Consider the following 56,221-nt stretch of genomic DNA (forward strand, 5'->3'; position numbering starts at 1 on the left):
AAGGTTGAATTGCTCGAAACAATAGCAACTGCTGGCTGGGGGCACTTGGCCTTAACCTCAGCTAACTCCGGTGCATCTAAAAAGGCGGGATCTTTAACTAGCCAGAAGTCGATCTCCTTCTCCTGTTCCTGATAGTGGCGGGTGCGCTCTCTCAGAACTTCTTCGAAGGGCTCTTGCTCTAACAAAAACTTTTGGCTGGCAACCGCGTAGTAATAAGTCTGCATAAAATCCTCTCTCAACTCTCAACCACTAAAGGCTTTTTTAAAGGTTCAACCAGGGTCTACAGCTCGCCCCTAATCGCCTGCTTCATTTCCCGGACAGCCCGCTCTAGACCTACTAGCGCCGCCCGACTGATAATCGTATGGCCAATGTTTAGTTCTTCCATGCCCTCGATGCAGGCGACTGGATAGGTATTCCAGTAGGTCAGGCCGTGGCCCGCATTGACCCGCAGCCCTTGCGCTCGGGCCTGCTCACAGCCCTGCCGCAGGATGCTCAGTTCGTGAGCCTGTTCGGCTTCACTGTGGGCCTCGGCATAGCGCCCGGTGTGCAGCTCAATAAATTTGGCCGTGGTTTGGACAGCGGCCTTGATCTGCTCGGCCTCGGCATCGATGAACAGGCTGACGGGGATTCCTGCTGACTGCAGGGCGGTGACAACCTGGGTCATGCGATCGCACTGCCCCACCACGTTAAGACCGCCTTCGGTGGTTACTTCTTCGCGCCGCTCGGGCACCAGCGTGACATAGTTGGGCTGGATGTCGAGTGCGATCGCAACCATTTCATCGGTAGCTGCCATCTCCAGATTGAGGTGAGTTCGCACGGTCTGCCGCAGCAGCTGCACGTCTCGATCCTGAATATGGCGACGGTCTTCCCGTAGGTGCACGGTAATGCCGTCTGCTCCAGCCAGTTCAGCCAGTACTGCTGCCGCCACCGGATCAGGCTCAACCGTGCGGCGGGCCTGACGTAGCGTAGCAATGTGGTCAATATTGACACCCAAAGTCGGCATCTTTAGCGCTTAGCCCTTCAAATCTGCCGTCTACGATTGTATCTCAAGCCTGCGGCAGTTCTGGGCAGCGGCAACGGTTAGAAATCAACCCGACTGCCCACAGGCGGCTGAGTCGGCGGCAGGGAGCTAGGGGGTAAGAGATCGTCCTCATCGGTTGCTCTCGACTCACTGTGGGGCATTGCTGCCACCGGCATGTAAGCTCCGTTAATCACGGCTCCCAGTAACCGCAGATCTTCAGTGTCTAGCAACTGCTCTAGGGCCGCTTCTAGCACCGCCTTTTCAGTCAGGCCGGGGCGGGTGACCAACACCAGCCCATCGGTCAACCCCTCCAGCAAAATCGCGTCATTACTCCGTACCAGCGGCGGCGCATCGATAATCACCATGTCAAATCGACCCCGCGCATCCTCCAAAAACCGCTTCATCTCACTCGACTCCAGAATGGCCACCGCGTTTTGCTGAGGGCCTGGACTGGGAGCTATGTACAGATTTTCCACCCGAGGCACCATTTGAATCGGGTCGCCCACCTTACCCCCGTAGTAGCGCAGGGGTTCGGCCTGGGCCTGGGCTGATAGGTTCACGCCCAACCGCCGGGCCTGGGAGGGCAGCCGTAGATCCCCCTCTATTACCAGCGTCCGGCGTCCAGCGTGGGCAGAAGCAATGGCCAGGTTAAAGGCCGTTGTGGTCTTGCCCTCCTGATCGCGGGTGCTAGTCACCAGAATCATTCTGGGCACCGTGCCATCCGCCGTTTGACTGCCCATCAGCCGCAGGTTGCTCCGCAGCCGCTCATAGGCATCGCCGTAGGGAGAATCAGGCTGCAGCAGCAGCGGCAGAATGCGCGGAGAGCGGGTCCGCATCGCCGGAATTAGGCCCAGCAGCGGTACCTCCTGATCTCGCAGCAGCGCCTGCAGGTCGTCGTAGGTTCGCAGGGTGCCGTCTAGCATGTCTAGCAAGAAGACGACGCCCCCTGCGGCCACCAGGCCCAACAGCCCGCCCGCCAGCCAAATCATCAGCGGATTCTGGGGGTCCTCAGCCAGAACTGAGGTGGTCGGCGCAATAGCCACTCGCAGGCTGCTGACCGTCTCTGCTTCCGCCGCCTGAGCATCAATGCGCTTGGCCTGGATCTGGTCATAGAGCGCCCGCTGCAGAGCCACCTGCTGGGCCAGCCGGTCTCGCTCTAGCTGTTTGTTGGGCAGGCCGGCGTACTGCTGCCGCATCTGCACCTCTGAAGAGGCCAGCACCTCGGTTTGCTGAATTAGAGCATCGCGCTGGGTTTGGAAGTTGACCAGCTGATTGGCCAGAGCCGCACGAGCTGGGTCGAGGGCACTGTTCTGACGCACCTGGTCGCTGCTGGGCAGCGGATTGAGGCCGTTGCCGCCGATGACTTCTTGGGCTCGCTGCTGCAGCAGCTGATTGTAAGCCTGTAGGTTATTGCGCAAGTCCTGCAGCGTGGGGTGGGCCGGTCGCAGCTGGGGAGAGAGCAGTTCAATCTGAGTCTCGGTCTCTAAAATTTGGGCTCGCAGCTGGGCGATGATGGGGTCGGCGCTGAGCGCTGAGGAGGTAAACGCCTGTTCTGGCGTCAGGCCAAGCTGAGCCTGCAGACTTTGCATTTGGGCTTCGATACCGGCCAGCGTAATCTGGTTTTGGCGACGCTGCTGTTCGCTGCCAGAGATGGCTCCCAACAGGCTGCCGTCGAGGGCGGCCTGAATTGCTGGGCCTTCAAGGCGGTCGTACTGTTCTAGGGCTTGTTCCGCTGTCCGCAGATCTTGCTCGATCTCAGGCAACCGCCCATCGAGAGCTTCTAGAATGGCCTGCAGGCGGGAGCGGTTGGTAACTCGGCTGAGCTCGACCATGCCATCAAAGAGCAGACTGAGAGTAGCTTGGGCTTCTTCATCGTTAGGCCAGGTAAAGGCTACAGCAACCTGCTGAATCTGTTCCTGGTCGCGCTCTTGCCCCTCCAGCCGCACCTGCGTATTGCTGCGTATTGCTGAGGGCCGAATGTTAATCCCTTGTCGCTCCAACTCTTGAGACACCTGCTGCAGCAAAACATCCGACAGCAGGGCTTCTTCAGAAATGATGCCTTGACCCCGCGCCTGCACCTCAGTTCCCGTCGTCGAAAACGCCACCAGCGGGAAATTTTGCACCAGTACCCCCTCGGTTCGATACTGAACCGGCGGCGGTGGCTGCAGGGCGATAATGCCAGATACGCCAACAACGCCAAGGAAGCTGGCCAGGGCAGGCCACTTGTAGCGGTTGAGGGCAAGCAGGTAGCGTTTGAGAAAGGGAGATGCCATAACCTCACGGCCTCGGGTGACTAAATTATCAGGAAGGGGTAATCAGCCAGGGACAATGCCCCCGTTCAGGTTGGCAGCGGCTGCTAGGGGCCAAACAGGTTGCGGGACGAGTCTGTAATTTGATCAAAAAACAGCAAAAAGCCCAGGACATCTCGGAAGGGCTGGGTAAAGGTGCCGAGGGTATAGGTAATGCGGGCTAGCAGGTTGCGGTCCACCACGATCACGTCGTTGTCCTGAAGCGCGATGTTTTGAGCCTGGTCGCCGTTGACGGCTGCAAGTGCATCCACCAAAATAGTATCCGCTGAGCCCTTTTCGGGATTAAACCGCAGCACCGCTATGCGGTTGTAGGCGGCCAGGTCAGGGTTCACGCCAGCCTGGGCTAGGGCATCGAGAAAGCGGCTGCCGTTGCGCACCACCACGTTGTTAAATCGGGCCTCAATGCCGCGCCCCCCGCCCGCATAGTTCAAGACCCGAATCGTGATTTCGGGCCTAGCCAGTGTAGAAGTTGCCACCAGGTTGCGATCGTACTCGTCTAGTCGGTTGGGATCTAGCCGAGGAATGATCAGCACATCGCCATTTTGCAGTCGAACATTAGGCAGCGCCTCGCCCGCCTTGAGCGGCGTAAAGAGGTCAATGGTGCGCTCCAGCAGCTGACCGTCGGCCAGGTACCGCTGCACTCGAATCTCGCGCAGATCGGCATTCACTGTCGAGCCGCCTGCCGTCAGCAGGGCAGCAGCCACCTGAGGAGCCGCCAGAGGGTAAAAGCCGGGCCGGGTCACTTCACCTAAAACGGTCACCTCGACCGGACGCTGGGTCGTCAGTGTGACACTAACCTGGGGATTGACCACGTACTGATCATAGGCCGTGAAAATCGTCTGACGGGCCTCTTCCAGAGTCAGATCGGCCAGGTTGATGGCTCCGGCCAGCGGGACGATGACGTTGCCCTGAATGTCTAGAGTGGCCTGAAAGCTGAGGTCAGGGAACCGCTGTACGGTAATGAAGATGCCGTCTCCTGGCCCTAGGCGGTAGTCATCGAAGACCCGCGGCTGAGGCTGACCAGGCTGACCCAAAATGCGGTTGAGCCAGTCGGGCGGCAGCGGAGGCCGAGTATCTGGGGTGGGGCTGCCAGGAGCAGGCAGTTCAATCTGTCCGGGAGCAGTGGGCTCTAGAGGCTCGGTTAGTGGCGACGAGGGCGGGGAGCTTTCGACCGGAGGCAACGTCACGGGTGGCGGGGTGGTTTGGCCCAAGGCGGCTCCCTGCTCTAGCAACGCCAGCCCACAGACCAGCAGCAGCAGGGGAGCCTGCCGCCAGCGCATCTGGGCCAGCAGCGGCCAACGCCAGGATAGAAATCGAGCCGGGGGTGTGAATAGGTTTGAGGTCATCGCGTACAGCCGTAACTACCCAGGCTAAAGAATAATGATCGCATCTGACGCGCTGCCAAAGGCCATTCTAGCGAAGTTCAAAGCATCCCCAGCACTCTGAAAAATGTCCTTTAGGGAGCAGCCGCCAGAGGCCCCTGCAGCAGCACCGTCTGAATTTGCTGACCAACCGCCTGGGCAAAAGGTTCATAGGGCCCAATGTCACCCAAGGGATCAATCGGCACCAGCAGACTAACGGCCACCCAAGGCATGCGGCTACCGCTGCGCCACTGCGCCCCCTGGTCAGCCCAGAACCAGCTGTTGGGCGAAAAGTTCCCGCCTGTGGGCCAGGCATACCACTGCAGCACGGCAAAGGTCTGTTGCTGGTTCCAGCCGCGCGAAAAGCGAGCCTTGACAGAGACTGGCTGACCCTCGGGAGAATCCACAGTAAAACGAACAGTGCGGCGAGAATCGTTGGTCCACTCCTGCGCCCCAGCCAGATCGACCCACTCTAGAGCAGGCTGATTGCTGTGATCGGGCTGAGTGCGCAGCAGCACAGCAATCTGCTGCGCCGCAGGAGCCTGAGCCGGAGTTGACTGAGCAGTGTACTCACTTAGCAGCCAGTCATGCCGATTGATAGGCACTGCATGATGCCCTTTAGCCGTCCATCCGGGCAGATTCAGGCCCTCCTGCCGCAGCTCTCGCAGCGCCTGAATCTGCGCCACCTGAGGTGACTGCAGCCAAGCCCCTTGGCCGCTGAGCAGGTTGGGGAGGGTGAGGGTTGCGATCGCAGCTAGGCTTACGACTAGCAGGATTTTAAGCCAGTGGTGGAGGGTTTTGTCTGGGAGGGGCATGGGAGAGGGGGATGCGGGGACGGGGAGACGGGATGGAAAAGGAAGATGGGGAAGGTAGGAAGGGTGGGGGAGATAGAGCAATTTAAGAATGCAGAGAACTCGAAGCTAGATATTTCTGCGTCTCCCCGTCCCTGCGCCTCTTCCTGCTACCTTCTCCCCTAAAAATTCGAAGGCGGAGGAGCCTCAAGCTCCAAACTAGAGGGAACGTATTGCTGAATCAGATTAACTAGACCTACCAAAGAGAGCAGCATCAGAGCAGAGTAGAGGTCGCCGCCCCAGCTTTCATGGAGCCAGTCGAAGGCAGCGGTGTTGCTGGTGCCGTGGAAGTAGCTGAGGAGAGTATTTCGCAGGATGTTGCCGACGATGCTGATAGTAATGGTGCCTACTAAAAAAAGGCTGCTCCTGAGGCGGGAGGTCCAGAGGCCGGTCCAGTGAAGCAGCATCAGGGCGACATAGAGGCTGGTGAAGAGCATTTTTAGACCGGCGCAGTGGGGAGCGACTTCGACGGTCTGGCCGTTGACAAATAGATAGATACTCTGGACGGTCACATCTACTCCGACCTGTACCAGCAAAAACCCGGCGACGGAGGCGATGAAGTGCTGGAGCGGCAGCACGTAGGGCTCGATCAGGTAGGGCAACTGGGTGGGAGTGGCTAGGGCAATCAGGGCTAGGGGAAATGCCTGGAGCTGAAACCCGGCGGTGCCTTTAAGGCAGAGGCATAGGCCTGCTAGCAGCAAAGGGAAGGAGAGATTTGCCCAGTCGGACAGGCCGCTAGTGTAGAAGACGGCTGCGATCGCAACCAAACCCAAGCCCAAGGGATGCCAACGCTCAGGCAGTTCGGCCCAGGTTTGGCGTTGACCCCAGGCCAGATACAGCGCAAAGGGAATGCCGATCAGGCCGTGGCTGAAATACTCGTGCTGGATGCTAATGGACTTGTTGAGCCAGCCGTCTACCCAGTGCCACAGCAGGGGGCCATAGAGCAAGAGCAGCAGGGCTGCGATCGCGCTCTCTAGGGGCGCTTGTTTTAAAGTTCTTAGGAAACCCGATGAGATAGCCATAGCAGATGTATTAGACCGCCTTGGGGGACAGAGAGGCTTGCATAACCTGGTCGCGGAGGACGCTGACGACCCGATCTATCTGAGCTAGAGTCAGGCCGGGGTACATGGGCAGAGACAAAATTTCTTGGCTGAGCGCCTCTGCCTGGGAAAAGTCGCCCGGCCCATAGCCCAAATTCTCAAACGCGGGCTGCAGATGGCAGGGCACCGGATAGTGAATGCCGGTTTGAATGCCTGCCGCCTCGACCGCCATCTGCAGAGTAGTGCGATCAATCGGGCAGTTTGGCATCACGCGAATTACATATAGGTGGTAAACATGGCCCGCTCCACTGTCATTGCAAAGCGGCAAAATGCCGTACTCAGCTAGTGGTTTTAGGGAGTTGTCGTAGTGCTGAGCCAGGTGGTTGCGAGCCTGATTCCACCCACCTAGGTGGGGCAGTTTCAGGTGCAGCACTGCTGCCTGAAGCGTATCGAGGCGGCTATTGGTACCGGTTGGATCGGTGTGGTAGTACTTGCGGGTGGCTCCATAGTTTCGCAGAGACTTAACCGTTTGGGCCACACTGGCCCGTTGCGTTACCAGCATACCGCCATCACCCAAAGCCCCTAAATTTTTGCTGGGGTAAAAGCTAAAGGCAGCAGCCTGGCCCACCGACCCAGCCCAGTAGCCCTCTCGCTGGGCCAAATGTGCCTGAGCCGCATCTTCAAAGATCAGCAGATCGTGACGTTGAGCCAAAGACAGCAGCCCCCTGGGCGATACCATCTGACCATAGAGGTGCACCGGCAAAATGGCGCGAGTACGAGGCGTAATGGCCGACTCAGCCGCCGTCAGATCAATTAGGGCTGTGTCGCCATGACAGTCCACCAGCACTGGAGTAGCGCCCGCCCGCAAAATGCCAATCAGCGTAGCGACAAACGTATTGGCCGGCAGTAAAACCTCATCTCCTGGGCCAATGCCACAGGCCGTCAGGCCAAGTGCGATCGCATCCGTGCCGCAGCCCACTCCCACCGCCTGCTCTACCTCACAGGCCGCTGCAAACGCCGCCTCGAACGCCGCCACAGCTTCTCCCAAAATGAAATCGCCCCGCTGCAAAACTGCCTCTACAGCTTGGGCAATGTCAGCTTTGAGCGGCTCATGCTGCCACGAGAGATCAACGAACGGAACTTTTTCTAGAAACGGACTCGTCATTGCACTTCCAGAGAAACAATTGAGCGAACCAAACTAGCCTCAGGCCCATACCGGCCATTCATCCGCGTAACGTTGCCCTGCCGTTCTAGACAGAAACTGCCCTTCATTGAACACGGAAACTCATGAAATCTCTGTAAAACTTGGATGAGGGATTTCAGTCATACCCAGTCCACTTTAGGATCCGGAGCTTTTCTTGAGGCAAAACTCCACTGATAGATCCAGTGCTGGACTTGGACAAGGAACATTCTCACAAACCCAGCTACAGAATGCCCCCCAAACCCTTTTCCCTTATCAAGCAGTCCTGTTCACCCCCTGTAAAGATCTAAACCTATGGACTTCCAGACGGCCCGCCAGTTCCTGTTTCACCAGACTATCCAGCCTCAGGAAGGCCAAGAAGAAAGCTTCTACAGCCGCTTACGCCAGGGGCAGCCCCCCATCCCCGGCCAAGTCACCTCGCTACTGCTAGCGCTCAAAGTCGTCTACGAAGGTCTGCAAAACGTACCCGCCCTAGACAAAGACCTGGTGCAAGCCCTCTTCATCCTCTCCTACGAAAGCCGCCAGCTCTTTGAAGCAGGGCAAAAGGCAGGCGTGATCTGGCCACCCCTGCTAGACGATGACCTGAAGCGTATTGCAGCGGCAGCTAGGTCAATTATTAAGGGAAGTTGGGGGTAGATGGGTGGGAGGGTGAATGAGTAGGAGGGTGGATGAGTGGGAGGGTGGATGGGAGAGATACACAGTTTGAGCAAGGCATAGGGCTAAGAGCCGGATCGCTTCCGAAATATTCCCGGCTCACAAAACAACAGAAAACCTCTGCTCCCTCTCCACACTCCCTACTCATCCACCCATCTACCCCCTGAGCTGGTTCGGTAAACCATACCTGCTCAGGAGTTGCGATCGCATTTTTCTCCCGGCTAAATTAGCACTCAGGAGGCAAGAGTGCTAGCTCGGCTGGTAAGGCTTCACGACACAAGAGGTCTTTATCGGCGCTCCTAGCCCGAGTTGGGCGGCACCTGCAGTTGCAGGAGGCTGGCTCAATCGAGGTAACTTTTTCAGTCACTCAGCGAATTTGCATTGGGAGGATAGTTATGGCAGCTGTCACCTTGAGTGTGTCAACTGTAAAACCTTTGAGCGATCGCATTCTGGTCAAAGTCAGCGAAGCCGAAGAAAAAACCGCTGGCGGCATTTTGCTGCCCGACACGGCTAAAGAAAAACCCCAGGTGGGTGAAGTCGTGCAGGTCGGCCCCGGCAAGCGCAGCGACGACGGCTCCTATCAGACCATGGAAGTCAAAGTCGGCGACAAAGTGCTCTACTCCAAGTACGCTGGCACCGACATCAAGCTCGGCACCGAAGACTACGTTCTGCTGCGCGAGCAGGATATTTTGGCAGCGTTGGGATAGAGGGGTTGAGGGTATAGGGTGCAAGGTTTAAGGCACAGAGCAAAAGCCTCGTCCACTTCCCTTAAACCCTAAACCCCATACCCTACCCCCCTACACCCCACACCCCTTTCCCCTAAATCTCTATTTGCTACTTTCCTCGCATTTCAGTTAGGAGACCTATTCATCATGGCTAAAACGATTACCTACAACGAAGATGCTCGCCGCTCGCTGGAGCGGGGTTTTGACAAGCTGGCCGAAGCGGTTGCAGTCACCCTCGGACCCAAGGGTCGCAATGTGGTGCTAGAGAAGAAATTTGGTGCGCCTCAGATCATTAACGACGGTGTCACCATCGCCAAGGAAATCGAGCTGGAAGACCATATTGAAAACACTGCCGTTTCTCTGCTGCGTCAGGCCGCGGCAAAAACTAACGATGCTGCTGGTGATGGCACCACCACCGCAACTGTGCTGGCCCACGCCATTGTGAAGGAAGGTCTGCGGAACGTGGCTGCGGGTGCCAACGCGATCACCCTCAAGCGCGGCATCGACAAGGCTACTGCATTCCTAGTAGACAAAATTGCTGAGCAGGCCCGTCCGGTGGGCGACTCCAAGTCCATCGCTCAGGTTGGCTCCATCTCTGCCGGTAATGACGACGAAGTGGGCCGCATGATCGCTGAAGCGATGGACAAAGTCGGTCGCGAAGGCGTCATCTCCCTGGAAGAAGGCAAGTCCATGACCACCGAGCTGGAGGTCACCGAGGGGATGCGCTTTGACAAGGGCTACCTGTCTCCCTACTTTGTTACCGACACCGAGCGCATGGAAGCGGTGCTGGATGAACCCTACATCCTGATTACCGACAAAAAGATCACCCTGGTGCAGGATCTGGTGCCTGTGTTGGAGCAGGCCGCTCGGGCAGGCAAGCCTCTGATGATCATTGCCGAAGACATCGAGAAAGAAGCCTTGGCAACCCTGGTGGTGAACCGGATGCGTGGCGTGCTCAACGTGGCTGCGGTCAAGGCTCCTGGTTTTGGTGATCGCCGTAAGGCCATGCTAGAAGACATCGCGGTGCTGACCGGCGGCCAAGTGATCAGTGAAGACACTGGCCTCAAGCTAGAAAACGCCAAGCTGGAAATGTTGGGGCAGGCCCGCCGTCTCACCATCACCAAAGACACCACGACCATCGTGGCTGAGGGCAACGAAGCCCAAGTAAAGGCCCGCTGCGAGCAAATCCGTCGCCAGATCGACGAAACCGACTCCAGCTACGACAAAGAGAAACTGCAGGAGCGGTTGGCTAAGCTCTCTGGCGGTGTCGCTGTGGTCAAAGTTGGGGCTGCTACCGAAACCGAGATGAAAGACCGCAAGCTGCGCCTAGAAGATGCCATCAACGCTACCAAGGCAGCGGTTGAAGAAGGCATTGTCCCCGGTGGCGGCACCACCCTGGCCCACCTGGCTCCCCAGCTAGACGAGTGGTCTGCGGCTAACCTCAGTGGCGAAGAGCTAATTGGTGCTCAGATTGTCACCCGCGCTCTGGTTGCCCCTCTCAGCCGCATTGCTGAAAACGCAGGCTTTAACGGCGCTGTGATCACCGAGCAGGTCAAAGCCAAGGACTTCAATGTGGGCTACGACGCCGCTAACAACGAGTTCGTAGACATGTTTGAAGCGGGTATTGTGGACCCCGCCAAAGTGACCCGGTCTGCCCTGCAAAACGCGGCTTCGATTGCCTCTATGGTGCTGACCACCGAGTGCATCGTGGTCGATAAGCCTGAGCCGAAGCAGCCTGCGGCCGGTGCCGGCGCTGGCATGGGCGGCGACTTCGACTACTAAGGGAGACCAGAAACCGGGATTCTTGAAGAATCCCGGTTTCTAGAACGGTTGCTAAGCGACGCGACGAAGCGGTTGTCCCCAAGACAGCCGCTTTTTGTGGGCAAGTGATGTTTGAGGGGGTGCGATCGCACTACACTAAACCCAACGACTCCCTCAGGAGCCGTCCAAAGATGTGCGTTTGCGGCAATCGTCATGGCTAAATCTGCAAAGTCTGAAAACGTCCCCAAAGCGATGCAGGAAAAGTTTGACCGCATCACCGCGATTACCGATGAATTTGCCCAGCAACACCTTAATGACGAATACGCAGTGCTCATTCGTCAGGCAACCGCTGCCCTGTGTCGCAAACGACCTTCTCCCCTAGCCAGCGGTAAAGAAAAGACCTGGGCCTGTGGCATTACCCACGCGATCGGCATGGTCAATTTTCTGTACGACCCCGCTCAAACCCCTCATATCAAGGCAAAGGATCTATGCGAATGGTTTGGTGTGGGCGTGAGTACGGGGCAAAGCAAGTCTAAACAGGTGCGCGACAGCCTAGACATGCACAAACTGCATCCAGACTGGTGTGTGTCCAGCCTTGTCGAGCAAAATCCCCTAGCCTGGATAATTTCTGTCGATGAAATGGCCGTAGACGCCAGAACGGCTCCCCGTGAGGTGCAAGTGGCCCTAGCAGCAGCAGGGCTGATTCCCTACGTTCCGGGTGAAGCGGCAGACTCTGAGGCCTCTGAGGCAGAAGCCTCTGCACCCCCTACAGAGACCACTTCCCGCTCTGCCGACACGCTATATGTCTTGCAGGTCAACTTGATCGACGGCCCCATGACAGACGATTTTATCGACGACAATCCCCAGGTATCTCGCACGATTGAAATCAGGGGCGGCCAAACTCTAAAAGACTTGCATCACGCTATCTTCAAGGCATTTGACCGCGAAGAAGAGCACATGTATGAGTTTCAGGTCGGCGGACAGTTTGCCAACGATCCCGATGCTCGACGGTATGGGTTAAAACAGGCATTTTCGAATGCGCTGTCGGGCGACACGCCTGATGGCGAGGTGAGCAAGACCTCAATCAACGATCTGAGGCTGGCAGTGGATGAGATGTTTGCCTACTGGTTTGACTTTGGCGATGAGTGGTGGCATGCGATCGCAGTCATAGAGATCAAGGATAAGGCAGGCAAGGGCAAGTACCCCAGAATGACCGATCGCATCGGCGCTAGCCCACCTCAGTATGCAGATTTTGAGTAGGGGCAGAGAGCAGCAGGTGGCTAGCGAGAAGGTGCTAAGGTTGGTACAAATGTCGTGGTGCTGAGGTGAGCCACATGATCCAACCTCAAACTCAGCCAGTAACCTTTGATGAGTTCATTGACTGGTATCCCGAAGGTGCGGAATACCGCTACGAGCTGCACGACGGGGCTATCGTTGAAGTGCCTAAACCCACCGGAAAGCATTCAGAAATTGCAGGGTTTATTGCCGCAGAGCTGAACTTTGAGATTCGACGGTCACAGCTACCTTACTTCGTTCCCAAAGAGTGCGTACTGAAGCAGGCCGATGGCTTGTCAGGCTATGAGCCTGACGTGATTGTTCTAGATCGGCAGGCTATTGCGGAGGAGCCGAGATGGGCTAAGGAATCAATCATTACGCAGGGAAAGTCTGTGCGCTTGGTGGTTGAGGTGGTCAGTACCAACTGGCGCGACGACTACGGGCGCAAGGTCACCGACTACGAAGCAATGGGCATTGCTGAATACTGGATTGTTGACTATCTGGCGCTGGGCGCAGTTCGCTACATTGGTAGCCCGAAGGAGCCGACTTTCAGCATTTATCGGCTGGTGGACGGGGAGTATCAGGTGAACCAGCTTAGAGGAGAGGGAACTATCACCTCACGTACCTTTCTAGAGCTTGCCCTAACTGCCGCCCAGGTCTTTGCGGCCTAAGGCTTACAAGTGAAGTACTAGCAGAGCAAACTAGAAACCGGGTTTCTCCGCTCATGGTAAAGGATTCAACGGAGCAAAGAGAAACCCGGTTTCTGAGGCTCGTAGGTAAAGAATCCAACGTAGCAAGCTAGAAACCGGGTTTCTGAGACTCGGGCTGAAGCAAACTAGAAACCGGGTTTCTCAACTCGCATGAAGTACAGCAGAGCAGACTAGAAACCCGGTTTCTGGGGCTAAACAAAGTAGGACTTTGCTAGATCTCAGCCACAGCCCGCTCGATCAATCGACGGGCCAGCGTCTGCACTCCCGTATGCTCGTAGTACTTAACAGACATATCGAGAAACGCGCCCAGGTAGTCGAGCTTGCCCTGTGAACCTTCGACAAAGCCGCTTACGTTGTCTAGCAGCTTGCTCTGAGTGATGCCCTTGCTAGAGACCAGCTTGTCCATCCAGCCCTGAGTAGACTCAAAGCTCTCGGTGATAAAGGCCAGCTTGCCCTTGGCATCTTTGCCCGGAATTTCCTTCTCAACGCCTTTGAAGGTGCGGTTGCTCTCTAGCTCCGACGGCCCCATGCCCTTGATCATCCTCAGCGCCTTACTGGAAAAATCCGCGCCTAGGGGAATGATGCCGTCAAATGAGACTAGCGCCGTCATCCGCACCAGCGATTCGCCGCTGTAGTCGCCCAGCGCCCGCAGAAAGTCGCCCAGGCTGTCGCCAGGAATGCCGTTGATCTGGCAGAACGCCACCACTTCGGTTACCAGCTTGACACTGAGGTCGATGGTCTGGGCCTTTTCAGGCTTGGGCGTGACGTTTTTCAGGAAGCCCAGAAAGGTATCTTGGCCGATACGGTTGGCCAGAGCAGCGGTGCCCAGCAGCCCTGAGGCAGAATCTACCGACTCGTATAGCCAGAGCGCCCGCTGGTAGCCCTGAGACTTGTCGTTAAATAGTGCGATCGCACGCTCAGCAATCGCCTTCACCATCGCCGGGTCGGTTTCGCCGGTCACCTTCTCAATGGTGTGGTCAAAGCCCACCAGATTGTCCCACTGCCCTGGCAGAAAGGTATCTAGAGACTTCAGGGCCATGACGGTAATGCCGCCCTTAGGCAGCTTGTCTACCCGCTCGTAAATCTTTGTGCTCACGGTAAATCTCCTTAATTTGCCATCTCCTGACAGCCTTGGCGGCCTGTCGTTTGCTTAAATTTCGGCTCCTGAGGAGCGTTAAGGTGTATTTGGGGCAGAGGCTCAAGATGCGGGCTGAGGCACGAGAACTGGAGCCATCTTGGGAGTCTTAGAGGGCGTATTGGAGGGAAGCAGTCCCTTTGCTGACGGCTTCTGGAGCATGGGTACACTTGCGCCCTGCAGCTGAGCAATGCCAACCAGGTCAAACTTTTGCAGCCACTCCACCCGGTCTTCCTGGGTAAAGCTGGGAGCACGAGAGAGCACCTTGACCTGATAGCGGTCGTTAATCAAAAGGCCGGTAGCCATCGTTCCTTGGTTCACCAGCGGGTATCCGTTAATTGCCTCGGTAGCATTGGCATACTTAGCGGCTGCTTCCGGCAGGCTAATCGTGTCGTTGATCGACAGCATGGCAACTGTCTGCCCACCCTGGTTTAGCTTGTACTCAGCAAATCCTTTCTTTTCCTGGGCCGGAACCACCTCATACTCCCCCTGAGAGTCGGGGAAAAACTGATTGAACGTGCTGCCTTGCTCAGCCCCTTTTTCAACGGCAGCAGGCGCGTTGCGGCCGGTCGTTTCTGTCTGCACCTGATCGTACTTGTTGGGGGCTGCCGTACAGGCAGAGACTAGCAGCACCAGCCCTAGCAAGATGGGGGCCAGTTTTTTCAGCCAGCGATCGAACGCCATCGGGTTCCTCCTAAATTAAGCAGACAAACTAAACAAACGAACTAGTCAGTCATAGCGCATTAAATCACTACCAGGTTAAGCCAAGAAGATAAGGGAGCAGTAAGGGCGGGAATGAAGGCAAGAAAATTCGCAAGATGCTGAAGTTTGCCCCAGGAAGCGGCCTCCTCTGGAACGCAGGGTTTGGCTGCATCGCTTGCCCAGTTAGCGCCAAGCAAAAGGCTTAAATTATGGCGTCGGTATTTATCCATGCCCAGCAAAGGGGCTAGGATGTAAAGTGCAAATTCTTGGGGCGTCACGGTCCGGGGTGGGTATGGGATCTGCTAGATCAGCACAGGGGTATTCCTCGCAGGGAAGGAGCGTCACTGTGCATCGGAGACGAGACCGTTGCCGGAGTGGGTGGCGGTTGGGGATCATTGCAGGGCTGGTTCCCCTTGTGTGGGTAGGGCAACAGCAGATCAGAGCTTTCTTTCAAGAACCCCAGGCCATTTTGGTGCTGGGAGGATCAACCGACCGGGAGCAGTATGCTGCCACTATGGCTCAGCAGCACCCTGACTTGCCCGTTTGGGTTTCCTCCGGCAGCAACCCAGAATATGCTGAGTGGGTGTTTCAGGAGGCCCAGATCGACCCCGACCGGGTAACGCTAGACTATCGGGCTGTCGATACGGTCACCAACTTCACGACTGTCGTCGATGATCTGAAAGAAGAGGGCGTTAGCTGCGTTTATCTGGTCACGTCCGACTATCACATGCGGCGGGCCAGCATCATTGGCCAGATTGTGCTGGGCAGCCGGGGAATTAGCTTTAGACCTCTCTCTGTGCCCTCCAGCGATGCTGAGTCGGAAGATCTGCTGCGCAGTATGCGGGATGGGGCCAGAGCTGTCCTGTGGGTGATAACTGGGCACACCGGATCCTCTCTAGCGGAGTCGTTGGGAAAATCTTGAAGTCTCGGCAGTTTTAAATAGACGGGTTACAATTGAGGCGCTTTTGTAAGTAGAGCTCGGCCAGAGCTTATTTTAAGACGTGCGTTGAGGTCACACCATGCCTGCAACTGCGGAGTCTCCCTACACCCAAGAACAAATTAAAGTTTGGCTTCGGGGCCTGCTCACCATTGCCTGGGCCGATGGTCACTTTGATGAAGATGAAAAAGGTTTAATTACCTCCATCACTCAGAAGGAATTGGCACCGAGTCTAAATTTTGACCACTTTAAGCCGGTGTCTGCTGAGGAGTTAAAGGCAGTCATGGGGTGCGATCGCACCATGTCTGAAAATTTCCTGCGGATGGCAGTCATGGTTGCTTTAGCGGATGGGGTCTATTCCACCGAAGAAGATGTCAAGCTTCAGAGCTTCTGCATCGCTTTAGAGCTAGAGCAAACTGTTCTCGACTCACTGCGCCTCACCCTTTACAACCTCCAGGAGCCCCCGGCTACTAGCGGCCCTGCTAGCCCCCTACATCCGCCCCAGGCCGACGGCAAGCTCGACCCGCTCAAACCTGCCCGCGTATGGCTCGACCAGCTAGAAGTCCACGACCCCCGCTTGGCCCGCTTTGTCTGCAAGCTGATTCCGCCTCAGTGCCCGTTTGAGCGAGATGTCGTGATGTTTGGCCACAAGCTGATTCACATTCCGCCCATGTGCAAACTCAACCCGCTGTACGACCAGCTGGTGGGGTTGCGCTTTCGGGCGCTGTCATACTTAGCCGACGATTGCGGCGAGGATGTGACGCCGTACATCTAGTGAGATAAATCTGGTGAATTGAGAAGAGTTGGCACGGGTCTATCAGCAGAGGTTGCTTATACAGACCACGGGCTAGCTGTAAAGTGCCCAGCCTCTGCAGCTTCAACAGGTTCACACACGCTGCAATATTTCTCAGAGATTGTGTGGAGTTTGCTATAGACAGTGATTCTGGTTGCTGGCTTAAAAATTCTAAAAGTAAGTTGAATATGAGCGGCTTTAATTCTCTTTAGAAACCCTCCAGCAATTCGTCTCATATGTTAGAAACCTTGCGTTCCTTTTTTGGACTGTTTTGGATTCGGTTCTCCTGGAAGATGTACGGCTGGCTGACGAGTCCTTACAAGGTAACCCTGGGGCTGCTCATTCTGATGGGATTCTTGCTGTTATTTAGCTCTGCCCGGCTAAGGCGGCAGATCATAAAAGCAGCCGTAGTTGTGCTGGCCGCCTACTGGTTTCTTATCTCGCCTGTGTTTTCAAGCCTGGCAGTTCAGGTCCTGGTTAACTTCGTACCTCAAGATACGGGGCAGCCGGCAGACGCAGTCGTGGTGCTGGCCCGCAAAAAAGAGATTGAGGGCGAGCGCTACAATAGCGCCATCTCCCTGTTAGAGAGTGGTCGAGTCCCCCAAATCCTGACCCTCGGCCGAAGCCAGAGCGTTCGCACTTTTCAGCTACTGCAGCAGCGAAATCTGCCAGCAGAGGGTAAGCTTTCTGGCGTTGCCTGCGCCTGGACGACGAAACAAGAGGCGCAATCAGTCGCTTCTATCCTTGGGCCTCAAGGCATCAAAAACATTATTCTGATTACGGACTCGCCTCACATGCTGCGCTCCTGGCTGACCTTTAAGAGCGTTGGCTTTGCGGTGACACCTTACATCGAGCCTCTGCCCGCAACCGTCAGATCTAGCGATCGCACTTTCCTTGCCATGCGCGAGTATCTAGGGCTCCTGAGCTACGCAGTATTGGGGCGGTTCAAGCCTTCAACCACACCTCTCCCACAGTTGGCTCAGGAAGCTGCTGAAGAGTTTCCGCCTGAGCGCTGTGCCATTACCCTAGAGGCCATTCGCGATCTGGTTTCCCAGCGCTCATAGCGGTTCTCTGCAAAACCAGCAAGTCTCTACAGCAGGCGCAGCTACCAAAAGTCAGTGATCCGGTAGCCAGCCTCTGCCAGCATCTCTCGCAGCAGCGGCAGACTGAGACCAATGACGTTGGTATGGCAGCCCTCTAGCTTTTCGATAAATAGGCCGCCCTTGCCGTCGATGGCAAAGGCCCCAGCACACTGCAGCGGCTCGCCCGAGTCAACATAGGCTTCGATAGTGGGGGTATCGATAGGGGCGAAGTAAACGCGGGTAACGGCACAGCGCACTAAGGGCAACCCTTCAGGGGGAATCAGAGCATGGCCGGTGTAGAGGTCGCCCACCTGTCCACGCATTTGATGCCAACGTGCGATCGCATCTTCCCTATCCCTAGGCTTGCCAAAAATCTGCCCATCAAATGCCAGCACCGAGTCGCACCCCAGCACCAGCCCGTTCGGAAACTGTTTCACCACAGTCTCGGCCTTACAGCGAGCCAGTTCCTGCACATAGGCAGGCGGGTCCGTCAGCGGCACCTGAGATTCATCAAACTCACTGGGACAGACAAAAGGATGCAGCCCAGCAGACACAAGCAACAGCCGCCGCGCCTTAGAGGCTGAAGCCAGGATGAACTGGGGCATATCAGGCTTCACTGAAGCTCCCCCTTCAAGCCACTTTAAAGGAAGCTACCGACTGCTTCATCAGATCCTTGACCCGCTCCCAGCGGTTCTCCTGAGTTGAAGCATTAAAAGTAAACAGGCGACCCCGGCGCACAATCACGCTGGCCAAGTTGTGGCGCACCCCAGAGGGCAGATCAGCAACATACTCCAGAATGTAGTAAGTCTTGTCACCGGCGCTGATTTCCTGAGCGCTCACCAGCTCCACATCTTGATCCCCAGCTATGGCAGTGATGCTCTTAGAAAGCTTGTAGCCCATCTCAGTTGGCGTACCCAAATCTTGCAGGGTCTTCCCTTCAGGAACGTTGCTGATCACAACGCTGACATTTTCCGTCTCATGCACAATGTCATGAAAAACAACATCGGCAGCACCAGGCACCTTCACCTCTGTCCAGCCGTTGGGGTACATAAACTCGTAGCCTTCATACTGGTTTGAAAAGCTTCGCAAGCCGGTGCCAGCCGAGGCACAGCTCTGAGAACCGATCGCCAGCACAAGGGTTAGGAGCAGAGCTAGCCACTTTTTCATACAGATGTTGTTTACTTACCTTTAAAACCAGCATACCGAAGAAGGGAACGCAGTGGAGTGGAGTCGATCCCCTCATTCACCCCTCCCCTCATTTACCCCTCCACCCCTCACCCCTCACCCGGTTTTTCAAAAAACAGTAAATGCTGCTGAGGCAACCTTTCGTCAGTTTTAATCCAGCGCAGGCCTACGGCGGCCATCTCCTTTTGCGCCTGGCGCTGGCTCATCTTGTGCAGGCGCTTGATTAGAATCAGCGGGTTTTCGGCCCGGTATTCGGCTAAGACAACTCGCCCACCAGGTTTAAGAGCGGCAACAATACCCTGCATCATTTCTCGGGGGTAAGCAAACTCGTGGTAAGCATCGACCATCAGGGCCAAATCTACACTGTTGAGCGGCAGGTTCGGCTGATCGAGGCTGCCCTGGATAGGGTCTATGTTGGTTAGGCCTGTTTCTTCTTTTTTCTGATCAATCAGAGCCAGCATCTCCGGCTGCAGATCAACCGCCAGTACTTTGCCATCAGGCACTTTAGCTGCCAGACGAAAGCTGAAGTAGCCGGTGCCCGCCCCAATATCGGCTACCACATCGTCTCGGCGCAGTTCTAGAGCTTCTAGCGCAGTTTGAGGCCGTTCCTCTAGCTCCCGGCTGGGGCGCTCTAGCCAGTAGGCTCCCTCATGGCCCATAACCTGAGCAATTTCGCGGCCCAGGTAGATTTTGCCGATGCCGTCACTGCTAGGTGAGCTATAGGTGTAGTCGGTCCCCGCCTCTAGCTGCTGGGTAGCACAGCCGCTCAGGCCAAACAGGGATGCTGTCGCCAGCAGGCAGACAAGGAAAAGGGATAGAAAGCGGGCCATAGATTCAATCGGTTGCGAGGTTAGCTTTATTAAAACACTGACGTCTGGGGCTTAACCTTGCGCTAAGGACTTTTGGGCTAGCAGCTTCAGACTCAAACCTGAGCCGGGCTGGGTAGCTGGCTGACGTAGGTAGCGGCAAGGATTAGCGCGGCCCCAATCAGCTGTAGGCTGGTCAGCGATTCCCCCAGCAGAAAAAATGCCAGAATCACGGCGACCACGGGTTCTAGGGTAAATAAAATCACGGCTTCTGGCGGACTGACTCGCATCTGACCAAAAGTCTGTAGGCAGGTTGGCAGCGCCGTTGTAAACAGCCCCAGATAGACCAGCCAACCCCAGGGAACAGCGGCAGGATCGACCACAGTAGGTTGCCCCATCACCCGATCAAAAGCCACCCAGCTAAGAGACAAAGCAGTCATGCTCCAGACTTGAATGGCGGTGAGAGGCAGAGTGGGGTAGCGCTTGGCAAAGCGTTCCAGGCGAATGATGTGGCCAGCCCAGCAAAAGGCGGTGCCCAGGCTCCACAGGTCGCCAATGTTGAGACGACCGCCCTGGTAAGACAGCAGAGCAATCCCCAGCAGCGCCAGCGCTGCCGCAACCCAGGTTGCCGGGACGATACGTCGGCCAGCCAACCCCAGCAGCAGCGGCACCAAAATAACGCAGAGCGAGGCGATGAAGGCGCTGCGGCCAGCGGTGGTGTATTGGAGTCCCAGGGTTTGGGTGCCGTAGCCACCTATTAGCCAGCAGCCCAACTCTGCCCCAGCCCGCAGTAGGCCCGGTTTGGGCCTAAGCCAAGGCAAAAAACAGAGCGCTGCGATCGCAAAGCGACCCAGCACCACAAAGCTAGGCTGCAGGGTGCCAACAATATCTTTGACAACAATATAGGCAGTTCCCCAGAGCAGCGTGCCCAGGAGCAAAGCGCTTACCCCGCCCGCATGAGACTCTAGCCTGAACTGCGTTTGACGGGGCATAGTGGGGGTATCAGTCGGGGCTAGGCAGGGTTAAGCGAAGTTAAACAGAAGGAAGCTGCGGCACCTCAGCTGTAAGCCTTAACAAAAGCCTCTAGCCGATCCATTCCCTTAAGAATAGTCTCCATGCCAGTAGCGTAGGAGATCCGCGCGGTGCCCTCGGTGCCAAAGGAAATACCGGGGACAGTGGCGACGTATTTCTCGTCTAGCAGCCGATTGCAGAAGTCCAGCGAGGGCATACCGAGCTGGCTAATATCGACATATAGGTAAAAGGCCCCTTGAGGCTCACCGCAGGTGAGACCAGGAATGGCTTTAATCCGGTCGATAATTACCTGACGGCGTTCAGCAAAGGCTAGGCGCATGGTTTCTACACAGTCTTGGGGGCCGCGTAGAGCTGCGATCGCACCATACTGGGCAAAGGTACACACGTTTGAAGTGGCGTGGCTCTGAATTGTCGTCAGCGCCTTGATTACCGGAATAGGGCCAGCCAGATAGCCCACCCGCCAGCCCGTCATAGAGTAGGCCTTGGCAAAACCATTACTGACTAGAGTGCGATCGTAAGCTTCGGGGCTGACCGCGCCAATACTGAGGTGAGTGCTCCCGTCGTAGAGGATTTTTTCATAGATCTCGTCCGACACCACCCAAATGTCGGCCTCAACGACCACCTCGGCCAGTGCCCGGATCTCCTCAGGGCTGTAAATCATGCCGGTGGGGTTAGAAGGCGAGTTGAGCACAAACAGCTTCGTCTTAGGCGTGATTGCCTGCCGCAGCTGCTCTGGAGTGATCTTGTAGCCAGTTTCTTTAGTGGTCGGCACAATCACAGGCGTGCCGTCAGCTAGCTGCACCATCTCTGGGTAGCTGACCCAGTAGGGCGCAGGGATAATCACTTCATCTCCCGGCTCAATCAGCGCCATCATCAGTCCGTAGAGAGAGTGCTTGCCACCATTGGTGACAATGACATTGTCGGCCCCGTAGCAAAGCCCGTTTTCTGCCTGCAGCTTTTCAGCAATGGCCTGTCGCAGTGCCGGTTCTCCCGCAGCAGGGCCGTAGCGGGTCTTGCCCTCATCGAGCGCCTGTTTAGCGGCAGCTTTGATATGGTCAGGCGTATCAAAATCTGGCTCACCGGCACTAAAGCTGCACACGTCCAGCCCTTCTGTCTTCATTGCCTTAGCCTTGGCTGAAATCGCCAGGGTCATAGAAGGCGTTACCCGATTTACCCGATTCGCCAGTTTCAACGTAGGCATCCCAAACCTCTCTCAAAACCGATCCGACGTTGCCGCAGGTTCACCTGGAGATCAACTCAGTCTTTTCAGCTGCCGAGAGCAGCCTCTTCGCTACCCTATCTAGCTGCTGAAAGCCCAGTTGACTCACCCGTAATCCTGCTTCACGCACAATTCCACTTAGCTTAGATCGTTCTTACGGGTAAAAAAGGGATTTTTATGAAACGTTCAGGACATTTCGAGACTAGCCGTCCCAGGGGGCTGCTCCCCTAGGTAAAGGCTGACCAGAAAAAAGGCAGAAAAAATCCCGCCAGATGGGCCCACCCAGCGTTAATGGCTTTGGATCACCCTACCTTCTCAGCTAAACCACTGACCAGAAAAAAACCTCAACACTTTTGTGTTGATCCGGAAAAGGTCGAAGTAACCCCGATTACCTAATACAGAGCTTTAAAAAAAAACGGCGTGGAGAAGGAAGGTTCCACAGAAATTCACCTAGATGAAATTCAGGGATTTCACCCAGCTAGTTTTTCCTGACCCCACCTCAGAGGCACCGTAACAGGGAATAGAAACGCAGAGATACCGAGTTCCATGTACACTATCTCCCTTTCTCCATCCATGCAGCTAGCCACCTTGGCAGCGGCTCTTGCGGTCGGCATTGTGACAGCCGTCCACGGGCAAGCTGAGCTGCAGAATCCCGTTCGGCTTTATACAGGGTTCTTCAGTAATATTGACGACCGTGGCAGTGGTCGGGTAGTCCCCAATCAATTTCAGTCCAACTTGTTCCTACCCAATTACCTGCTAGGATTTCGAGGTAGCGGGCGAATTTCTGGTGACCCAAAGGAATCGATTCCCAGTTCTCTCCAAAAAAGCCCCTCAACCTCATCAGGTCAGGCATCTACCCCGTTAGCCTATCGAGGCAGCGGCAGAATCAATCTCAAACGGCAGATAGCGGTATAAAAACTCAGCCAGGAAAGTTCCTTGTGACTTTGACTGTTGAGATGACTTTATATAACGCGAAGATTTCGCTAACACCGGCCTCAGTTACCGTACGTCAGCGAAAATTGGTTTAAGCTATATCAGCCAATTAGACTTTAATTGCCGTTATTTGACTGATTGAGTTTAGATTTTGCCTTTATTTGGCACCTACTATTCCAGATCTATGAATGATATCGGCTCCATGGTAGACCCCGCCCTTCAAGTCAAAAAAGACGAAGACTTAATCCGGTATCTGAGTCCCAGCGCTATTGACCAGATATTGCTTTACCTAGCGTTTAGCGCCATGCGTACAGGAGGCCATCGCCACGGAGCCTTTTTAGACGCAGCCGCGACTGCTGCCAAGTGCGCTATTTACATGACCTATCTAGAGCAGGGCGAAAACCTGCGAATGACGGGCCACCTTCACCATATTGAGCCAAAGCGAGTCAAGGCTATTGTTGAGGAGATGCGGCAGTCCTTAACCGAGGGCAAACTGCTTAAAATGTTGGGTGCTCAAGAGCCCCGCTATCTCATTCAGTTTCCTTACCTCTGGCTCAACTGCTACTCTTGGGAGCCAGGCCAATCGAGAGTTGCAGGCAATAGCCTCTCAGCCGAGGAAAAAGCCCAGCTGGAAGATAAGCTTCCTCCCGATGTTCCTAATGCCCGCATCATCAACTCCTTCCAGTTTTTGGAGCTGATCGAGAACCTGCACGAGAAATCGCAGGACGATTTGCCCAAAGAGCGCAAAATGCCCCTCAGCGAAGCCTTGGCCGAACACATTCGGCGGCGGCTGATGTACTCTGGCACCGTAACGCGCATTGATGCGTCTTGGGGGATGTCTTTCTATGCGCTCACCCGAGCGTCGTATGCGCCCGTCGATCCAGAAGAGCGCATGTACACCATGATCGAAGACACGGCCCAGTATTTCCGGATGATGCGGGAGTGGGCCCACCGTCGGCCGGGCACAATGCGGGTTTTGGAGGAACTGGACCTACCCGCTACCGATCGAGAGGTGGCTTTCCGGGAACTAGATGAGATCATCCGGACTTGGGCTGACAAGTACCACTGCAAAGGGGGAGAGACTACTCTCCTGCAGATGGTAATTGGCCATCAGGACGAAACCAGCAAATCTTTCCCCTAAGCTGGTTTCACTTCTGTAGGAAATACAGCCGTTAAACATCTATGCCGGGGCGCTGTAGTGTAGCGCCCCGGCATGAGTTGTAAGCAGAGCTAAGCTCGCAGCAGCTGGTGAAGGTCATCGCTGAGCTTGTTGGCCGTGCTTACCTATCTATTGGCCCAGGTGTGACCAGGTGTCATCCAATCCGATTCCAGGCTTCGACTACGATATCGGTGAGCAATTTACGAACGGGCAGTTCGAGCAGGGCATCGTCGGCCAGCAGAGCGGCCTGCACCTCTTCGAGCGACTGCCCCTGTTGGCGGGCAGCCTGAATAACGCCAACGATCGCCGCTAGCACGTGATCCTCGGTGACAGGGGCAGCAGATCGGGGGGAAACGATTTGATCAGAAGGAGCGGTGAGAGAAGACAACATTGCAAAGATATGTATGAAAAGTTGGATTTTATGAGAGGGCAGTAACGTTTTGTAACTTTAGAACTGGAGTGTAGCGCATTTTAGCGCCCTCGCACCCTTTCGGAAGAAATAACTGAGAATTTCTTTAAACACCTAAATAAAAGCTATGGGGGCGCAGCGTGCTGCGCCCCCATGGCAAGGTATTGCTAATCAGTAGGCTAGCGGCCTAGCTCATGGGCGATTGCGATCGCTGTGGGCGCGGAAAAGACGGCAGCTCTACAGCCGCAACCGACTTGAGCTTCCGTTGGGGCCGCAGCGGATAGACTACGGGCGAGGGCGAGGTACTAGCCGCAGGCGCACTGGCCGCGCTGTTTAACAGCGGCGGCAGAGCAGCGGGGCGGCCAGCCGAAGCAGCTACAGGCTCTGGGGTAGAGGTGGGCGGCTGCACTGTTGGGGTCGTTTCCAGCAGCGGAGGCCTTGGCTCAAGCTCAAAAGCGAGCTCGGGCTCGACAGCAGGCTCTATGGCAGCAGTGGGAGGCGCTAGAGGGGCTCCCCAGGGAGAGGGTTCGGTAAAGACAGGTACAGTTGGGGCTGGCTGGGCAGCAGGCAGCGGGTCCGCTGCTTTGGCTGCAGGCGGCTCCACCGTAGGCGCAGAGTCGATTACGCGCTCTAGATCCTGCCACAGCAGCCGCTCAGCCTCTGGATCGGGGGCGGGCACGGGGGGAGTTGGCACGGCAGCAGATCGGGTGGGGACTGCAGACGGAGCCGGTGTGCGAGGGCCTTGCCCAACCGACTTAAGGTTGCGCAGCAGCGTATCGAGGCTGGGATCAGGTCGGATGGGGGCCTCATCGTGGGAGGCCCAAGGCTTAATTTGTTCGGCTTTGGGCATTGCTAGCGGGTGGGGCCGTAGGGTTGGTTCTGTCACCACCGCTGGAAATTCAATGGCGGGTGGGGCGGGACTGCGTTGAACCGACATGTCTAGACACTTCTCTAGGGCGGCTTTGAACTGAAGTGTGTAGTGCTGCTGTCGCTGCAGACGCGATCGCAAATCCCGACAGGTCGCTTCTGCCTGCTGCAGAGCAGTATTTTTTTCGCCGAAGCGCTGCTGCAATAGAGTGCATTCTCGCTCTAGCTGAGCCACACGCTGTCTAGCGTTGTCTAGCTCTGCCTGAAAAGTTTCGTTGTGAATCGTGGTGCGCCGGACTGCATCGTTGGCCACATCTAGCTCACTGAGCAGTTGAGCGACCTGTTGCTGCTGCTGGGCGATAGCTGCTTGTGCTTCGGCGGAGGACATAGACTGGCTTTGCTGAGCCCGTTCCACCTCGATCTGAAGGGCCGCTTCGGCTCGCTCAAGGGCATCTTCTAAGTGTCCCACCCGACCTAGCAAAGCATCATTACACTGGTTCAGATCCTGGATTAGCTGGAGTAGCTCGGCTTCGCGCTGAGTAAAGTCAGCCACCTTAGGAACAGGCCCCTTTGGCGGTGGCAAAACCGTGTTGGCAATTTCATTGAGGGGCAGTGTGCCCGGAAAGCTAACAGTCTCCCACCTGTCATCGGGCCGAGCAGCCCCAGGTCCGCCAGATCCGTTCGGAGCAGCGGCCTCGGGTTCATTTGAGGCGGCAGCCCGGAGGTCAAGCAGAGAGGCTTGAGGCGGGCTGGCTTGAGAATCGGAAGACGGAAGATCTTGGGGAGGCAAATTTTGCTCAGTCATAGTCCCGAAGTGCTCGCTACAAAGCCTGATGACCAGGTGAAGATTAATTGCCACTAAGAGTAGCTAACTTCAACAATTATTTCACCCTTCTGTAGTAATACAGAACCTACCCATGGAATCGGGCTTAAAATTTTCAACCTTCCTCCAGAAATATCGGGCAACTTTTGTAAGCAGAATTGTCCGGTTTTGAAATTGCGTCGGTGTAGTGGTTAGGGATAAGTTCTAGCTGCAAATAGCCGCTCTTGCAGCAGTTGTTGGTGCATAAATGCACGGTCAACTCGCGACTGAATCTGATCGGGTGAAAGCGGTTCACCATTGGCATAGTGCTCTAGCCATTGCTGCATCATTTCATTGGTCTCTGTAGGCCAGCCACTAGCGCTCGAAGCCGCAGCAGGATTGAGATCCCACCCTGGTAGATCTAAATCGGCCATAATCTGGCTCACTTTCGGGTCGTAGCTTAGGGCAAAACAACGGCACCCTTCTGCTGCCGCCATAATCAAAGCGTGCAGCCTCATCCCTATTGTCATTTCCACCCCTCGAAAAAGCCCCTTTAGCTGCCGGGGATCGCTCAAGCAAAAGAGGTGATTTGGCCCTGGAAGACGCGCCTGAATTTGTTCAGCAATCGCTAAATCTTTGGCCGGTTGAAAGGGTGTAAGTAGTACGCAAGTTTTAGTCGCCTTTTGAAATCCAACTAGGGCTTCAGTAAACTGATCTAAGCGTTCTGGGGTGAGCCAGGGGTGCGATCGCAACGCCACCGCCACTCTCGGAGCAGGCAAATCCCACAGTCCCTCCACCGGCCTCGAATCGAGCGCCCACACCGGATCAGGCCCCTGCCAGGCTGGAATATTCCAGCTTTCCATCAGCTGGGCCGAAGCCCCATCTCGCACACTCACGCCCGCACAGCGCCGCAGTACATAGCGAGCCAGCCGCTGGCTAAAAGGCCGCTGCAGCGGCCCAATCCCCTGCCCCCAAGCAATAGTCTTCAGGCCCATGGCCTGCGCCATCGCCATCAGCCCCCCGTAGTAAAGCGGGTTCTGCAGACTAGTGGCATCCTGCATCAGGCTGCCACCGCCCCAAACAAAGGCATCCGCCGACCGCAACGCCCGCAGCACCGCCACCGGAGCCTTGCGCGGTACCGCCTCTATCCCATAGCGCTGAGCCGTCTCCCCCGGATTGCCTGAAAGCACCACCGGCGTGACCCCAACAGGCAACATCTGCAGCAGCGCCGCCAGCAGCGCCTCATCCCCGCCATTGCCCATGCCGTAGTAGCCACACAAGACCGCTCGCATTCCGTTTGATTCCGCCTGAGTCTCTGCACTCTCTACAATAGAGGCTGCCGGTAATGTGTAATAGGTGGGGAAAGCAGAAGGCAGAGAGCGGAAAGCAGAAACCCTATCAGGGACAGGCTCCCTACCTTCTCCATCTCCCCTACCTCTCTGCATCCCCGCGTCCCCCATCCACCCCCTACCCACCCACCCTTTTCCCATGAACGCCCTTTCCATCCCCACCTGGATCATCCACATCTCCAGTGTCCTTGAGTGGGTTGCTGCTATCTGGTTTATCTGGCAGTTTGCTGTAGCCAAAAATCAGCCTGCTTGGCGCTGGCTATCGGCCGGTATGCTGCCAGCGCTGATTAGCGCTATGTCGGCCTGCACCTGGCACTTTTTCGACAATGCCGAATCTCTGAGCTGGCTGGTGACGCTGCAGGCAGCGACGACGGTGATTGGCAACTGTACCCTCTGTCTGGCGGCCTGGTGGATCTGGCGCACTGCTCAGGTGCCTAAGTCAGACGGTTAAAATTCGAGGAGCAATCTTGCTCTGTCTTTTGCCTTGCGCTGCCCTAAAATCTGCCTGACTTGACTAATGCTCGATAAAAACGCACTTTTTGCCCTGTCTCTATTTCCTTACCTGGGCTTTCTCTGGTTCATCACCCGCTCTGGGCAAGCTCCCAGGCTGGCGCTGATTGGCTTTTATGCCCTGCTGGTTTTTGTCGCCGTCACTATTCCAGCGGGCATCTATGCCCGAGTCACCTATGGTGTGGAGCTGGCCGACGTGGACTGGCTCCACGGTAGCGCTGAAGCTTTTCTTACCTTCTCGAACATTCTGGTGGTGCTGGGCTTTCGGCAGGCTGTGGTCGAAGCCCGTAAGGCCAACCCATAGAGACACAGCTAATCGCGTCTCTACAGACTAGGAGGATGGGATTGGTGCAGGATGAGACGATTGCCATCGGGGTCATAGGCGTAGATTTCGCGTCCGTGGGAGGCGATCATCACAGGGCCGGGGGGCGGATAGCCCAGGGTGGTTAGATGTGCGATCGCACCCTCTAGATCCACCACTTCCAGGCACAAACTCAGACCTCCCTGAGCAGGCTGATCAAACTCCGCCTGCTGCCCAACCTGGGGCCGAAACAGCGCCAGTTTCATTCCCGGCAGCGCAAACTCAGCATAGCGATCGGGCCAGTAAGGCTGAGCCACCTGCTGTAAGAGCCCCTGATAAAACCCCACCAGCCGCTCAAACTGATCACTGCCCAGTGTCAAAAACGCCTCCCGACAGACCCAACCTATTTTCTCCGTCACACGCCTCTCTCCTCACCCTACCCGGCGCGGGTTGCGACGACGATACTCCCACGGCGACTCTAGCTCGGTCTGGCTCCAGAAGTTCAGTCGAGCCTTGCGGGCCACTGTCTCTGCAGCTAAATACCGCTGCCGGTAAGGCTCCCTCAGATGCCGGACGTAGGCAACAGCGTAGCCTTCCGCCAGCAGTTGGGTGTTGATGCAGCCGTCGGTCACCCACAGTTCGGCCACCAGGCGGTCGTGATTGTCGCGATCGACAAAGACCACTTCAAAAGATCGGTAGGGGGCCAGCAGCGCTTGAATTCGCTGGCGGGCCAGTTTGCCATAGGGGTGTTGGGCGAGTTCTGGGCAGTCAATGCCGTAGAGCCGAATGGCTTCGATTGGGCCATTGCTCTGGCCCAGAGGGCTGGCAATTAGCGTATCGCCATCCTTAATAGAGTTCAGCTGAAACCGCAGCCGAGAAATTGGCATGGCAAGCCCCGTAATATTTCGTAACTTGTTTGGGCACGACGCCTTGAGGCTGCGATCGCAGCTGCTTCATACCCTGTGTTCTCACCCCAGAGGTCAGGAAGCAGGCCTGTGGCTATCCCACAACCCTCCCTAGAGGCAAAGCCCAGTTTTAACCAATTCAAGTATCGCCTGTCCGACCCAGACGTCGCCACTAGAAGCCGCTATGTCAGGCCCATCAAGCTGTTAAATCCCCAAAGTCATTGCACTTTTTTTGTGATGAATTCTTGACAATAACAGCCCCTGATTTAGGGGCTTTTTCTATTTAGGAATAAGTGAATGATTCGTAGTAGTGGCTACAAACTTGTCATAACAAACACCGCACACTAATCCTCAAGTTTGCGACATCTGGCTGAGGAGGTATCCTCCAACCTCGCCTGCTGATCTCTAAGGAATAGGGTTCTCATGGTCTTTGAACTATCCCTGCTGGCGCAGATCACCGTGGATGATTTGCCCGCATCAACACAGTTTTTGGAAAAGTTTGTAGCGGAGTCTTATTACTACTGGGCCTCCGTTTTTATGCTCATCATCCACGTAGGGTTTTTGGCCTACGAGGGCGGTGCCTCTCGGGCTAAAAACGTGCTGGCAACGATGTTAAAGAACCTGCTGACGCTGTCTACAGTTGGCCTCACATTTTTCTTCTTTGGTTGGTGGGTGTATTGGGCATTCCCCCTCTTTCCTTTCACAGGCAGCATTTTGGGCCCGTGGACTACGCCTCCCGCAGAGGGGGTAGTGGCTGACCTGCTGCCACTGGTGCAGGCTGCCTATCCCTGGTCAGAGGCCATGGGGCCCAATATGTCAGACAACCTGACAGGGGTCTTTTGGTTTGCCTTTTCCCTATTTGCTATGACTGCCGCCTCGATTTTGTCGGGGGCTGTCATTGAGCGAATTCGGGTGGGCGCTTATCTAGTGCTGGCGACAGTGCTGGGCAGCTTTTGCTGGGTAGTGGCTGCGGCCTGGGGCTGGAATTACTGGGGCTGGTTTACCACCACGTTGGGCTACCACGACTTCGGCTGCTCGGCAGTGCTGCATGGTGTTTCTGGGTTCTTTGCCCTAGGTGTGCTATTAAATCTTGGGCCTCGTATCGGCAAGTACGATAGCACCGGCAAGCCCCGTGCTATCTTGCCCCACAACCTGCCGCTAACGATGGTCGGGCTCATGCTAATTTTCGTTGGCTTCTATGCTTTCTTAGCAGCCTGTGTGATTTACAGCCCTGGCTTTGAGCGGGAAACCACGATTTACGATACGCCTATGACTCTATCCTCCATTGCGGTCAGCACCACGCTGGCGCTGTGTGCAGGCATTATGGGAGCGTACATCGGCTCTAAGGCTGACCCGTTCTACACAATCTCTGGTGGACTGGCAGGCATTATTTCGGTTGGGGCAGGCTTAGATATCTATGCGCCGCAGCTGGTGATTCCTATCGCCTTTATTGGCGGTCTGACAATGCCTTGGGTGGGTCAGTGGATTGAAAAGCTTGGCATTGACGATGCAGTTGGAGCCTTTGCGGTACACGGTTATTGCGGTGTGCTGGGAGCTATGGCGGTGGGCGTCATGGGGAGTGGCTATATCCAGGGCGATGGCTACCCGCCGATTGGGTTCTTTGGTCAGCTCATTCCGACCTTTATTTGCACAATTATTTTGGGCTTTATCCCAGGCTATGGCGTGAGCTGGGTGCTCAAGAAGATGAACCTGCTACGCGTACCGGCTGCCGAGGAGCTAGAAGGGCTCGATCTGGGCGATTTTGGCATTACCGGATATCCCGAATACTCGATCGTGCCGGGTGAGGAGATCCACCTGAGTACGCCTATGGAGCAGCACCGGGGATAGGCATTGACTAGCAAGCTTGTTCTTCTATTGCTTTTTTAAGGAGATCCGCCATTATGGCCAGCCCCTTTCGGGACTATCAATCGTTTAATGAAGCGACAGGGCCGATCTATACTTTTTCCGACCGTCCTGTGGTGATTGCGCTGCTGCTTGTTGCCAGCGTCCTAATTTTCCTGTATTTCATCTATAGCTCGTTTAATATTCGCAAGGGTGAATCGCAGGCTAAGAACCCGATTATCTTGAGCATTTTGCTGGCGACAACGGCCTTTGCTGCTGCTGAGGCTATTTATCAGCAGGTCTCGGGTAAGCAGTCTACGACCCAAGCTCAAGTGTCTCAACCGGCTGAAGAGCGCACTCCCCAGCCGTTAGCGCTGCTAGGCATGGTAGGGCTAGGGGGAGCGGCTTCCCGTCGCCCGCGTACGGGTCGTCGCCTAAAGCGGCTGTCTCGTTAGGATTGGCGCTAGGCAGCCAGCATTGTTTGTCGGTTGCTATCTAGACTTCTGTGACGTGCGGTGGGCAGCCTTTTGAAGAGGCTGCCCTTTTTGTCACAAAGTTTTACACTACGAGAATGATCACCACCGAAAACTCCCTGCCCCTGCATCTGGTTATTTCTGAGCGGCTGCGAGACGACATTTTTAGTGGCCAGTATGCTGCCGGAGAACAGTTGCCCAGTGAGCACCAGCTGATGGAACAGTTTGGGGTGAGCCGAATTACGGTGCGGCGTGCGATCGCAAATCTAGTCCAGCAAGGGCTAGTCGAGGCCCAGCGAGGCCGTGGCGTGTTTGTAAAGGCCCAGCACAAGGTCACCCGCTCCCTCTCCAACCCTCTAATTTTCTTTGACGAAGACATGGAGCGCCAGGGCACTACCGCCTCTATCCGCAGCCTTTCCTTTGAGCTGGTGTTGTCGCCCCCCTCCGTCAGCGACCGACTCAAGCTCAAAGCCGCCGATCAGGTTTACTGCCAGAAAAAAGTTATCTTGACCGACGGTATCCCCGTTGCCATCGACATTACCTATATCCGAGTAGACATCGGCCAGACCTTCTCCCAAGAACTTCAGTCCAGCCTGATCTACCCCACTCTCGACAAAAACGGCGTCTCCATTGAGCGGGTCGAAGCCACCCTAGAGTGCACCCACGCCACCGTAGAGCTAAGCGAAGCTCTAGAAATTCCCCTAGGAGCACCGCTGCTGGTCAATGGCTATACTGCCTTTACTCAGCACAACCAGCCCATCATCTGCGGTGAAACCCTGTCGCGAGGTGATCGGTTGACCTATTCAGTAGTGCTGACTAAGGAAAATTCGGTTTTGTGAAGAGAAAGAGCAGAGGAGATGAGTGTAGGGGAGAGGGGGGTTAAGGAAGCCGGGGAGTGAGGAAAAGATAGGTAGGGTATCTTCTACGCTCTGCACTCCTACCTCCCTATGACCCGCGAAAAATCCGCTCAGCCTGCCGTTGAGAAAGGCGAGAACCCCCTGGCAAGTGGGTTGGCACTTTTTCAGGGGCCTTGGCGGCTGTTTTAGCACCACTGTAAGATTCCTCTGGCGGGACTGTCATGGTAGGAATCTCGGGGGATGGCCAGACGGGATATTTGGACTCATCATAAGCCCGACTGCCGGAGATATCGGCGGGCGGGTTGGGCAGTGGTGGAATGTTGTAAGAGGGCCGAACTTTGTCTCCTGGTTCGGGGTAGATACGGCTGTAGGGGGGCACAAAAGCATGATCCTCAGAGTCATAAGCCAGCACCTCACCCGCTTCGATGTTGTACAGCCAGGCGTGTATAGAGAGATCGCCTCGGTGAAGCCGGGAGTGAATCACTGGGTAAGTCCGCAGGTTCCCGATCTGGGTCAGCACGTTCTCTGCTTCTAGCGCGCCCAGCATGTCGGTCTCATCTAAGTGCCCGTAGTTGTCTTGCACCAGTTTGCGAGTAGCGGCAGTATGGCGCAGCCAGTCATAGACTAGAGGCATTTTCTCCTCTAATTCGCCTATTTGCAGCAGCCCCTTCATAGCGCCACAGTGGGTATGGCCACAGACAATAATTTGCTTAATGTCTAGCGCTTCAATGGCGTATTCAATGGTAGCTCCCTCGCCGCCGTTGCTGGCTTCGTAGGGCGGCACAATATTGCCAGCATTACGGATAACAAAGAGATCGCCAATGTCAGCCTGGGTGATTAGGGCTGGATCTACCCGAGAGTCGGAGCAGGCAATGAAGAGAACGCGCGGATGTTGCCCCCGGGCCAATTCGGCCAGCAGCGACTTGTGGTTAGGAATGTACGTTTCTTGAAACTGCCGCAGACCACTGAGTAGCTTTTTCATGGCAATGCCCTAACGATCAACTGGTCGGCGGCTGCGAGGGTCAAAGATCCGTCCTTGGGGCCATCGCAACACAGTCCGCTCTTATTGTTATCCCATATCTGAGGGGCACATAGCAGTCAGGTTTGCTTATTGAAGCAAAAGGTCGCATTTATCCCCGACTGACCACACTAGAAATCTGTATTGAATGTGAGGTGGAACACTGCCCCAATGCGGCAAAAGCTGCATGATCATTGCACATTAAGGAGAGCAAAAGATGCCATCTACACAGACCTGTCTTTGGTGTCGTAATACTTTGTTACGTCATGTGCGGCGGTCGGGGGTTTACTGGTTCTGCAACTCGTGCAGGCAGGAGATCCATCCCTTGCTAATTGACTTGGGCGAAACTCAGCGGGTCAAGGAAGCATCGCACAGCAGCTCTGACCTTGTTGATGTGCAAATTCCGTTAACCGTCCGGGCAGAAGGAGATCTGCCGGCATTGCCCATACGCAAGCTCAAACCCGATTCAGAACCTAAAGTCGTCGTTTGATCTGCTAACGCTCAATTTCAGATTTGCTGTGAAGCCGTAGCCATGCTGCGGCTTTGCTATGTTTCAGGGGTTAGAAAACTGCGACAGCACCTCAGTCAGCCCGTGCAACAGGCGCTGGTTTTCCTCTAAAGTGCGCACGGCGACTCGGAAATAGCGATTTCCCAGTTCAGCAAAGCTAAGGCAGTCTCGAATTAAGATGCGGTGCCTTTTTAGCAATGCCGTCTGTAGCGGCAGCACTGGATAGTCTGAGCGAACCAAGAGATAGTTGACTGCTCCCGGCAGAGGGTGCAGACCCGCAATGGCTTGGAGACCGCTGTAGAGATGGGGACGTGCGATCGCAAGCCACTCCCAACTCTGCTGCTGAAAGGCGTGGTCTTGCACTGCCGCCTGGGCAGCAGCGGCCGCTAGCGCGTTGACTGGCCAGGGGTCGCGCCACTGCTGCCAGCGCCGCAGGCGATCTGGGTGTGCGATCGCATAGCCTAGTCGCAAACCGGGCAGGCTGTAGAACTTGGTGAGCGATCGCAAAATTACCAAATTAGGATGGCTCGCCACCTGATCAATCAAGCTCTCCTGCTGGTGCAGCGGCAAAAAGTCCATAAACGCCTCATCCACCACCACCAACTCAAATCGGTCTAGCAGAGACCCTAATTCCTGCCCAGAAAATAGGTAGCCAGAGGGATTGTGGGGGTTGTTAAAAAGTAGCCCTGCAGCCGCCGAAGCAGTCCCTTGAAGCGCCAACGGAGCAGCCAAAATATCCTTCAGCCTTGAGGCAGATCGGCGCTCCTCATCCAGCTCCAAGGGACATTCAAGAACAGCCGCATTAAATGCTTTAAGGCCCCGAAAATAGTCCCCAAATGCAGGCGTTGGCAGACAGGTAATGAGGCAGTCAGAAAAATCTCGGCAGGCCCAAGTCAGCAGTTCTGCTGACCCATTGCCGGGCAAAATCCAGTCTGGTGAAAGGCCGTGCACTGCTCCCAGCGTCTGCCGCAGATTGTCATACTCTGGACTGGGATAATGTTTAAGGTCAGAAATGCCAGCTTCAATCGCCTCAAGGACAGATTTCGGGGGCCCTAAAGGACTAATACTGGCAGAAAAATCTAGCAATAAATTGGGGGAACATCCTGCAACTTCAGCAGCCCAAGTGAGGTTCCCCCCGTGAACAGGTCGATTTGTGCGCTCTGTCGCCAATAGAAACTCGGTTACTTAGTTGCAACCTTTTCTTTGAACAGTTTGCCAGCAGAAAAGGCAGGCACTTTGGTGGCAGGAATCACCATCGTATCCCCAGTCTTAGGATTGCGGCCTTCCCGCTCTTTCCGCTCACGGGGTTCGAAGGAGCCAAAGCCAACCAGCGTAACTTTCTGACCATCAGCAACCGCTTCCATGATGGATTCGATGGTAGCGGTAATCACGGCATCGGCCTCCTTTTTAGTAACAGATGCCTTCTCTGCGACCTTATCAACGAGTTCGCCCTTATTCATATATGTCTCCTATGGGGAAAGGACAACCTAGGGATTAACAGGTTTTCAATTAACACAAATAGCAAAAATGAGCTAACTTGCGCCAGAATCGCTGAAACCCCCGCAAACTCAGAATTTTACTGCCCTATTCTAAAATCATCTTATCCAATATGGATCGGCGAAACCTTTAATTTATGTGGATTTCAGGGATTTTTAAGAAAGTTAACATTTTCAGGCTTTAATCTCAGCTCGATCAAAGCTCAATAAAAATGGCTGAAAGCTCTGTTAAGAGGAACTTTCAGCCATTCTATTTAACAACGTGATGTTAGAGAAATTGAACTTGCTACGTCAAGCCAACGACTTTCAAATCAGCGATTGCGCTCCAGTAATTCCTGGACTTGCTCACTCGGGGTGTAGGTATATCCGTAAACACTTTGGTCGGAGTCATCAAGAATTTGCGGAGTCAAGAGAACAATTAGCTCGTTACGCTGATTTTGATTAACAGTGCTGCGGAAGAGGGCTCCTAAAATTGGCAGATCTCCAAGAATAGGAATTTTGTTGACAGTAGTCCGCTCACTCTCCTGAATGATGCCAGAGAGAAGCAGCGTTTGACCATCGCGCACCCGGATCTGCCCTGAGGAAAGGGATCGCTCCGCTAGTAGAGTAATGGCACCAGCCCCAGTCCCTGTGGGAAAAGTATCTGCCGGAGCCGAAATGCTAGGAGCCACAGACAGGGCAACAAAGCCGTTGTCATCAATGCGATCTACGTTGATTTGCAAGACCAACCCAGCAGGTTCAGTTTCAAAGGTCACCGTCTCCCGCTGCACACCGCCAACGTCAGTGAAGTTAGAGGTAATGTTTGTCACCACTTCTTGAGTCAAGGCCACTGTCGCAACCTGCCCCTCTTGAACGATCAGTGTCGGGTCAGTCAGGACTTTAGCGTTGCCATTCTGCACGGTAGCAAAGAGCTGCAGAAGGAAATTACCCGGTAACCCAAACGTACCTACCTCTGGGTTTTGTATTGGAATTGGGGTAGTTGTGGGGGCCGCCCCAAAAGCAGGAGGAGAGTTGCTGCCAAAGTTAACTACGCCCACACCCCCTCCACTAGCAATACCCGTATTGCCAAGGGAAAAGGAGAAGCTGGTACCAAAGGCGTCGAGCGCATTCAGATTGACATCAATAACCCGCACGTTGATTGCCACCTGACGCCGCCGCAAGTCAATACGGGTAAGCTGCTCGGTAGCAATGGCAACTAGCTGCGGCGTCCCCACTAGGGTCACCGAGTTAGTGCGCTCATCGGCCACAACCTGTAGTCCTCGCAAGATCGCCTGGCTATCCTCAAACTCGACTCGTTGGGTTTCTACCTGTTCTATGGTGCTCGTTTGAGTTTCGGTGATCGCAGGTACGCCCTCACCCACAGCCACTGCATTCACGTTGGTCACCAGTCGCTCTCGGCTAACCGCACTTTCAGCCCCTAGCGCAACCAGGAAGTTAGCGGCCACCGTCACGTCCACCTGGTTCATGCGGAGGGTTCGAACTGAAACATTTTGGGCGCTGACGGGCAATAGGGGACCGACATAGATCGAGCGGCCTACCCGGTTAGCCTGCAGACCACTCACCCGCAGTACGTGATTAAATACGTCCTGGACCGACTCATTCTCAATATCGAGAGTCACGGTAGGGCCATCAGGGCCACCAGCTCCAGCCTCTGCGGCTTCACCACCACCGCCTTCACTGGTAAATACTAGGTTTAACCCAGCAGCTCTCGCGACCAATGAGAGCACTTCACGCGCCGGGGCATTGCGGAGCACCAGCCGAGGAATGCGTTCGTTGCTGCCCAAATCAATCTCACCAAAGGCGGGGTTACCCTCAGCCACTGCAATATCTCCCACAGGTGGAGCTATCGCACGAGGCAGAAAAGGAGGAGCTTCCAGAGGCTGAGGCCCAGGAACAGGAACCCCGTCAATCGTGACATCTGGGTTGGGCACCAGCACATCAGGCGTAGCTTGGGTCTGAGTTGGTCCTGGGGCAGGGGTCGCTTCAGCCGGAGCAGGAGTTGCCTCAGCTGGGGCAGGGGTCGCTTGGGCAATGGGCCCAGGCTGAGGTGCGCCAGGTACCGTCTGAATCTCTGCCGGAATGACAGGCGCAGCTTGGGCAGCAGCACTATCGGTCTGCACTGCAAAGACAAGCCCTTGGCTAGTGGATGAGAGAACATCGCCCACCGGCACCTGCCCTGTTCCCTCGACGGTCAGGCGAACACTGTTGGCATCTAGCGGCACCACGGTAACTGCCGCAATACCGGGAGCTGGGTTGGCCTGCCGGAACTCACCACCATCGGGCAGTCCCAGCTGAGTGCGGGTAATATCTGCCCGTAGGACATTGCCCTGCCTGACGGTGAAGACATTACCTGCTTCACCGCCCTGGGTATTGAACACAATCTCCATGCCCGCCGAAGTTTGATTGACCTGAACTCCGGTAATTCTGGAAGTAGTGGCTAGGCCAGGCTGAGCAGCCAATGCAGCTAGCACCCCTCCCCACAACACAGTCTTAACTCCAAATATGCGTTTCACAGTTCACTCCTCACATCACGATTTCGAAAGATCAGGTGCTTAGATTGATAGCTCAGACTCGCGCAGCTAAGCCCCAGCCCTACTGAGGTGGTGCCTCGGCCGGGGGTGCTTCGCCGCCTTCCGGCGTAACCTCTTCTGGCGGGGCCGGCGGCGGCGGCGGCACCGTAGGATCGGCCGTGGGCACCAAAACATCTAGAGTAAACTGGCTCTGCAGCAGCCTAGAGATACCTTGCAAATCTTCCTCTGAAGCACCCGCCGGGGGCTCGGCTGGCTGTTGCCGGAAATCCCTGATGATTACCAGGGGCTCTAGGCGCTCTATATTGCGAAGAATGCTTAAGGTCTGGGGGTAGAGGGCCTGCATGTTGACGTCTACGCTGTAACGTTGCAGCTTGCCGTCGAGCTCTGTTCCAAACGCCCCATCGTTGACAACAGCAGGCTGCGCCGGGTTGAACCCAAACAGCTCTGAAGTGTACAGCAACCGCTGAACCACTGGATCGTTGGCATAGAGGTTGCGAACCTGGGTAATCTGCTGCCGGTTAAGCCCCAGAGCAGTCAGTTGAGCCTCACTGGTGTTGGCAAAATCGGCCTGCAACACGTTTTCAATCGCCGCATTGCTGTTCTCGATTTGCTGGTTGATATCCAGCAGCAAAGTATCCAAGCTTCTCTGGTCGCCCAAAAGCTCATAAACCCCTACTCGCTGGTCTAGAGCTGTGGCCAGATCGGCCTCAAGTTGAGCTACCTGCTGCAGCTGGGCCTGCTGCTGCTGCACCTGAGCCTGCTTTTGGGTTACCTGGGTTTCTAACTCTGCCTTTTGCGCTTGGACTGGCCGCACTAGGTAGTTGTATAGCAGGTAAGCCCCCAAGAGACCCAGAAGAGCGATTAAGATGCCCTGTACTTTCGGGGTTAGCTCAATGCCAAAGGCAGTTGGATTAGGCGGCCCCTGATCTAGACCCTGATCCTCTACGGGAATAAAATCTCCACTTGCCGTCATTACTCAATCACTCCTGTCTCTCGAAGGGCACGCAAACGGGCTACTAGGCCCACTGTTCCTTGCCGTTCCAGTTCCTCAATTAGCTGCGAGGCCGGAACATCGGTTAGGTTAGCCTGAATGGTGTAGTCAACCAGAAATTCCGGTGCGCCTGCAGGGGTGCCGGGACAGGTGCCCTCCACTTGGGGATCTAGCAGCTCACTTTGCTTTTCGGCCCGACTGAGTCTAACGGTGTTGCCCTGCAGCAGCGGCGACCGCTGGAGCACCAGGGCAAAGTCGTTGATGTCATTGAAGGAGCAGGCTACCCCCTGAACTTCAATGCCGCCAGCCCGAGGCACAACCGCTTCGGGCTGCCCTTCTGGCGTTGTGCCAGCAGTCTGGTTGATATTGGTTAGCTGTACGCGGGTAGGGGTGCGATCGCGAATGTCTTGCAGCAGAGCTGACCAAGGCAAGATCTGGTTAAAAACCGAAACAAAAGCCTGATTTTCAGCTCTAATTGCATCGATCTGCCCTTGAATCACGGTTGCGGCCTGCAGACGACTCTGCAGGCTAGCCAGCTCCTGGTCAAGCTGATTATTTTGCGCCTGGAGCTGACCGACCTGGTTGCGCAGGACCAGCCAGTAGCCACCCACTAGGCCGAGCGCGCCCACAGCAAACAGCAGCCCCAGCAGCAGCGGGCGGCGATCCACTGGACCACCCGTTCGCGCTCGCCGAGTCTGCTGGACAGCAGGCAGCTCTTTGCGGTCATTGAGAAAGTTGATATCAAGTCCGTACATACCCTACACCTCCCGTAAGCCAAGGCCGATAACGGTCGCCAAACCCGCCCGTTGAGACTCAGGAATGTCCTCAGTCACATCTAGAGACAGGGCTGAAATGGGGTCAATCTGGCTGGCAGGCAGGCTGAGCCGCTGAGCAAGAAACTCGTCTAACTGGCCAATGGAGCCGCCAGGCCCAGCTAGCAAGAGCTGAGCCACCTCCATGTCTTCTCCCTGGTTGAGGTAAAAGTCAATGGAGCGGCGAAGCTCATCTGCTAATTCGCCCAGCACCCGCAGCATAGCAGCCGTACCGGGATTGGTACCGCCCATTTGAGGAGACCCGACTGTATCCATCGGTGAAGCCGGAACGGTCATGCCCTGCAGCAGGTCGGTGTTGCGTGAGGGCGGCAGATTCATAGCCCGACTGAGAGCGCTTTGGATTTGGTAAGTGCCGATAGGCACGGTGCGGGAAAAATGGGGCACCCCGTCCACAACAATCGAAATCTCAGTGCTCTCAAACTCAACATCGACGATGGCAGCAGCTTCTTGGGGCGTGAACTGGCGCAGCTGCTCGCGAATGGTGCGAATCAGGGCAAAGCTACTGGTTTCTAGAACGTTTAGGCCCAGCCCAGCCTGCCGAAAAGCCTCTATATAGCTGTCGGTAATATCTTTGCGTACGGCCACTAGCAGCACCTGGACCTTCTCGATGCCGTCTTCATCAACAAAGAAGCCTAGCTTTTGATAATCTACGTCTGCCTCATCCCGAGGAAAGGGGAGGTAAAGGCTGGCCTCCTGATTGAGCACCATCTCCCGCAGCTCTTGGTCATCTAGCTCAGCAGGCACCGGAATAACGCGAGTAATGGCGCGGCCCGGAATCGCTGTAGTGGCCTGCCTGACCTTCAGCTTGCTTTCGGCCAACACTGTCTGGAGGGCCTCAGCGACAGCAGCTGTATCGACAATTTGCCCCTCTTCGTAGACGCCTTCTGCAATATCAACAGAAGCGAGCGTTTCTAACTTCAGCTTGCTGCCCTGCTTACGCAGGCGAGCAACATTGATCTTTTCGGGCGTGAGTTCTACACCAACGCCCCGAGGTTTGGGAGTGAAAAGAGATGTCAGGCTATTCACGGTATACGCACTTTAATTTAGAAAGTGGGGGTTGGATTGGAGGCGGCTATCTCGGGATGGCTATCTCAGGAGGGTGATTCTAGGGCTAACCAGAGCGCTTGAGCACAACTTAAAAATGTGCTAACGCATGGTACACAATTTATGTGAGATTTGCCATACTTTTTGGCGGGACACAAAGCTTAAAAAACTAACTGGAACCTCAGCCGGGATCGGCAGACATCATAGTGCGATCGCAAGTGCTTACCCGTTCACTTCTGATCAGCAAAAACGGGCAGGCTATAAAAGGGTGAGCTGACAAGTCAGTTCGTTAAAAGGGCAAACGGGGTTCCTGATGGTAAGCGACTATTTTTGAACAGCAAGCGACCTTTCAATCGCTGCCAATTCGAATTAACCCTCCTGGCCATGATGGAGAGTTCTATATATCTGTAGATGGGTGGCTCTGCGCTGTGAATGCTGGTCTATATGCCAAAGAAATTAGCGCATTCACCAGCGATGTTACACACAATTGAGAAAGTTGAGCACAGTTATTTCAAAAAAAAGCCAACTTTTTTTTAGCAAGGGGTAATACGGTGACCAATTTAAGTGCAACGGGTTGGGGTGCGCCGCTCTCGGCCGATGCCCGAAAGGTAATGCTGCTGGGCTCCGGAGAGCTGGGGAAGGAAGTCGTTCTGGAGGCTATGCGCCTGGGTCTGGAGGTCATTGCGGTAGACAGCTATGCCAACGCTCCAGCCATGCAGGTAGCTCACCGAGCCTACGAGATCGACATGCTAGACAGCGCAAAGCTGCGCTACCTGATCGAGCAAGAGCAGCCTCACCTGATCGTGCCGGAGGTCGAAGCGATCGCAACCGACACCCTGCTGGCCCTAGAAGCCGAGGGCTGGAGCGTCATCCCCACTGCCCGCGCCACTCGCCTAACCATGAATCGCGAGGGCATTCGGCGGCTGGCGGCAGAAGATCTGGGCCTGAAAACCTCCCCCTACCGCTTTGCTGAAACGGAAGCTGAGTACCAGGATGCCGTGCAGGTGTTGGGTCTGCCCTGTGTAGTCAAGCCGATTATGAGCTCTTCTGGCAAAGGCCAGAGCCTGGTGCGCCAGGAGTCTGACGTGATAACGGCCTGGCAATATGCCCGCAGCGCCGGTCGGAGCAAGAGCGAGCGAGTAATCGTTGAGGGCTTTATTAACTTCGATGTCGAAATCACCCTGCTGACGGTTCGGGCTCAAGACGGCACCTTCTTCTGCCCGCCAATTGGGCACCGTCAGGCCGATGGAGACTACCGCGAATCCTGGCAGCCTTGCCCGCTGCCCCCCGCCACGCTAGCTGAGTGCCAGCGCATCGCTCAGGTCATTACCGATGCCCTCGGTGGCTGGGGCATTTTTGGCGTGGAGCTATTTATTGCCGGAGACCCAGCTCAGCCCCAAACCGTCTACTTCAGTGAGGTTAGCCCCCGCCCCCACGACACCGGTATGGTCACACTGATTAGCCAGAATATGTCTGAGTTTGAGCTGCATGTTCGTGCGATCGCAGGGCTGCCCATCGGCTCCATCGAGCTATTCCAGCCCGGGGCCTCCGCCGTCATCTTGGCCCCTGGCAGCAGCGAAAACCCCCGCTTTGCGGGTCTAGCCGAAGCCTTGAGCGTTCCCACTAGCAAGCTCCGTCTCTTCGGCAAACCCCGCAGCCACAAAAACCGCCGTATGGGCGTAGCCCTAGCCCTGGGCGACAGCCCCGAGCAGGCGCGTGAGCGGGCAATCGCTTGTGCTGATAAGGTGCAGATTTTGCTCTGAGAAGGAAGAGGAGGGAAGCGGGAGGAGAAAGGAAGGAGGAACAGTGCAGTTTTGACCCAACAAATGGCTATGCTGATCAAGATCAAGTCCAGATGCTCATATCCTCAACGCGAACCCGCGTCCCCCCAACTCCTCTCTCCTAACTAAGAACCATGACACGTCACTTCTGGAAACGCTTTAGCCTCTTAACCCTGCTGGGCCTGCTGATGAGCTGGCTGATTAGCTGCGGGGGTGCGCCCACGGCTTCTAATTCTGGACAGGCGGGTGGGGGCACCCAAGACGTTGAGTTTTGGACGATGCAGCTGCAGCCGCAGTTCACGGACTACTTCAATACGCTGATTGCTCAGTTTGAGGCCGAGCACCCCGATGTGAAGGTGCGGTGGGTGGACGTGCCCTGGTCTGACATGCAGAGCAAGATTTTGACGGCGGTTTCGGCGGGAACCGCGCCTGACGTGGTGAATTTGAACCCTGATTTCGCCTCTCAGCTGGCCAGCAAAAATGCTTGGCTACCGCTGGATGACAAGCTGCCGACCACGGCCAAGCAGACCTACCTGCCCAAAATTTGGGAGGCTAATGCCCTCAATGGCGAGAGCTTCGGCATTCCCTGGTACCTAACGACCAACATCACCCTCTACAACCAGGAGCTGCTGACTCAGGCTGGGGTGTCGGCTCCGCCCACGACCTACCAAGAACTGGCTCAGGCGGCGCAACAGATCAAGGAACGAACCGGGAAATACGCGTTCTTCACCACCTTTGTCCCAGAAGATTCGGCCGATGTGCTGCAGTCTCTGGTGCAGATGGGGGTAACGCTGGTGGATGACCAGGGCAAAGCCGCCTTTAATACGCCAGCAGGCAAAGCCGCTTTTCAGTATTGGACTGACCTCTACCAGAAAGAGCTGCTGCCCCGCGAAGTGCTGACTCAGGGCCATCGTCGCGGCATTGAACTTTACCAGGCAGGCGAAACGGCGCTGCTCTCTACCGGGGCAGAGTTTTTGACCACGATTGAAACGAATGCCCCAGCCATTGCCGAAGTGACCGGCAGCTCAACTCAGATTACTGGGGACACTGGCAAGCAAAACGTGGCGGTAATGAACCTGGTGATTCCGCGCGCTACGGATGTGCCAGAGGCAGCGCTAGACTTTGCGCTGTACGTCACCAATGACGCCAACCAGCTTGAGTTTGCCAAAGCAGCCAATGTTCTACCCTCAACGGCCAACGCGCTGAAGGACAGCTATTTTACCCAGCCTGCTGCCGACGCCGCCCCGCTCACCCTAGCCCGCACAGTCAGCGCTAGCCAAATGGAAAAAGCCGAAGTGCTGATTCCAGCGATGGAAGATGTCAAGACGCTACAGAAGGTTGTTTACGACAATCTCCAGGCCGCAATGCTGGGTCAGAAGTCGGTGGATCAGGCCGTTGCCGATGCAGCTGCCGATTGGGATGCCCGTTAGCTCGCCTTGGCAGGCTGCTGCGTAGCGAAGAAGTGGCCAACGAGATAGAGCGAGCCGCACAAAACGGTCAGGGGGCTCTGATTCTGCGCGATCGCAACTAGCCCCTCGGCCAAATCATCATAAATCTGGCAGCCGGCTAGGTCGGGGCAGATAACGGTTGCGATCGCGCTCAATTCCTCTGGAGCCGCCGTTGAATGTCCTGGCACCGGCACCAGGTGTAGTCGGTCTCCGGGCCGCAGCAGTTCTCGAAAAATGTCGGCATGATCTTTGGTCGAGAGCATACCCATCAGCCAGGTCACGGCCGGAGGCTGGCCCTTGGATTCATCTTTCCTTAGGCTAGACAAAACCTGATCAACATAGGCTCGCAGGGCCCTAGCCGCTGCCGGATTGTGGGCTCCATCAATCAGCAGCTTGTGCAAATTTCCTTGGTTGTCGGGCCAGGTTACCCACTGCAGCCGTCCTGGCCAACGAGCTTGGGCCATGCCGCTAACAATGGCTTCGTCCGAGATATTCCAGCCCTGATCCTGGAGGAGTTGCAGGGTTGCGATCGCGAGCGCCGAGTTGGCCAGCTGATGGGGGCCAGGAAACGGCAGCGGATACTGCAGAGATCGGAGTTCTGGGGCGGTCAGCCCAGCTTCTGCCGTCTGAGTGCCGCTAAACTCGGCCCAACCGGACTCTAGTAGCTGGGCTGGTGTCGGCCATATGGCTGGACAACCTAAGTCAGCAATCTTCTTTTGCACCACCGCTGCCGCTTCTGCAGGCAAAGGCCCAATCACCGCCGGGCAGCCTGGCTTGAGAATGCCTGCCTTTTCTCGGGCAATGTCAGCCAGGGTGGGGCCGAGTCGCTGCCAGTGCTCTCGGCTGAGGGAAGTAATCAGAGTGACTAGGGGGCGATCGCAAACATTGGTCGCATCCAGCCGTCCACCCAAGCCCACTTCAACTACCGCAATATCTACCGCCTGCCGCGCAAAATAGAGCCAAGCAGCAGCAGTAATCACTTCAAACTGAGTTGGGCAAGGTTGCTCTGGGTCAATTGCGGCCTCTACCTGCTGCAGCACTGCTAGCAAGTCGTCCGCGCTAATCGGCTGCTCATTAATGCAGATTCGCTCACACCAGCTCACCAGGTGGGGCGACGTGTAACGACCCACCCGATAGCCCGCTTGGGCCAAAATCGACGAAAGATAAGCACAAACCGATCCCTTACCATTGGTTCCAGCCACGTGGACAATGGGAACCTGCGTGTGAGGGTGGCCTAGGGCCATCAGGAGCCCTTCGATCCGCTCTAGACCTAGGTCTACCCCAAAGCGTTCATAGCGGGCGAGAAGGGTTGCAAAGGCAGGTTCAACGGTCGAGCCAGCATTCATGGAAGCGTGTTTACAAGAAACGACAAAAAAGTAGAGGCACGAAGGTTCGTGCCTCTAACGAAAATTTCCGATCAATCGGCGGGAGCCTAAACGGCCTCGGTATTCTTCTCGCCGGTACGAATCCGGACGATCTCATCTACTGGGCTGACAAAAATCTTGCCATCGCCGATCTCGCCCGTTCGTGCCGCCGAGATGATCTTGTCAACCACCATATCAACTTGAGCATCATCGACCACGATCTCGATCTTGAGCTTCTGCAGAAACTCAACCGTGTACTCCGACCCCCGGTAGCGTTCGGTTTGCCCCTTCTGGCGGCCAAACCCGCGCACCTCTGATACAGTCATTCCGACGATGCCCGCATTCACTAAGGCAATCTTCACCTCATCCAGCTTGAACGGACGAATTATTGCTTCAATTTTTTTCATACCTGACCTGATATTCCTTCAGCGTTCACCGTTGCATAGCTCAGCAGCCCTATGTGTATCGAGGAGAACCCCCTAAGTACTGTATTTGTCGATACATTTCTCTGCTTGCTCGCCTGACCCCAGGATATCCCACCGCTTTACCCTACCGGTTACCGCCCAACAGAGGCTTCATAATCAGGAAGCCAGCCCCAAAGGCACTGACCACAATGAGCAGAATGGTGGTTGCTAGCCACAGACCGCTCATGTCTTTGGGACGGCTGCTGCCGCTCTGATGTCGGGGTCGCTCAGATCGCTGTTCGGTGAACAAAGGCTGAGACTTTGAGCTTCCCTGGGGCCGCTTTTGAGGAGCAGAGGTCTTAACGATGCGAGTGACCTGAGTGGACAGGTTGGAGCCAGGTTCACCCCCGAACCTAGAGTAAGCCTCAGCCTCTTCTAGGCGAAACTCGCTTCGCTCCAGAGTTGGCAGCGGAAAGCCAGCGGGTTGGGTTGACTCGATGGCATGGCGCAGCTGATCGGCAGACTGAGCAAATCGCAGAATTTCTTGCCGCAGAAGCTGGTTTTGCTGGCCCAACTGCTGATTTTGCCCGTTGAGAGCGTCTACCTGAGCTTTGGTTGCTTTCAGCTCAGCTGCCAACTCCCGATACACCGAAATGGGCACTGAGGGAGCATAGTTACTGGCAGCTGGGGTCTCTTTTTCGAGAGCAGCATACTGTAGTGCAGGATCCGGATGAAGTGGCGAATTCATAGGGGTTTCAATGGGAGTAAATCAGGCAAGACAGGCTTAGTTTTGAATGTCTGACCAAGGGTAGTTCAAATTAGAGCAACCGAACCAGTTTTCGTCAAGAAAATTCCCGGTGGGGCCTACTTTTTAACAGCCTGCAGGAACGCAGCTGAATCTGTTACAAACCCAAAGCACTGGTTCACGTTATAGACCGTTGCCTGGAGACAGTAGTCAGGAGAGGTGGTCGCTGTACAGTCTCGCAGCAAAATGCAGTCGTAACCTAAGAAATTAGCATCTTGCAGGGTCGCCATGACGCACTGATCTGCATTCACGCCCGCAAAGAGCAGCGTAGTTCTGCCCAGGTTGCGCAAAATACTGTCTAAAGGCGTGTCCCAAAAGCCGCTCATTCGGTATTTATCAACCCGAATGTCGGCAGCCGTTTGCTCTAGTTCATCCACGACGGCTGCCGACCAGCTGCCCTGAGCCAGCACTAGGGCACCGTTTTTAGGTAGGGGGTCGTTTAGCCCAACCCCGGCTCCTGTGGGGTTGTAGACGTGGCGCAGGCTAGCACTGATATTAAGCAGGTCGGGGCGGTTGCCCCAGTTAACCCAGATGACCGGCACCTCTGCCTGCCGTAGCGTGGGCAGCAACCGCACCAGCGGCGCAATCGGGTCGCGGGCAGGGCTGACATCTACACCAATGGAGGCCAGCCAGCCGTCGGGGTGGCAAAAGTCATTCTGCATGTCCACCACTAGGCAGGCGGTTTTATTGAGATCTACGTGCAGCTTTTTGGTGTCTGTGGCAAAGCTGACCCGCCGCTGGGGCAGCGGTGAGCGGGTGATGTCCGCTTCTTCAGCGTTGACCAGCCAGGCGTTGGGAGGTGTTCCTAGAGTGCGACGAAGAGCAGTCATAGCGGTGTTTTGTGGAAAGAGAAGGACGAAGATAGGCTGCAGGAAAAAGGAGGTACCTGTCAGCACCTCCCTTTCTTAAACCAAAAGCTCCCCTTTATGCAGTTGCGATCGCAACTATCACCAGCACCGCACAGACCGCATAAAAGACGGCCACAACCTGAATCTCAGGCCAGCCAGACAGCTCAAAGTGGTGGTGCAGCGGAGCCATTTTGAATAGCCGCTTGCCCACACCATCAGGGCCTTTAGTGGCTTTGTAGTAGCCTACCTGAAGAATCACAGAGAGGGTTTCGGCAAAAAAGAGCAGGGTGACAATCAGCAGGCCGAAGAGATTGCCGCTGAGAATACCCACTGCTCCCAAGGCTCCACCCAGCGCCAGAGAGCCAGTATCGCCCATAAAAACCTTGGCCGGGTTGTGGTTGTGCACCAAAAAGCCCAAACAGGCTCCCGACAAGGCCGCACAGAAAACCATCAGGTCGGGGTGAGTAGGCGCAACCAACACGCCTAAGCCCAGCAGCGCTATGGCCCCAGCACCGCCCATCAAGCCATCAAGGCCATCGGTCAGATTGGTTGCATTGCTCTCAGCTACCAGCACAAACCCAGCCAGCGGCCAGAAGAGCAGGCCCAGCGGTAGGCTCAACCCCAGCGGCAGCGCCACCTGAGTTAAATCGGTCGGCTGAGTCATCAGCGCCCAGGCACAAAAGATAGCGGCAAAGCCAATTTGCAGCAGCAGCTTAGTGCGCGGAGCAATGCCTTTATTAGACTTGCGGCGCAGCACTTGCCAGTCATCTAGCCAGCCGATGCTGGCGTAGGCCAGCGTCAACGCCGAGGTCGCTACCGTCGTTGGGGCAAACCCAGTGGCAACCAGGGCCACTAGCACCGCTGCCGGAATAAAGAAAATACCGCCCATTGTTGGCGTTCCGGCTTTTTTGAGGTGCGCTTGTGGCCCCTCTTCCCGGATGAACTGACCTGTTTTTAAGGCCCGCAGCAGGGGCACTGCCCAAAATCCGAGGGTGCTGCTGGCCAAAGCAGAGAGTAAAAACGGCACCGCCAGGGAGGAGCCTAGGGTAAAGACGTGCCCCATCTCGGTATCAAGCACAATGGCGGTCAGGCTCAGGCTAACAGCTAGCACCCAAAACAGCATTAGGCCCGACACGCCTAGGGGCTTGGTCGAAAAAAACTTCGCGTCCACAGAGGGTTTGCCTCATCTCACACCACACCACACACACTGATGGGAACTTACCGATTGGGTGAAGTCCCCCCGGGGCTGAGTGCAGCTGAATTTCAGCCAAATCAGCCCCCATTTCTCACATTCGGACTTGAGTTTAGCAGCCGCGCTCGGCAGCTACCTTAGTCATCGTCTTCAATGGGCAAATCATCATCGTCTTCATAAGCATCGTCGTTGCCCATCAGATCAGAAATTTCTTCACTGTCGGGCTCGTCAGGAATGACCTCGACGGGCTCTCTCGCACGCAGCCGACCAATCTCTTCCAGCCAAGTGAGAATGGAAGAGTCGGTTGACGATTGCAGGATAGGTGCTTTTGCGCTGCGCGGCACCTGTCGAATGGAAGGATTATAGAAAGGTGAAGTCATGGTTAGCTTTAGAGAAGGTCTGGAAACCTGATAGACGATAAAGGTGTCACAAGACCAGAGAACGGTGACTCAATCAGCAGTAAACTGCAAAAAAGTTTACACCGGATTGATAGCTCAGAACTATTGATATGTCAACTCGGCGCAATGGAATTTAGCCGAGTCCACAGCGCTCTTTTGCACTCTACACCGTCTCTAGACCTAAATCAGGCAGTCTTTAATTCTAACGAAGTTAATCGGTCGTCGTTGGCAGACGTGCTGATGACCTATGATGCAGCCAGCTGTTGCACTTTTCGGGCCAGACTATGTTGGGCAAAGCTGACTTGCTAGATGCGATCGCACCTTTCAACCGGGGCATTTTAGCCAGCCCCACCGACCGCCAAGCGATTCAGGCCGCCGTTTCTCGCCTGGAAGACCGCAACCCGACGCCGCAGCCGCTGGCCGCCACCGACCTGCTCGAAGGAGACTGGCGCTTGCTCTACACCACGAGCCAGGAGCTGCTGGGCATCGACCGGGTGCCGCTGGCCAATTTGGGGCAGATTTATCAGTGCATTCGCACCGCCAATCAGCGCATTTACAATCTAGCTGAGGTCAAAGGGCCGCCCTTGCTCTCTGGTCTAGTCTCGGTTTCAGCCCGCTTTGAGCCTGTCTCAGATCGGCGCGTCAATGTTGCCTTTGAGCGAGGGGTGCTGGGCCTGCAGAGCGTCTTGGACTACCGCTCCCCCAGCCAGTTCATCCAAAAACTTGAGGCAGCCTCCAAGTTGCCCCTATGGCAGGGCATTGACTTTACCATCAACCGGGAGCGGCAGCAGGGCTGGCTAGAAGTGACCTACCTGGATAAAGACATCCGTATTGGCCGGGGCAATGAGGGCAATATTTTTGTTCTCAGAAAAGTTTAGGGACGTGATCACCGCGTCCCTAAACTTTTTCTCTTGGTTTTTAGAACTGGGTTTTTAGAGCTGGGCTTTTAGAGCTGGGCAATCAGCGCTTTGACCATAGGAACTTGGAAAAACTGCTCAGTTGAGGTCATTAGCCGATTACCCCAAAGGTTACCGCGCAAAAAGCTTGGATCAGCATGGCGGCTGTCTTGTTCCAGCGCCTCAATCCCCAAGCGAATAGACTCGGTGCGCTCTCCTTGGGAGTAGAGGGCAATTGCGATCGCAAGTTTGGGCTCTGTCTCTTCAGGGGCAGCTTCTAAGGCGCTTCTCCAGCGGGCAATCGCTTCGTCGGTTTTGCCCTGCTCAAACAGCACCAGCCCGATATTGTTGATCGAGGGCCAAAATTCAGGGGTGGCCTGTACAGACGCCTCATATTTGCTAATGGCCTGAGGGTATTGATTGAGCTTGAAGTAGGCATTGCCCAGGTCAAATAGGGCAGCGGCGTTATCGGGCTGTATCGCCAGACCTCGTTCTAGGAGATCCGCCGCCCGCTGATACTCACCCTTCTGAAAATACGCTGACCCCAGGGAAAACATCACCCCAGCATTGTTGCCATCCAAAGACTGAGCCCGATCGAGGGCCGGAATAGCTTCATCCACCCGATCCAACTGCAGGTAGAGGCTGCCCAGTAAAGACCAGATCTCAGCCCGACCGGGGGCCAGTTGAGACGCTAACTGGGCTCGCTCTAAAGCCACCTCATACTGTTGAAACTGAGCTAGCTGCAGCGCTTCTTGAGCTAGCACCAGGCCCTGCTCCTCTAGGCGATTAAAATCTACGGGCAGCACGTAGGGTACCAAAGCCTGACCCAAAGCCGGGGGCGCGACGCCCCACAGTCCTAGCACTGCTAGCAGTGAGAGCACAGATGTTCGTTTCAGCACGACCGATTACCGCTCCATGAATACGCAGCCTGAAGTCAGATTAGATCATCTTGCAGGCGAATGGGGAAACTGAGCTGCCTGGGCATTGCGTTGCCACATGAAGGGTTTGATCCGGCGCAGAGCTGAAGCCGGAAACCGTCGGGCCCAATCAGCCTCTGATAAATCAGCCAGTTCAGCCAGGGTAGGGGTCACATTCCAGGGGTAGGGCTGTAGCTCAGCCACATCGGTAGCCTGAGCAAACCGCAGGTTCCAGGGGCAAACATCCTGGCAGATATCGCACCCGGCCACCCAATTATTCAGCTTTTGGGCGATCGCATCCGGCAGCTTTTCGGCCCGGTTTTCAATCGTGTGATAGGCAATGCAGCGGTTGGCATCGACCACACCGGGCTGGCGAATGGCTTGGGTGGGGCAAGCCTCAAGGCAGCGAGTGCAGGTGCCGCAGTGGGCCGTGTGGGGCTGATCAGGCTCTAGTTCCAGGCTGGTCAGCACCTCCCCTAAAAAAACCCAAGAGCCATATTCACGGGTAATCAGGTTGCCGTTTTTAGCCACCCAGCCCAGGCCTGCCTGCTGAGCCCAAAACTTGTCCTGCACCGGCCCAGTATCGGCGTAGTGGCGCACTTGAATAGACGGGTCTTGGTCTTGCAGCCACTGGGCCAGCGCCTTGAGCCGCTTGTGCAGCACCCGATGGTAGTCTCGGCCCCAACCATAGCGGGCAATCTTGGCATACTGGCTGCCCTCAGGGCGATCCTGAGGCGTGTAGTAGTTGAGAGCCACACAGATTAGCGATCGCACCTGCGGCATCACCTGGCGAATGTCTTGCCGCTTGGGGTTGGTCATCCAGTCCATGTCGGCCTGGTATCCCTGCTGCAGCCAAGACTGTAGCCTAGCCTTGACCTGAGCTTCGGGAGCAGGTAGAGCAGTTTCTGACAGAGGCGGTACCGAGGCCACGCCTACCTTGTGAAATCCGAGTTGTAGCGCCTTTTGCTGCACCGCAGCGCGGGTAACTGACATAGTGCTCAAGAGATAGCTGACAAAGAAAAACTCTAAGCTTTCTGACAATTGTCATCTGTCTGTAGGTTGAGGCTCTAGATTAAAGTCAGGGAGCTGTAGCTCAAACAGACAGATTTTGGTATTCCAACGGAATCGGTAACTGGTGAAGCGATTTTTGAAGTTAGCCTGCCTCTTTAGTTTAATGTTGGGGGCCGTCCTCCTAGGATCTCGGGCCTTGGGCCAGCCGCCACTGACGCTGCCTACTGCTCCACCAACCGCGCTAGAGGTAGCTCAACCAAGCACGTCTCTATCCAAGGGCCTCAACAAAGACACAGAAATCCAGAGCGCCCCACCCACAGGAACCACTGACGAAAACTCTACTGAGGCACAGACCAACAGCCTCCGCCCCTTCAGTGAGGCAATAGAAGGGTTTACCCGGCTAGAGGGCTTGCTAACCCTCTATCAAAACCTCGACAGCAATCAACTGCTGCTGGCGCTGCGGCCTGAGCAGCTCAACCAAAATTTTCTCTTTCTAGCCACCCTGGAGTCGGGGCTGGGCGAGTGGGGGCTGTTTCGCGGCTGGGACATCGACGATTTTTTGCTGCAGTTTCGCCGAGTGCCGGGCAATAAGCTCCAGATAGTGGTGCCCAACCTCAATTTTCGCTCAGGACCGGGGTCAGGCCAGGAGCGCCGTCTACTGAATGAGTCCTTTAGCGATTCACCGATTGCGACCCTCAATATCGTCAGCATTGAGGACAAAAGCGGACTGCTGCTGGTAGATTTCGGAGCCTTTCTGCTCAACCGCGACCCGGCCGATCTGGTGGCCCAGTTTCCCTGGGTATTTGGCGGCTACAGCTTTAATACCGAAGCGTCTTACCTGGAGACAGCCCAGCCGTTTCCGCAAAATGTGGAGCTGGCTGCAGTCCTGAGCTTTTCTGGCGGCGGCAGCAGCAACCCGCTGTCGTTTTTGTTTTCGCCTAGCCTTGAGACTCTGGCCGATGCCCGAGGATTTAACCTGAGAATGCGCTACAGCTTCTCCCAACTGCCAGAAAATCCGCGCTATCAGCCCCGACTAGCTGACGAACGGGTGGGCTATTTCCTCACGGCCTTTCGCGCCCCAGCCCAGGCCCGTGCTCGCGAGTCCTTCACCCGCTACATCCACCGCTGGCACCTGGAAAAGCAAGACCCTACCGCCGCGCTATCACGGCCCCAGTCCCCAATTGTTTTTTGGATTGAAAATACGGTGCCGACGGAGTACCGACAGGCAATTCGAGAGGGTGTGCTGATGTGGAATGAGGCGTTTGAGCAGGCAGGCTTTCGAGATGCGATCGCAGTTCGACAAATGCCCAACGATGCCGACTGGGATCCGGCCGATACCCGCTACAACGTGATCCGCTGGTCTGACTCCTTTGGCAGCGGCGTCTTGGGCTACGGGCCTTCCCGCGTCAATCCGCTAACCGGAGAAATTTTAGATGCCGATGTCGTGCTCGACGCCAATGTAGTCTCTTACCTGCAGCGGGAATACCAAGATTTTGTCGGTCCCCTATCGACCCAGGCCGAGACCTACCTGCAGCTCTGTGGCCGCCCGTTTCGGAGCGTTTATCACCAGTGGCTGCTGAGCCAGGCCCAGGGCAGCCAGCCAGCCACCGCTACCCCTCGAACTGCCCAGGTTTTAGCGGCGGAGTCAGCCGCTGCCGATCGCTGCGCTGGCTACAGCGCCGCCCAGCAGGTCGCCTTTGGCAGCCTAGCCCTCGATCTGCTGGGGGCCCCCTTTACCCCATCAGAGGTCTTCAAAACCTACGTCCACGACTATCTCAAGTCTTTAACGGCTCATGAGGTCGGGCATGTATTGGGTTTGCGGCACAACTTCTTGGGCAGTACACTGAATACCCCCGAAGACCTGAATAATGCCGAATTAACCCATAGCCAGGGCTTGGTTAGCTCAGTGATGGACTACTTTCCGCCCAATTTGGCTCTCGACAGCAGTGCCCAGGGAGACTTTTTTCCCACCCGTCTAGGCCCTTACGACCTGTGGGCTATCGAGTATGGGTACAAGCCCCTACAGGGACGGCTGTCGCAGTTTGACCAGAGCAGTTTGCAGAGCATTGCCCAGCGCAGCGGCACCCCTGAACTGGCTTACGCCACCGATGAAGATATCTACGATTTTTTGAATCCTCAGGCTGCTGCTTGGGACCTCAGCAGCGATCCGTTGCAGTATGCGCAGTGGCAAATGGAGAATGCTCAAGCGATCTGGAAAAAGCTGAACTGGTATTCGGTCAGACCGGGGGAGGGCTACGGTCAGCTGCGCCGCCGCTTTGACCTAATCATGGGTTACTACCAGCACCAGATGTTCACCATTTCTAACTATATTGGCGGCCAGCAGTTTACCCGCACCAATCCCTGGGACTCGCGGGGCCAGCAGCCGTTTGCGCCCATTTCTGCAGAAAAGCAGCGACAGGCTCTGGACTTGCTGGAGAAATATGTGCTGTCTCCCGACGCCTTTAATTTCTCCCCCGATCTGCTCAACTCCCTCGCCCCCGACCGCTGGAATCACTGGGGCCAGAGCCTGACCGTGTATCCCCTGGACTACCCTGCCTACGATCGCATTCTCTTCGTTCAGGGCATGGCCTTAAATGACCTGTTTTTTGCTGACCGACTGCGGCGGCTGCGAGACGGGGAACTCAAGGCAGGCCCTACGGCAACCCTGAGCCTGCCGGAACTGTTTGAGCGAGTCAACCAGATGGTCTGGAGCGAAGTTCTAACCACAGACGGCCAGCCACCAGCCCTGACCAGCCTGCGGCGCGGCCTGCAGCGGCATCACTTGACCCTGCTCAGCAGCCTGGTTCTGCGGCATAGCCTGAGCGATCTAGAAGGGGCCCAAGATTTACTAGAAGCGATTGGCATTGGATCTACCTTGGGAGCCCCCGAAGATGCGCGGGTGATGGCCCGATATCAGCTGCAGCGCTTGGGAGATGCGATCGCAACTACCCTGCGCCGCCAGGGCGATCGGCTCGACATCAGCACTCGGGCTCACCTAGAAGACGCGCGCGATCGCATTGGCAAAACGCTCAACGCCCCTTTACAGAGCGGCTGATTTTAGAGCAATTTGCCACCCCGTGCTTTTCCGGCAGAGCCGGGGCATCTTAACTTCACACCCAGCGAAAACACTTATCAGAATTTTTTTGAGAACACGACGAGCCTCAATAAATCCTGTGTCTCCTTGGTGTATGGTGTATTGATGATTGCAGTTTGTAACGATCCTGTGGCATTTCAGAGTGTATTACCTAGCTAAACTGCCGCACCCAATTTGAGGCAGCAGTTTCTAAGCTGAGCAAACTCCGTTGAACTCTTCAGTTAGCCTATGCTAACCGCGCTAGCGGCCTTGACCCTGACTCCAGTGCTCTCTCAGACGTTACCTGCGTCAACCTTAGAGCCTGGAGTCTCTGAACCTTCTGCGCTGGTGGCACCCGCCCCACCGCTTGCTACTGGCGCAGCCTTCCAACCAGAGGAAGCTCGCCCCTTCGAGCAGCCTAGAACCTTAATTTCCGGCCTAGCCTCCCGGCTGTCTGAGGCGACCCTGGTGGCCTCAGACCCTCAGCATTATGCCGAGGTTGTCCAGCAGCAGGATGTGCGGCCTCTGCCAGGACAGCTCGACCAGGTGCCTGTCTTTAACAGCAACAGCCCAGAGGTCATTCAGAGCGAGGGAATCTTGCTCTCCACGTTCCCCGCAGAAGGGATGCGAACCCCCCAGGCGCACCTCAACTTTCCCTTTCAAGGGCGCTTTGATATTTTTGCCCACCACATCGCCCGAGGGGTGTCCCACGACGACCGCCGTACTCTCTTTTTGGGCGTTCTAGTACACAATCCCGGCGACCAGCCTGTCACCGTGGAAGTTCTCCAGGGCATGACCTACCTGAGCCAGGAGGCCCCCTTTCGAGAGCTGCCCTCAACGGTTCTCAACCCCAACGGCACTATCTATGCTGGCCCCGGCAGCCGCACGACCACTGACCTCCTAAGGGGGCAAAACCAGTCCCAGTGGCCCCGTGAAGTGGTCATCCCGCCTGGTCATGTGCACCTGCTAATGAACGTGCCCATTCCCCTGCGGCAGCTGACGGTGCCAGTCAACGGCACGTATCCCCAGGGCAGCACGATTCCCAAGCCTGCACCCAGCCAAGTCACGGTGGTAGCCGCCACTGCCGGAGAGGCCGGTATCGGGCTAGGGCCAGGAGACGTTGTAGTCGTGCCTCGGCCCAACAATCAGCCTCTGCCTAGCAACGGGCGGACTGCCATGATGTACCTCTCTAGCAGTGGCCCAGTGCACGTTGCCAGTTTGGCGATGTACGCACCGCCAGCGGCAGGAGGGGCTGAGCGGGTGCCCGCCCTGCGAGAATGGATTGACCTACTACGGCGGGGCAGCCTGGCCGGCCCCCGAGACATTCCGCCGACTAACCCCGAAACCTACCGAGCTGGTCGCTTCTACTACGGTCGCGTAGCCGGAGTCGCTCGCGGTTCTCAGTGGAGCACTCTGGTCACAGATGGCCCCGACACCACAGTCCTGTCTATTCCTCA

General features: G+C 55.9%; 56 protein-coding genes (2 of these 56 running past the window's edge). 22 read left to right on the forward strand and 34 right to left on the reverse strand.

Annotated features, from left to right (window positions below):
• The 7 genes from H6G13_RS24015 to H6G13_RS24045 all read right to left on the reverse strand — a co-directional run.
• Positions 1-224, reverse strand: the 5' portion of a protein-coding gene (locus H6G13_RS24015) for an MgPME-cyclase complex family protein (protein ID WP_190487658.1). Its footprint begins 106 nt before the window's first position; the window shows 224 of its 330 coding nt (coding positions 1-224); its start codon is at positions 222-224; the stop codon falls past the left edge of the window.
• Positions 225-280: 56 nt separating this feature from the next.
• Positions 281-1,003 carry a pyridoxine 5'-phosphate synthase gene (locus H6G13_RS24020; protein WP_190487660.1) on the reverse strand — a complete coding sequence of 241 codons (723 nt, stop codon included), beginning with the start codon at positions 1,001-1,003 and terminating at the stop codon, positions 281-283.
• Between the two features lie 77 nt (positions 1,004-1,080).
• Positions 1,081-3,294 (reverse strand): tyrosine-protein kinase domain-containing protein, encoded by a 2,214-nt coding sequence (locus tag H6G13_RS24025; RefSeq protein ID WP_190487662.1) that lies wholly within the window; start codon positions 3,292-3,294, stop codon positions 1,081-1,083.
• An 83-nt stretch (positions 3,295-3,377) separates the two neighbouring features.
• Complete coding sequence (locus tag H6G13_RS24030; RefSeq protein WP_242028497.1) at positions 3,378-4,676, reverse strand: polysaccharide biosynthesis/export family protein; 1,299 nt, start codon at positions 4,674-4,676, stop codon at positions 3,378-3,380.
• A gap of 110 nt (positions 4,677-4,786) precedes the next feature.
• A complete protein-coding gene (locus tag H6G13_RS24035) occupies positions 4,787-5,506 on the reverse strand; it encodes a cyanoexosortase B system-associated protein (protein WP_190487664.1) in 720 nt (239 codons plus the stop codon).
• A gap of 158 nt (positions 5,507-5,664) precedes the next feature.
• On the reverse strand, positions 5,665-6,564 hold the full coding sequence (crtB, locus tag H6G13_RS24040) for a cyanoexosortase B (RefSeq protein WP_190487666.1): 900 nt from the start codon (positions 6,562-6,564) through the stop codon (positions 5,665-5,667).
• 10 nt (positions 6,565-6,574) lie between these two features.
• The gene (locus H6G13_RS24045; protein ID WP_190487668.1) at positions 6,575-7,747 is read right to left on the reverse strand and encodes a DegT/DnrJ/EryC1/StrS family aminotransferase; all 1,173 of its coding nucleotides are present in this window, start codon (positions 7,745-7,747) and stop codon (positions 6,575-6,577) included.
• Between the two features lie 330 nt (positions 7,748-8,077).
• Here H6G13_RS24045 and H6G13_RS24050 point away from each other — a divergent pair, with 330 nt between their 5' ends.
• The 5 genes from H6G13_RS24050 (at position 8,078) to H6G13_RS24070 (ending at position 12,869) form a co-directional block, all read left to right on the forward strand.
• On the forward strand, positions 8,078-8,419 hold the full coding sequence (locus H6G13_RS24050; RefSeq protein ID WP_190487669.1) for a Dethiobiotin synthetase: 342 nt from the start codon (positions 8,078-8,080) through the stop codon (positions 8,417-8,419).
• Positions 8,420-8,832: 413 nt separating this feature from the next.
• On the forward strand, positions 8,833-9,144 hold the full coding sequence (groES, locus tag H6G13_RS24055) for a co-chaperone GroES (RefSeq protein WP_190487670.1): 312 nt from the start codon (positions 8,833-8,835) through the stop codon (positions 9,142-9,144).
• Positions 9,145-9,309: 165 nt separating this feature from the next.
• Entirely contained in the window at positions 9,310-10,944 is a 1,635-nt protein-coding gene (gene groL, locus H6G13_RS24060) for a chaperonin GroEL (RefSeq protein ID WP_190487671.1), read from the forward strand.
• Positions 10,945-11,136: 192 nt separating this feature from the next.
• Complete coding sequence (locus H6G13_RS24065) at positions 11,137-12,183, forward strand: DUF6398 domain-containing protein (RefSeq protein WP_199306636.1); 1,047 nt, start codon at positions 11,137-11,139, stop codon at positions 12,181-12,183.
• A gap of 74 nt (positions 12,184-12,257) precedes the next feature.
• Complete coding sequence (locus H6G13_RS24070; RefSeq protein WP_190487672.1) at positions 12,258-12,869, forward strand: Uma2 family endonuclease; 612 nt, start codon at positions 12,258-12,260, stop codon at positions 12,867-12,869.
• A gap of 250 nt (positions 12,870-13,119) precedes the next feature.
• Here the strand turns inward: H6G13_RS24070 and H6G13_RS24075 are convergent, their stop codons facing one another.
• Entirely contained in the window at positions 13,120-14,004 is an 885-nt protein-coding gene (locus H6G13_RS24075; RefSeq protein WP_190487673.1) for a hypothetical protein, read from the reverse strand.
• Between the two features lie 102 nt (positions 14,005-14,106).
• Complete coding sequence (locus H6G13_RS24080) at positions 14,107-14,727, reverse strand: hypothetical protein (protein ID WP_190487674.1); 621 nt, start codon at positions 14,725-14,727, stop codon at positions 14,107-14,109.
• 403 nt (positions 14,728-15,130) lie between these two features.
• Between H6G13_RS24080 and H6G13_RS24085 the strand changes: the two genes are divergently transcribed.
• The 3 genes from H6G13_RS24085 (at position 15,131) to H6G13_RS24095 (ending at position 17,539) form a co-directional block, all read left to right on the forward strand.
• Positions 15,131-15,667, forward strand: coding sequence for a YdcF family protein (locus tag H6G13_RS24085; RefSeq protein ID WP_242028498.1), 537 nt, complete (start codon positions 15,131-15,133; stop codon positions 15,665-15,667).
• Positions 15,668-15,764: 97 nt separating this feature from the next.
• Positions 15,765-16,457, forward strand: coding sequence for a Mo-dependent nitrogenase C-terminal domain-containing protein (locus H6G13_RS24090; RefSeq protein ID WP_190487678.1), 693 nt, complete (start codon positions 15,765-15,767; stop codon positions 16,455-16,457).
• A 254-nt stretch (positions 16,458-16,711) separates the two neighbouring features.
• The gene (locus tag H6G13_RS24095; protein WP_190487680.1) at positions 16,712-17,539 is read left to right on the forward strand and encodes a YdcF family protein; all 828 of its coding nucleotides are present in this window, start codon (positions 16,712-16,714) and stop codon (positions 17,537-17,539) included.
• Between the two features lie 41 nt (positions 17,540-17,580).
• Here the strand turns inward: H6G13_RS24095 and H6G13_RS24100 are convergent, their stop codons facing one another.
• The 5 genes from H6G13_RS24100 to H6G13_RS24120 all read right to left on the reverse strand — a co-directional run bounded on the left by H6G13_RS24100 (position 17,581) and on the right by H6G13_RS24120 (position 21,772).
• Positions 17,581-18,162 carry a nucleoside triphosphate pyrophosphatase gene (locus H6G13_RS24100; protein WP_190487682.1) on the reverse strand — a complete coding sequence of 194 codons (582 nt, stop codon included), beginning with the start codon at positions 18,160-18,162 and terminating at the stop codon, positions 17,581-17,583.
• Positions 18,163-18,187: 25 nt separating this feature from the next.
• Positions 18,188-18,724 carry a photosystem II reaction center PsbP gene (gene psbP / locus H6G13_RS24105; protein WP_190487684.1) on the reverse strand — a complete coding sequence of 179 codons (537 nt, stop codon included), beginning with the start codon at positions 18,722-18,724 and terminating at the stop codon, positions 18,188-18,190.
• A 107-nt stretch (positions 18,725-18,831) separates the two neighbouring features.
• Positions 18,832-19,572 (reverse strand): class I SAM-dependent methyltransferase, encoded by a 741-nt coding sequence (locus tag H6G13_RS24110; protein WP_190487687.1) that lies wholly within the window; start codon positions 19,570-19,572, stop codon positions 18,832-18,834.
• Positions 19,573-19,664: 92 nt separating this feature from the next.
• Positions 19,665-20,540 (reverse strand): DMT family transporter, encoded by an 876-nt coding sequence (locus H6G13_RS24115; RefSeq protein ID WP_190487689.1) that lies wholly within the window; start codon positions 20,538-20,540, stop codon positions 19,665-19,667.
• Between the two features lie 65 nt (positions 20,541-20,605).
• Complete coding sequence (locus tag H6G13_RS24120) at positions 20,606-21,772, reverse strand: pyridoxal phosphate-dependent aminotransferase (protein ID WP_190488306.1); 1,167 nt, start codon at positions 21,770-21,772, stop codon at positions 20,606-20,608.
• A gap of 573 nt (positions 21,773-22,345) precedes the next feature.
• On the opposite strand from H6G13_RS24120, the gene H6G13_RS24125 reads away from it, so the two are divergent.
• Positions 22,346-22,714, forward strand: coding sequence for a hypothetical protein (locus H6G13_RS24125; protein ID WP_190487690.1), 369 nt, complete (start codon positions 22,346-22,348; stop codon positions 22,712-22,714).
• A gap of 202 nt (positions 22,715-22,916) precedes the next feature.
• Positions 22,917-23,873: a heterocyst differentiation master regulator HetR gene (hetR, locus tag H6G13_RS24130; RefSeq protein ID WP_242028499.1), complete on the forward strand. Its 957-nt coding sequence runs from the start codon at positions 22,917-22,919 to the stop codon at positions 23,871-23,873.
• 172 nt (positions 23,874-24,045) lie between these two features.
• Here hetR and H6G13_RS24135 read toward each other — a convergent pair whose 3' ends face one another.
• The 3 genes from H6G13_RS24135 to csaB all read right to left on the reverse strand — a co-directional run bounded on the left by H6G13_RS24135 (position 24,046) and on the right by csaB (position 27,261).
• On the reverse strand, positions 24,046-24,282 hold the full coding sequence (locus H6G13_RS24135; protein WP_190487692.1) for a hypothetical protein: 237 nt from the start codon (positions 24,280-24,282) through the stop codon (positions 24,046-24,048).
• A gap of 205 nt (positions 24,283-24,487) precedes the next feature.
• Positions 24,488-25,972: a hypothetical protein gene (locus H6G13_RS24140; protein ID WP_190487695.1), complete on the reverse strand. Its 1,485-nt coding sequence runs from the start codon at positions 25,970-25,972 to the stop codon at positions 24,488-24,490.
• A 209-nt stretch (positions 25,973-26,181) separates the two neighbouring features.
• Positions 26,182-27,261, reverse strand: coding sequence for a polysaccharide pyruvyl transferase CsaB (csaB, locus tag H6G13_RS24145; RefSeq protein ID WP_190487697.1), 1,080 nt, complete (start codon positions 27,259-27,261; stop codon positions 26,182-26,184).
• 196 nt (positions 27,262-27,457) lie between these two features.
• Here csaB and H6G13_RS24150 point away from each other — a divergent pair, with 196 nt between their 5' ends.
• Both H6G13_RS24150 and H6G13_RS24155 read left to right on the forward strand, forming a co-directional pair.
• Complete coding sequence (locus tag H6G13_RS24150) at positions 27,458-27,769, forward strand: DUF2499 domain-containing protein (RefSeq protein ID WP_190487699.1); 312 nt, start codon at positions 27,458-27,460, stop codon at positions 27,767-27,769.
• Positions 27,770-27,835: 66 nt separating this feature from the next.
• Positions 27,836-28,132: a DUF3593 domain-containing protein gene (locus tag H6G13_RS24155; RefSeq protein WP_190487701.1), complete on the forward strand. Its 297-nt coding sequence runs from the start codon at positions 27,836-27,838 to the stop codon at positions 28,130-28,132.
• Positions 28,133-28,152: 20 nt separating this feature from the next.
• On the opposite strand, the gene H6G13_RS24160 is transcribed toward H6G13_RS24155, so the two are convergent.
• Positions 28,153-28,548 (reverse strand): glyoxalase, encoded by a 396-nt coding sequence (locus H6G13_RS24160; RefSeq protein WP_347277524.1) that lies wholly within the window; start codon positions 28,546-28,548, stop codon positions 28,153-28,155.
• A 12-nt stretch (positions 28,549-28,560) separates the two neighbouring features.
• The gene (locus tag H6G13_RS24165; protein ID WP_190487703.1) at positions 28,561-29,016 is read right to left on the reverse strand and encodes a thermonuclease family protein; all 456 of its coding nucleotides are present in this window, start codon (positions 29,014-29,016) and stop codon (positions 28,561-28,563) included.
• Between H6G13_RS24165 and H6G13_RS29260 the strand changes: the two genes are divergently transcribed.
• The 4 genes from H6G13_RS29260 to H6G13_RS24180 all read left to right on the forward strand — a co-directional run bounded on the left by H6G13_RS29260 (position 29,015) and on the right by H6G13_RS24180 (position 32,188).
• A complete protein-coding gene (locus H6G13_RS29260) occupies positions 29,015-29,149 on the forward strand; it encodes a hypothetical protein (RefSeq protein WP_277882547.1) in 135 nt (44 codons plus the stop codon). The genes H6G13_RS24165 and H6G13_RS29260 overlap by 2 nt on opposite strands.
• Positions 29,150-29,457: 308 nt before the next feature.
• On the forward strand, positions 29,458-30,882 hold the full coding sequence (locus H6G13_RS24170; protein ID WP_190487705.1) for an ammonium transporter: 1,425 nt from the start codon (positions 29,458-29,460) through the stop codon (positions 30,880-30,882).
• A 53-nt stretch (positions 30,883-30,935) separates the two neighbouring features.
• Positions 30,936-31,331, forward strand: coding sequence for a cell envelope integrity protein TolA (locus tag H6G13_RS24175; RefSeq protein ID WP_190487707.1), 396 nt, complete (start codon positions 30,936-30,938; stop codon positions 31,329-31,331).
• 116 nt (positions 31,332-31,447) lie between these two features.
• A complete protein-coding gene (locus H6G13_RS24180) occupies positions 31,448-32,188 on the forward strand; it encodes a GntR family transcriptional regulator (protein ID WP_190487709.1) in 741 nt (246 codons plus the stop codon).
• A 106-nt stretch (positions 32,189-32,294) separates the two neighbouring features.
• Here H6G13_RS24180 and H6G13_RS24185 read toward each other — a convergent pair whose 3' ends face one another.
• On the reverse strand, positions 32,295-33,188 hold the full coding sequence (locus tag H6G13_RS24185) for a carbonic anhydrase (RefSeq protein WP_190487711.1): 894 nt from the start codon (positions 33,186-33,188) through the stop codon (positions 32,295-32,297).
• Positions 33,189-33,441: 253 nt separating this feature from the next.
• Here H6G13_RS24185 and H6G13_RS24190 point away from each other — a divergent pair, with 253 nt between their 5' ends.
• Positions 33,442-33,714 (forward strand): hypothetical protein, encoded by a 273-nt coding sequence (locus H6G13_RS24190; RefSeq protein ID WP_190487713.1) that lies wholly within the window; start codon positions 33,442-33,444, stop codon positions 33,712-33,714.
• A 63-nt stretch (positions 33,715-33,777) separates the two neighbouring features.
• On the opposite strand, the gene cobD is transcribed toward H6G13_RS24190, so the two are convergent.
• The 6 genes from cobD to pilM form a co-directional block, all read right to left on the reverse strand.
• Positions 33,778-34,902, reverse strand: coding sequence for a threonine-phosphate decarboxylase CobD (cobD, locus tag H6G13_RS24195; protein WP_190487715.1), 1,125 nt, complete (start codon positions 34,900-34,902; stop codon positions 33,778-33,780).
• Positions 34,903-34,913: 11 nt separating this feature from the next.
• On the reverse strand, positions 34,914-35,192 hold the full coding sequence (locus tag H6G13_RS24200; RefSeq protein ID WP_190487717.1) for an HU family DNA-binding protein: 279 nt from the start codon (positions 35,190-35,192) through the stop codon (positions 34,914-34,916).
• A 347-nt stretch (positions 35,193-35,539) separates the two neighbouring features.
• The gene (locus H6G13_RS29265; RefSeq protein ID WP_190487720.1) at positions 35,540-37,741 is read right to left on the reverse strand and encodes an AMIN domain-containing protein; all 2,202 of its coding nucleotides are present in this window, start codon (positions 37,739-37,741) and stop codon (positions 35,540-35,542) included.
• A gap of 79 nt (positions 37,742-37,820) precedes the next feature.
• The gene (locus H6G13_RS24210) at positions 37,821-38,732 is read right to left on the reverse strand and encodes a hypothetical protein (protein ID WP_190487721.1); all 912 of its coding nucleotides are present in this window, start codon (positions 38,730-38,732) and stop codon (positions 37,821-37,823) included.
• Complete coding sequence (locus H6G13_RS24215; RefSeq protein ID WP_190487723.1) at positions 38,732-39,505, reverse strand: PilN domain-containing protein; 774 nt, start codon at positions 39,503-39,505, stop codon at positions 38,732-38,734. Before H6G13_RS24215 ends, H6G13_RS24210 begins: the two co-directional genes overlap by 1 nt.
• 3 nt (positions 39,506-39,508) lie before the next feature.
• On the reverse strand, positions 39,509-40,609 hold the full coding sequence (pilM, locus tag H6G13_RS24220) for a type IV pilus assembly protein PilM (protein ID WP_190487725.1): 1,101 nt from the start codon (positions 40,607-40,609) through the stop codon (positions 39,509-39,511).
• A 569-nt stretch (positions 40,610-41,178) separates the two neighbouring features.
• On the opposite strand from pilM, the gene purT reads away from it, so the two are divergent.
• Positions 41,179-42,390 (forward strand): formate-dependent phosphoribosylglycinamide formyltransferase, encoded by a 1,212-nt coding sequence (gene purT / locus H6G13_RS24225; protein ID WP_190487727.1) that lies wholly within the window; start codon positions 41,179-41,181, stop codon positions 42,388-42,390.
• Positions 42,391-42,542: 152 nt separating this feature from the next.
• Positions 42,543-43,838 (forward strand): sugar ABC transporter substrate-binding protein, encoded by a 1,296-nt coding sequence (locus H6G13_RS24230; RefSeq protein WP_190487729.1) that lies wholly within the window; start codon positions 42,543-42,545, stop codon positions 43,836-43,838.
• On the opposite strand, the gene H6G13_RS24235 is transcribed toward H6G13_RS24230, so the two are convergent.
• The 6 genes from H6G13_RS24235 to H6G13_RS24260 all read right to left on the reverse strand — a co-directional run bounded on the left by H6G13_RS24235 (position 43,835) and on the right by H6G13_RS24260 (position 48,849).
• On the reverse strand, positions 43,835-45,202 hold the full coding sequence (locus tag H6G13_RS24235) for a folylpolyglutamate synthase/dihydrofolate synthase family protein (protein ID WP_190487732.1): 1,368 nt from the start codon (positions 45,200-45,202) through the stop codon (positions 43,835-43,837). The genes H6G13_RS24230 and H6G13_RS24235 overlap by 4 nt on opposite strands.
• Before the next feature lie 86 nt (positions 45,203-45,288).
• Positions 45,289-45,627 carry a P-II family nitrogen regulator gene (locus H6G13_RS24240; RefSeq protein WP_190487735.1) on the reverse strand — a complete coding sequence of 113 codons (339 nt, stop codon included), beginning with the start codon at positions 45,625-45,627 and terminating at the stop codon, positions 45,289-45,291.
• A gap of 142 nt (positions 45,628-45,769) precedes the next feature.
• Complete coding sequence (locus tag H6G13_RS24245) at positions 45,770-46,372, reverse strand: hypothetical protein (RefSeq protein WP_190487737.1); 603 nt, start codon at positions 46,370-46,372, stop codon at positions 45,770-45,772.
• A gap of 116 nt (positions 46,373-46,488) precedes the next feature.
• Positions 46,489-47,259, reverse strand: a complete 771-nt coding sequence (locus tag H6G13_RS24250; RefSeq protein ID WP_190487739.1) for an isochorismatase family cysteine hydrolase — start codon at positions 47,257-47,259, stop codon at positions 46,489-46,491.
• A 94-nt stretch (positions 47,260-47,353) separates the two neighbouring features.
• Positions 47,354-48,448, reverse strand: a complete 1,095-nt coding sequence (gene mraY / locus H6G13_RS24255) for a phospho-N-acetylmuramoyl-pentapeptide-transferase (RefSeq protein ID WP_190487742.1) — start codon at positions 48,446-48,448, stop codon at positions 47,354-47,356.
• Between the two features lie 158 nt (positions 48,449-48,606).
• The gene (locus H6G13_RS24260) at positions 48,607-48,849 is read right to left on the reverse strand and encodes a DUF3134 family protein (RefSeq protein WP_190487744.1); all 243 of its coding nucleotides are present in this window, start codon (positions 48,847-48,849) and stop codon (positions 48,607-48,609) included.
• Positions 48,850-49,151: 302 nt separating this feature from the next.
• Here H6G13_RS24260 and H6G13_RS24265 point away from each other — a divergent pair, with 302 nt between their 5' ends.
• A complete protein-coding gene (locus tag H6G13_RS24265; RefSeq protein ID WP_190487746.1) occupies positions 49,152-49,745 on the forward strand; it encodes a PAP/fibrillin family protein in 594 nt (197 codons plus the stop codon).
• 68 nt (positions 49,746-49,813) lie between these two features.
• Here H6G13_RS24265 and H6G13_RS24270 read toward each other — a convergent pair whose 3' ends face one another.
• Positions 49,814-50,662: a tetratricopeptide repeat protein gene (locus H6G13_RS24270; protein ID WP_347277525.1), complete on the reverse strand. Its 849-nt coding sequence runs from the start codon at positions 50,660-50,662 to the stop codon at positions 49,814-49,816.
• 45 nt (positions 50,663-50,707) lie between these two features.
• Positions 50,708-51,673, reverse strand: a complete 966-nt coding sequence (gene queG, locus H6G13_RS24275; protein ID WP_190487748.1) for a tRNA epoxyqueuosine(34) reductase QueG — start codon at positions 51,671-51,673, stop codon at positions 50,708-50,710.
• A gap of 214 nt (positions 51,674-51,887) precedes the next feature.
• Between queG and H6G13_RS24280 the strand changes: the two genes are divergently transcribed.
• Positions 51,888-54,746: a zinc-dependent metalloprotease gene (locus H6G13_RS24280; protein ID WP_190487750.1), complete on the forward strand. Its 2,859-nt coding sequence runs from the start codon at positions 51,888-51,890 to the stop codon at positions 54,744-54,746.
• Between the two features lie 267 nt (positions 54,747-55,013).
• On the forward strand, positions 55,014-56,221 hold the 5' portion of the coding sequence (locus H6G13_RS24285; RefSeq protein WP_190487752.1) for a DUF3370 domain-containing protein. The gene runs 565 nt beyond the window's last position; 1,208 of the gene's 1,773 nt are visible here — the first part of the coding sequence; its start codon is at positions 55,014-55,016; its stop codon lies beyond the right edge, outside the window.

Origin of the sequence: Pseudanabaena sp. FACHB-2040 (assembly GCF_014696715.1) — a bacterium.
In the GTDB taxonomy this organism is placed as follows: domain Bacteria; phylum Cyanobacteriota; class Cyanobacteriia; order Phormidesmidales; family Phormidesmidaceae; genus JACVSF01.

Coding starts and splice junctions, on each gene's coding strand:
- H6G13_RS24020 (WP_190487660.1), bottom strand. CDS start 1,003: ATGCCGACTTTGGGTGTCAATATTGACCACATTGCTACGCTACGTCAG.
- H6G13_RS24025 (WP_190487662.1), bottom strand. CDS start 3,294: ATGGCATCTCCCTTTCTCAAACGCTACCTGCTTGCCCTCAACCGCTAC.
- H6G13_RS24030 (WP_242028497.1), bottom strand. CDS start 4,676: ATGACCTCAAACCTATTCACACCCCCGGCTCGATTTCTATCCTGGCGT.
- H6G13_RS24035 (WP_190487664.1), bottom strand. CDS start 5,506: ATGCCCCTCCCAGACAAAACCCTCCACCACTGGCTTAAAATCCTGCTA.
- crtB (WP_190487666.1), bottom strand. CDS start 6,564: ATGGCTATCTCATCGGGTTTCCTAAGAACTTTAAAACAAGCGCCCCTA.
- H6G13_RS24045 (WP_190487668.1), bottom strand. CDS start 7,747: ATGACGAGTCCGTTTCTAGAAAAAGTTCCGTTCGTTGATCTCTCGTGG.
- H6G13_RS24050 (WP_190487669.1), top strand. CDS start 8,078: ATGGACTTCCAGACGGCCCGCCAGTTCCTGTTTCACCAGACTATCCAG.
- groES (WP_190487670.1), top strand. CDS start 8,833: ATGGCAGCTGTCACCTTGAGTGTGTCAACTGTAAAACCTTTGAGCGAT.
- groL (WP_190487671.1), top strand. CDS start 9,310: ATGGCTAAAACGATTACCTACAACGAAGATGCTCGCCGCTCGCTGGAG.
- H6G13_RS24065 (WP_199306636.1), top strand. CDS start 11,137: ATGGCTAAATCTGCAAAGTCTGAAAACGTCCCCAAAGCGATGCAGGAA.
- H6G13_RS24070 (WP_190487672.1), top strand. CDS start 12,258: ATGATCCAACCTCAAACTCAGCCAGTAACCTTTGATGAGTTCATTGAC.
- H6G13_RS24080 (WP_190487674.1), bottom strand. CDS start 14,727: ATGGCGTTCGATCGCTGGCTGAAAAAACTGGCCCCCATCTTGCTAGGG.
- H6G13_RS24090 (WP_190487678.1), top strand. CDS start 15,765: ATGCCTGCAACTGCGGAGTCTCCCTACACCCAAGAACAAATTAAAGTT.
- H6G13_RS24095 (WP_190487680.1), top strand. CDS start 16,712: ATGTTAGAAACCTTGCGTTCCTTTTTTGGACTGTTTTGGATTCGGTTC.
- H6G13_RS24100 (WP_190487682.1), bottom strand. CDS start 18,162: ATGCCCCAGTTCATCCTGGCTTCAGCCTCTAAGGCGCGGCGGCTGTTG.
- psbP (WP_190487684.1), bottom strand. CDS start 18,724: ATGAAAAAGTGGCTAGCTCTGCTCCTAACCCTTGTGCTGGCGATCGGT.
- H6G13_RS24110 (WP_190487687.1), bottom strand. CDS start 19,572: ATGGCCCGCTTTCTATCCCTTTTCCTTGTCTGCCTGCTGGCGACAGCA.
- H6G13_RS24115 (WP_190487689.1), bottom strand. CDS start 20,540: ATGCCCCGTCAAACGCAGTTCAGGCTAGAGTCTCATGCGGGCGGGGTA.
- H6G13_RS24125 (WP_190487690.1), top strand. CDS start 22,346: ATGTACACTATCTCCCTTTCTCCATCCATGCAGCTAGCCACCTTGGCA.
- hetR (WP_242028499.1), top strand. CDS start 22,917: ATGAATGATATCGGCTCCATGGTAGACCCCGCCCTTCAAGTCAAAAAA.
- H6G13_RS24135 (WP_190487692.1), bottom strand. CDS start 24,282: ATGTTGTCTTCTCTCACCGCTCCTTCTGATCAAATCGTTTCCCCCCGA.
- H6G13_RS24140 (WP_190487695.1), bottom strand. CDS start 25,972: ATGACTGAGCAAAATTTGCCTCCCCAAGATCTTCCGTCTTCCGATTCT.
- csaB (WP_190487697.1), bottom strand. CDS start 27,261: ATGCGAGCGGTCTTGTGTGGCTACTACGGCATGGGCAATGGCGGGGAT.
- H6G13_RS24150 (WP_190487699.1), top strand. CDS start 27,458: ATGAACGCCCTTTCCATCCCCACCTGGATCATCCACATCTCCAGTGTC.
- H6G13_RS24155 (WP_190487701.1), top strand. CDS start 27,836: ATGCTCGATAAAAACGCACTTTTTGCCCTGTCTCTATTTCCTTACCTG.
- H6G13_RS29260 (WP_277882547.1), top strand. CDS start 29,015: ATGGCAAGCCCCGTAATATTTCGTAACTTGTTTGGGCACGACGCCTTG.
- H6G13_RS24165 (WP_190487703.1), bottom strand. CDS start 29,016: ATGCCAATTTCTCGGCTGCGGTTTCAGCTGAACTCTATTAAGGATGGC.
- H6G13_RS24170 (WP_190487705.1), top strand. CDS start 29,458: ATGGTCTTTGAACTATCCCTGCTGGCGCAGATCACCGTGGATGATTTG.
- H6G13_RS24175 (WP_190487707.1), top strand. CDS start 30,936: ATGGCCAGCCCCTTTCGGGACTATCAATCGTTTAATGAAGCGACAGGG.
- H6G13_RS24180 (WP_190487709.1), top strand. CDS start 31,448: ATGATCACCACCGAAAACTCCCTGCCCCTGCATCTGGTTATTTCTGAG.
- H6G13_RS24185 (WP_190487711.1), bottom strand. CDS start 33,188: ATGAAAAAGCTACTCAGTGGTCTGCGGCAGTTTCAAGAAACGTACATT.
- H6G13_RS24190 (WP_190487713.1), top strand. CDS start 33,442: ATGCCATCTACACAGACCTGTCTTTGGTGTCGTAATACTTTGTTACGT.
- H6G13_RS24200 (WP_190487717.1), bottom strand. CDS start 35,192: ATGAATAAGGGCGAACTCGTTGATAAGGTCGCAGAGAAGGCATCTGTT.
- H6G13_RS24210 (WP_190487721.1), bottom strand. CDS start 38,732: ATGACGGCAAGTGGAGATTTTATTCCCGTAGAGGATCAGGGTCTAGAT.
- H6G13_RS24215 (WP_190487723.1), bottom strand. CDS start 39,505: ATGTACGGACTTGATATCAACTTTCTCAATGACCGCAAAGAGCTGCCT.
- H6G13_RS24230 (WP_190487729.1), top strand. CDS start 42,543: ATGACACGTCACTTCTGGAAACGCTTTAGCCTCTTAACCCTGCTGGGC.
- H6G13_RS24235 (WP_190487732.1), bottom strand. CDS start 45,202: ATGAATGCTGGCTCGACCGTTGAACCTGCCTTTGCAACCCTTCTCGCC.
- H6G13_RS24240 (WP_190487735.1), bottom strand. CDS start 45,627: ATGAAAAAAATTGAAGCAATAATTCGTCCGTTCAAGCTGGATGAGGTG.
- H6G13_RS24245 (WP_190487737.1), bottom strand. CDS start 46,372: ATGAATTCGCCACTTCATCCGGATCCTGCACTACAGTATGCTGCTCTC.
- H6G13_RS24250 (WP_190487739.1), bottom strand. CDS start 47,259: ATGACTGCTCTTCGTCGCACTCTAGGAACACCTCCCAACGCCTGGCTG.
- H6G13_RS24260 (WP_190487744.1), bottom strand. CDS start 48,849: ATGACTTCACCTTTCTATAATCCTTCCATTCGACAGGTGCCGCGCAGC.
- H6G13_RS24265 (WP_190487746.1), top strand. CDS start 49,152: ATGTTGGGCAAAGCTGACTTGCTAGATGCGATCGCACCTTTCAACCGG.
- queG (WP_190487748.1), bottom strand. CDS start 51,673: ATGTCAGTTACCCGCGCTGCGGTGCAGCAAAAGGCGCTACAACTCGGA.